The following is a 41,920-nucleotide window of genomic DNA, read 5'->3' as shown; positions in this document are numbered from 1 at the left end:
CGCTCCGGCCATTTCCCGTGATGGCAGCAAGGTCGCCTACGTCCGGAACACACTTGCAAGCGATACCCGGGTGGGTTTGCCCGGCATTTTTCGCCTGGTCAGGTGCGCCATCCGCATCATCAACGATGACGGCACCGGCGATCGCGAGTTGGTGGCCTTCGGCAACAACCTCTGGATCACCAAAGTCTCCTGGTCTCCAGACGACACCGAGCTCGTGTTCGACATCGCGCCACGCCTCATCGTGAATGGCCTCGAACTGCAGATGGGCGACGAGACCCGTTCGGAAATTCACATCGTTCGAACCAGTGACGCCTCCATCCGATTGCTGGCCGCGGCGCCCGCCGCCTTTCCTTCCTGGTCGCCGCTGGGTTCCACGCCCAGACCGCCGGATCCTCCCGTGCTTCGTGCCACGCGCGTGGAAAACGAAATCCAGCTGGAACTGACGAACCTGGCCAGCGGTCAGCAGGTTGATCTCGAGTCAACCACCGACTTCATCCGCTGGACGGCCTCGCAGACCATTACCGCTTCGACAGCCACTCAGAACATTTCCGTTCCATTGTCCCACGAAGCCCGGGCCCAATTCTTCCGTGTCCGCCTTCGTTGACCCGCAACCCCAAGCGATCCAATAGGGGAACCAGAAACGAAATAGGAACTGGTGTGGGTCCCTTCGGCTCGCCGGCCGGCCGAACGATCACTTTGGACTATGCCCGGGGACCCGGCCGCCTAGGATCTCCCGGACGGCCGCGACGCAGGCAGGTGATTATTGTCACTCAAGAATCCGGCTCCTGACACCCAACACCTTCCGCCATGCCGCTTTCCGGTCCCCCGCTCGAGAGGCCGTTCGTCCTCACCGACATCCTCGCCGCCGGCCTTGCCGGGAAGCCGGACGACCTGGCACTGGTGACCAATGAAAGCCGCTGGACCTGGCGCGAGCTCGACGCCGCCGCCCACCGCCTCGCCGCCCACTACCTCGCCCTCGGACTCCAGCCCGGCGACCGCATCGCCTCGCTGCTCCCCAACCGCGGCGCGCTCGTCGTCCACTACCTTGCCTGCTTTCGCGCAGCCCTGGTCGCCGTACCGCTGAACTATCGTTACCAGGCGCCCGAGATGGACCACGCCCTGGAGGTCAGCAGCGCAGCGCTCCTCGTGGCTCACGCGGAGCGTGAGGCCGACCTCACCCAAAGCACGCTTGCCGGCCGGTTGCCCCTCGGACGGGTCTGGCTCGAGGCCGCGGACGACCGCGACCGAACCCTCGAAACGCTGCTCCACACCGAACCGCCCGCCGTCACCTTTCCCAGGCCCGCCGCCTCCGATCCCGTCTTCATCTTCTTCACCTCCGGCAGCACCGGAAGGCCAAAGGGCGTCACGCACACCCACGAAACCTTCGGGTGGATGGCCGCCGCTTCCGCCGCCGGTCTGGCACTCACTGCCGGCGACATCTTCTTTCCCGCCACCAGCGCCTCCCACATCGCCGCCACCTCCTTCACCTTCGCCAGCTTCGGATCCGGTGTCCGCGTGGACCTTGCGCGCACCTTCGACGGCCCCGAACTCCTGTCGCTGCTCCGCAGCACCCGGCCCACGCTGCTCTGCATGCTTCCCGCCCCGCTCTTCGGACTGGTGCGCGATCACCACGCGGCACGCGACGATTTCCGATCCATCCGCATGTGCGTCGCCGGCGGCGACAAGGTGTCCGGCGAACTGGAGCGCGAATTCACCGACCTTGCCGGGTTTCCGATCGCCGAGGTCTACGGCATGACCGAGACCGGCACCGCGGCCACCAATCCGCCCGGCGGCACCAACAAGATCGGCTCGATTGGCCGGCTCTGCGCCGGCTACGACGCCTCGATCCGCGACGACGCCGGAAACGAAGTCCCCGCGGGCGCAGCCGGGAAACTTTGGATCCGTTCCCGCGCAAACACCATCGGCTACTGGAATCGTCCGGACGCCACCGCGGCAACAATCGTTGACGGCTGGCTCGACACCGGTGACATGGTCGCCGCCGATGCCGACGGCTACCTCTGGTTCCGGGGCCGCAAGAAGCAGATCATCATCCACGACGGATCGAACATCTCCCCGCAGGAAGTTGAGGATTCGCTCCTGGAACATCCGGCGATTGAGTCTGCCGGCGTCATCGGCATCCACGATCTCGTGCACGGTGAAAACGTCCGCGCGTACGTCACCTTGAAGCCGGACGCTCCGCGACCCACCGCCACCGAGTTGATGCAATACTCCCGCGCCCGCGTCGGCTACAAGTCCCCCAGCGAGATCGTCTTCCTCGACGAAATGCCGCTCAACGCCACCGGCAAGGTGGACCGCGTCGCCCTCAAAACCCTTGCCGGGGCCACTCTCACCCCGGCCTGAGGCCCCCGAGGCAGGCGATCTGCAGCGCGCGGGCAGACCGGTTCCCATGGGACGGCACCTGCGCGGGCCGGGAACCCCATCCGGACGCCTGCCCGGGAGTTTCCGGGGGCCTGCGCCGGGGGCGTACGGATGCGCACCAGGGCGCGGCGTTCCCCACTTGTCCGTTGCCTGCCGGCAGGGGCTTCCGTAGCGTCGTTTCGTGAACCGAGCCCTCGACAATCCGGGATGAAGCACCACCTCGATTTCGAAAAGCCCATCGCGGAGCTCCAGCGGAAACTGGAGGAGCTGAAGCAGCATCCGGAATCGCATTCCATGGGGATCCAATGGGAGGAGGAGATCCTGCTCCTGGAGCGAAAGATCGAAGAGGCCCGCCGCCAGATCTTCTCCAACCTCACCCCGTGGCAGCGGGTGCAGCTCGCACGTCATCCCAAACGGCCCTACACACAGGATTACCTGCGGATGACATTTTCCGGGTTCGAGGAGCTGCACGGGGACCGGATGTTCGGCGACGACCGGGCCTTTGTCGGAGGCTTCGCCAGGCTCGGCGAGCACCGCGTCGTGGTGATCGGCACCCAGAAGGGCCGGGACACCAAGGAAAACATCCTGCGCAACTTTGGTTCGGCCCATCCCGAAGGGTACCGCAAGGCACTCCGGCTGATGCGCCTCGCCGACAAGTTCGGCCTGCCCATCATCACGCTCATTGACACCGCGGGCGCCTATCCCGGGATCGGCTCGGAGGAGCGCCACATCGGAGAGGCCATCGCGGTGAACCTCCGGGAGATGATGCTTCTGGAAGTGCCCATCATCGCCGTGGTCATCGGCGAGGGCGGATCCGGGGGGGCCTTGGGCATCGGCGTGGGCGACCGTGTCATCCTCCTCGAGAACGCCTACTATTCCGTGATCAGCCCCGAGGGCTGCGCCGCGATCCTCTGGAAGAACCGGGCCGCGTCACCCGAAGCCGCCGCCGCCCTCCGGATCACCGCGTCCGACCTGCGCCAACTGGGCCTTGTGGACGACGTCGTGCCCGAGCCGTTGGGCGGCGCACACAACGACCCTGCGGCAGCGGCCGCCCAGCTCAAGGAATCCCTGCTGCGCCATCTCGCGGCGCTGACCGCCATGCCGGTGGCCGAACGTCTCCAGGCCCGCTATCGAAAATTCCGGGCGTTCGGCCACGTCTCGGAGCCGGCCTCGAAAGCCGCGTGAACGTCTATCCGCTCACCTTCCGCCCCCTGTTCAAGGAGCGCGTCTGGGGTGGACGCCGGATCGCCGAACTCTTCGGGCGTTCGCTGCCGGAAGACGTGCCCATCGGCGAATCGTGGGAACTCTCCGACCGAGCGGAGGGCGTCTCCGTGATCGCCAACGGACCATGGGCCGGACGCGATCTGCGCTGGCTGATGGACCAGCACGGGGAAGCCGTTCTGGGCCGGCCGGTGGACTCCGGGGAGCGGTTTCCGTGGCTCATCAAGATCCTGGATGCGCGGGACGATCTTTCCCTGCAGGTGCATCCCCCGCCCCACCGCGCCGGCGAACTGCGCGGCGAACCCAAGACGGAGCTGTGGTATTTCGCCGCCACCCGGCCCGGCGCCAGGATCTACGCCGGACTGAATCCGGGGGTCAGCCGGCAGGAGTTCGAACAACGGATCCGCGACGGTTCGGTGGCCGGATGTTTTCACGTGGAGTCCCCGCGCGCCGGTGACGCCATGTTCGTCCCGAGCGGACGCGTCCACGCCCTCGGAGCCGGCAATGTGGTGTTCGAGATCCAGCAGAATTCCGACACGACCTACCGGGTGTTCGACTGGAACCGGCCCGGGCTGGATGGTCGCCCCCGCGAATTGCACATCGGCCCGTCCCTGGAGTCCGTGGACTTCTCGGACGTCGCCCCGGGTCTGGTCCAGGCCCCTTGGGTTTCCCGCAACGGTGCCTCACGACGAGCCCTGGCGCGCCACGACGTGTTTCGCATTGACGAGTGGCGGTTCGACGGGGCGACGAAGACGACAGATGGCCGCCAACCCGGAGAATGCGCCGTGATCCTCGTGGCCGGCGGACGCCTCCGATGCCTCCACCCGCTGGACGCGCCGGAGCTCGGTCCTGGGGATTCGGTGTTGATCGCCGCCGCGCTTCCCGCCCTGGCCTTGGAGGCAGCTCCCGGCACGACGTTGCTGCACGTCACGCCATCCGAATCCCGCCCCAATGGATCCCGGGCCGCCGCTTCGGCATTGCCCTGAAAAGAACCCCATGGATTCCCGCCCCAAACGCTCGAAATCCCGTTACGTGGACGTCACCCGGCTTCCAACCGGATCCAAGACGGTCTTCGTGGTGATGGGTGTCTTGATGGCCTTGGGCGTCCTGATGCTGCTGAAGCTCTTCCGGTCCACGCCGAAAGGGTTCCGTCCGGACGTCCGGATGTCCGCACTCGACAAGGTCCAGGCGCTGTCCCTGGCGCGGACGGCGCGCCGGGAGTCGGAGGCCGGAAGGCTTCCGGAGGCGGTGCTGGCCTGGCAGGGGGCGATTGCCAATGATCCTGGAGACCCCGAGCTGCGCCGCGGACTTCTCAAGACGCTGCTCGGCCCCAGGCAACCACCACCGCGCTACCTCAACCTCGGGCTCGGCAACGCCTTCTTCCTGTTGCGGCTCGCCGGCACCAATGAATCCGACCTGAATCTCGCAGCGCAGGTGCTGTCCCGTCTGGGACAGGACAACTACGTCATGGGACTGCTGCAGTCCTCGGAGACGCAGTTGAGTCCGGACCAGGCAAGAGCCTATTTGAAATCGCTGTTTCACCTGCAGGCCATGGACCGGTTCGGATCCTTGTGGCCGAAGTACAGCAACAGCATCGCCGGCGACCGGGACCTCGGACTGTACCTGACCGCATGGCAGGCCGGCTGGGGACCGCCCGCCGGCTTGGTGCCCGCATTGGCGGCCCTCGAGTCGGCGATGACCAATCCAGCGACCGCGACCCTTGCCCGTCAGTTGAATCTCGCCGTCGCCGCCTCCCGATCGGACCTTCGTGCCTATGAGTCCGCTTTGGATGGATTGGTGGATTCCCAACAGGACCGCCTCGCAGACCACCTGGGCTACTGGAGACTGCTGACGCGGACCGGTCGCCGCGACCGTGCCGTCGAGCTTGCGGGAGCCTACGCCACGCCCCCGGAAACTCCGTCCGACGCCGGAGCCCTTGCCGACGCCCTGCAAGCCCTGGGACTCCGCGACACCGCCATCGAATTCCTCGAGAACCAGCTGCCCGTATTCAATTTCAGCCAGGAGGTCTGGCAGCGCCTTGGAGATTTATACGTCCATCAGGAACTGTGGTTCGAACTCCGTTCCCTCGCAGTCCGGGTCCGCACGTCCAACCGGGTTCCCATTGCCCAGGCCGGTCTCACCTGGTTCTGGGAAGGCCTTGCCGAACTCAAGCTGGGGCGTGAGGACACCGCCCGGACGGCCATGGACCAGGCGGTGGAGCATCCACCGGCGGACCCGCTGACGGCGTTTCGAATGGCGACCGGCCTGCAGCATTCGGGATTCCCAGACCACGCGGCGCGACTTCTGAAACGCCTGGAGTCTGATTTTTCAGACCGTGCGGCCTATTGGCTGCAGGTGGTCGTCGCAGCCCATGATGCCCGCCAGTTCGACCTGATGCACAGCGCCGCCGAACGGGGGTATTCGCTGGCGACCAACAATCCGGTGTTCATCAACAACTACGCCGCGTGCCTGCTGATTCAGCGGACGAACGCCCCACTGGCGATCGAGCTGACCCTCCGCCGCCTGACCGCGTCCCCGAACGACCCCGGCGCCAATCTCAACCACGCCCTCGCGCTCATCCAGAATGGTCGTCTCGACGATGCGGAGCGGATCCTGAACCGGGTGGCCAAGAGCGAGCTGTCACCCTCCAACCGCACGGTCCTGGAATTCGGGCGCTTCGAGGTGAACCTGCGACGGGGAAACCGTGAGGGAGCGATGATGGCCTACCGACGGATTGACCTGCGTCACCTCATGCCGCCACAGGTCCGCTGGCTCGAGGAGGCTTACCAAACCCTCGTGGCGCCAGGTTAATTGGGAAATCCCGGTCCTGCCGGGAGCGGATGGCCGTCCGGCCAGATCAGGTAGACAGTCCGTCCCGAGTGCCGCCAGGCCCGCTCAAAGTCGGCCCGGGGCACCCGTCTCATCACCCGCTCGCGACGGACTCCAGGATCGTTCACCTCGACCGCACCGTCGCGGGTAAAGCCCCGAACCACCACGAGGTGCCCATCGCCAGACTCCGCGGCTGGGCGCCCCTTGAGCATCGCATAACTGACTGAAGCAGCGGCCGGGAGGCCTGCCGCAATCCATGATTCCAGGTCCGACAGGCTTTCCCACCGGGCCACCGCCGAATTCAAGCCCGGCTGGCACCCGGCAAACGCCATGTTGAACGGCCAGTTGCCCGTCCCCCCCCAACCGGGATCGTCCACCGCCTGCGCGATCACCGGCACCGGTACGATCCAGTCCGGTCGCCCCAATTGCTCGCCCCAGTAGGCCATCAGCATGGCAGTGCTGGTGGGACTGCACCAACGGGTCACGCCCTCGGGATGCTCCGCCTGCGATCGGACCGGCACAGACAGCGAACGGCCCCACGCGGGCGTCCGGACCGCCTCACGGTCGCCCGGGATCTGCGGCGGATCCCCGCTGCTGAAGGCCAGGCTCAGCCGTCGCAGTCCGGACAGGGGTCCGCGGACCTCGAGCCGAACTTCCGCGCCGGTGGAGGTGCCGCGAAGCACCACCACGTCGGTCTGCACCTCTCCCCACGCCGCATGCTGGCCGTTCACGCTGGTGCGGGGGGTGTCCGGACCCTGGACCGCCGCCCACTGACCGAGGGAAAGGAAAGGGGCACCGGCGGGTTCGAGCGGGCGAGCGGCGACCGCGAGGATCACGTTTGACGCCGCATTCCAGGACACGACCAGTTCGCGCCACGAAAATCCCGGGAGGACGGGAGGAGAAATCAGGACCAGGGGTTCTCCTGGTGATCCGCTCGCGTGGAAGGTCGAGAAATCGGTCAGGGTGACCAGGCGCGCGTCCCCCGCCAGTCGCAGGACTGGAAGCAAGGCGGCCAGCGCGACCCACCAGGAACTGGAACAGCGACGCCCCATGAGATCACCTCCCCGCCGCATCCCGGCGGACATGATGCTCCACGGAAAACTCCTCCGTTTCCATGACGATGCCAACCTGTGAGAACTGGTCCTCAAACGGGGGAAAGAAGGCATCACCAAAGACGGTGCGGTTCACCCGGGTGAGGAAGAGCTCGGAGCACCGCGGAAGAAGCATCGCGTAGATCTCGGCACCACCCGCCACAAACACCTCGCGCGAATCCGAGGCCACCAGGGCGTCCAGTGCCGGCAGATCGGCAACCGCCCGGACGCCCGGTGCGGAAAAGCCGGAGCGGCTCAGGACAATGGTCTCGCGTCCGGGCAACGGACGCCCAATGGACTCAAACGTCCGACGTCCCAGGACAAGCCAGTGTCCGAGAGTCGCCTTTCGAAACCAGCGGAAGTCCCCGGGCAAATGCCACGGAATTCTCCCGTGATCCCCGATGACGCGATTCGCCGACATGGCGGCGATGGCCTTGAACATTCGCACCGCCTGATGCCCGCAAATTCCCGGAACACCGACAAACCAATTCCTGAATTCCTGACGAACGCCTTCCCCCCAGTGCAGGCTCGCCCGGCGGGGTCCCGTGCGATGGACTCCCCAGGGAACCCGCCCCGCATGATCTGGACCCTTTTCTGGCTCACCGGACGGCTCGCCGGCAGCGTGGGGGCCAGCGTGCTTCAGAAGCGTCTGCTCGGAGCCGGTGTCGGCATCGGCCACCTCTGGATGGTCACCTACGGCGTCATCGCGATACCCGCAGCCGGACTCCTTCTCGCCATCCCGATGCCGGCGGATCCCGCCTTCTGGCATCACGCGCTGACGGCCGCTGCGCTCGATGTGGCCGGCAATCTCGCGATGGCGGTGTCGCTTCGACAAAGCGATCTGTCCGTCCACGGCCCCCTCAACGCCTTCCGGCCGGCGATTGCCGGTCTCATTGGATGGCTGTTCCTGGGCGAGGTCCCCTCCGCGACCGGCCTCGGCGGCATGGCCATCCTGACGCTGGGCGCCCTGCTGCTGCTCGATCCGGGGGCGGCCGCCGGACGCCATGAACTCCACAAAAGCCTGGCAGGCGGCGCCTGGAGGCTGGGAGGCATCACGCTTTCAATCCTCGGCGCCTCGTCCCTGAAGCGCGCCCTCGAATGCGGCTCGGCGGCGTGGACGCTGGGCATCTGGGTGCTGGCTGGCAGCGCGGCACTCGCAATCGTGCGCCTCCTGCAACGTCGCGCGACCCGGGGTCCCTGGTCCCCGGGCCCGGCCGGTTCCGGACCGCAGGTTGCGGTCCACGCCGGGGTCTTCCTGGTGATGCAGTGGTGCACGCTCGAGATTTTCCAGCGAACGCTGCTCGCCTATTCCTTCGCCTGGTTCCAGTTGGGGATGGTGGCGCAGGTGATGCTGGGGCATTGGCTGTTTCACGAGCCGCAGATACGCCGCCGGCTGGCCGCCTGTGCGATCCTCAGTGCGGGCGCCCTGTTGATCCTGATTTCCGGCTGAGCCGCAGCCCGCCACCGCCCGCAACCCTCAACCCGGGGGCCAGCCCAGGGGACGTCCGCCCAGAAGATGGCAGTGGAGGTGCGGCACCGACTCGCCGCCGTGCGGTCCGTTGTTGATCACCAGCCGGAATCCGCTTTCCGAGAGACCCAGGGTCCTGGCCACCCCGGCCGCCGAGAGCAGCAGGTGTCCCAGCAATGCCTCGTCCTCCACCGACGCCTCGCCAACCCGTGCGATGGGCTGCTTCGGAATGACCAGCACGTGCACCGGAGCCTGGGGGTGGATGTCCCGGAACGCGATCACCCGGGCATCCTCATACACAATGTCCGCAGGAATCTGGCGGGCGATGATCCGTTCGAAGAGCGTCATCGGGAACCGGGTTCAGCGGACCACCAGCGCCGTTTCGCGCGCTCCAGGATCCCGCTCAAACCAGCCGCGCAGGGTTTCCACAATCCAGCCCTCAAGCTCGTCACAGGCCGGACACCAATGCTTGCGTCCGGTCAACTGCTTGACGCACCCCCGCAGCCCGCGGAACTCCAGGCGGCGCGGTCGTCCCGCCATCTGCTCCTCCAGCAGACGGCGCAATTGCTGGAAAAACTCCAGTTCCCCGAGTTTGCCGGCCCCCGCCGCCAGGGCCCGGAGGTCGGCGGTGTGCACCCGCGCGTCCAGCACGTCCATCACCTGGGACTGGATGCCAAACCCGTCCAGCACGCGGGCCAGTGCCGCGGCAAACTCCGCCACGGTGACAAACTGCCTTCCCTGGTCGTGCTTGAAGTAGTGCAGCACCCCGGCGGCCGCCTGGCGGAGGACCTCGGGATCCAGGGACGCGGCGGCGTTCCCCACGAACTCCAGGGTGAGGTGCTCCACGGAGCACGGCACGTGAACGCCCGAGGCATTCTCGAGCACCAGACAGTCTTCGTGCAGGGCGATCATGAATCTTGTGGGCGGGCCAGCACCTCCTCGACGTCGGGAATCAGGGCCATTTGACGCCGGTCGGGCAGCGGTTGGGCGACGATGCGATGGACCTCGTCCACAAATTCCCCAATCTCCTGGAACTCCCGGTAAATGCTCGCGAACCGCACGTAGGCGACGGCATCCACGCCCCGCAGGGCGCGCATCACCCGCTCGCCGATCTCGCCGGCCGGGACCTCGCGATCAAAGCCCCCAAGGATCTCCCCGGCGATCCGCTCGGCGGCATCCGCCAGCACCTCCCCCGACACGGGACGCTTCTGGCAGGCCCGCGTCATGCCGGCCAGCAGCTTCTCCTTGGAAAACGACTCGCGCCGCCCATCCCGCTTCACGACCACCAACTCCTGTTCCTCGATGGCCTCGTAAGTGGTGTACCGGTACTCGCAGGACAGGCACTCACGACGGCGACGGATCACCGCGCCCTCCCGGGAACCGCGGGAATCAATCACCTTGTCATCCTGGCCGCCGCATCTGGGACATCGCATACCGGTCGCACCGCAACACCACCGGCTGCGGATACCCCGTGACTAGCCCACAAGCTGTTGAGAGGTCAATCGGATTGCGCGAGAAACCGTGCCTTCCCGGCGACACGCCGGAGGCAAATGAACTGCCGGTGCCCGCACTAGCGGATCAATTCCTCCGCGATTTGCACGGCGTTCAGAGCGGCCCCCTTGAGCAACTGGTCTCCGGCCACCCAGAACGCCAGCCCATTATCGAAGGCCAGGTCCTTGCGAATGCGGCCCACAGCGCAGTCAAACTGCCCCGATACCTCCAGCGGCATCGGATACCGCTGCCGTTCCGGTTCATCCACAACGACCAGCCCGGGCGCCGCGCGCAGCACCGCACGGGCAGCCTCCGCAGTCACCGGACGCTCGAATTCAGCGCTGACCGCCACCGAATGGGCGCGATAGACCGGAACCCGGACGCACGTGACGGACGCCCGGAAACCCGGATGATGCATGATTTTCCGGCCTTCGTTCTGAAGCTTCATTTCCTCGCGCGTGTAGCCGTCGGGAAGGAACGAGTCCACCTGCGGCAGGACATTGAACGCAATCTGATGCGGGTACACCTCCCGGGTGACCGTCTCCCCGGCGGCAATCTGGCGGACCTGCCGTTGCAGCTCCTCAATGGCCCGGGCTCCGGTACCGGAAACCGCCTGGTAACTTGCGGCCACCAGGCGGGTGACACCAAAGGCCTGGTGCAGGGGATACAGCGCCATGAGCGTGATCGCGGTCGTGCAGTTGGGATTGGCGATGATGCCGTGGTGATTCCGCAGGTCGCCGGCATTGATCTCCGGCACGACCAGGGGCACCGCCGGGTCCTGGCGGAAGGCGCTCGAGTTGTCCACCACCACGCATCCGGCCGCCACGGCCCCCGGCGCCAGGTCGCGGGAAATCGCCCCGCCAGCGCTGAACAGGGCCAGATCCACGCCGGAAAACGAATTGGCGGTCAACTCGGTCACCGGAATCTCCGCGTCGCGGAAACGGAGCGTGCGTCCGACGGAGCGGGCGGACGCGAGCAGGGTGAGCTTCCCGACCGGGAAGTTGCGGCGCTCCAGGGTCTGGATCATCTCCACCCCCACAGCACCCGTGGCCCCAACGACGGCCACATGCGGATTCCGATGCATAAAGGAGCGCGGAGCCTAGGCACGAGCCGCCCCGTGTCGAGACGAATTGCCCCGGGAATCCGGGACCACGGACCAGATGCCCGGCCCGGTCGCCATGGCCGGCACCGGCCGGCGCGGGCCGGCCGGATTCAGGATCCGCCGGACTCAACGAGGAGCGTCCCTCGCAGATCTTCAGCCTCCCCAGCCGCACACATCGCGCTAGCCTGACGCCATGAGCGCCTTCACCGAGGTGGCACCGGACGTCTTCCGGTGGACCGACACCTGCAACGTTTACGTGGTCCGCGACGGGGACGCCGCGCTGCTGGTGGACCTTGGGGACGGCACCGTCCTGGATGCCCTCGGCGAGCTGGGCGTGCGAAGGGTGGAGTGGGTGTTGTTCACGCATCATCACCGCGAGCAGTGCCAGGGGGCGCACCGTTTGGAAGCTCTCGGGATCCCGGCCGCCTGTGCCGCCGCAGAACGGGCCTTTTTCGAAAAGCCGTCTGACTTCCGCAAGATGCGCCCCTCGCTGGGCGACGCCCATTCCGTGTACGGGGCCAGCTATATCCGCCCGCCGATCCTGCCCGTGCCGATCCGACAGACCTTCGCCCGCATGGATGACTTTCCGTGGCGCGGACGTGAATGGGTCTGCGTGCACACCGGAGGCAACAGCCCGGGACACATGACCTACCTGTTGCGGCTCCCGGACCGGTGGCTCGCGTTCAGCGGCGACGTGATGATGTCTGGCGGCCGTCTGCACACCTGGTACGACTCGGAGTGGGACTACGGATTCGCCAAGGGCCTGTACGAGCTGGGAAACAGCGCCGGGCTGCTCGCGGGCTACGATCCGGTGACCCTCCTGCCCTCGCATGGCCCGGTGATCCGGGACGGGCGGGCCGCCCTGCTGGACTATGTCGCCCGGCTCCGCCGTCTCGGCGGTCTGGTGCTGCGCGGTTATGATCTCTTCCGGTTCGCCGGCTGCGACCAGGACACCGTCAGCCGTCCGACCACGGTGCCGCACCTCCGGCAGGTGTCGCCGCACCTTTTCAAGTTTCAGGGACCCGACTACTGGCCGAATCTCCACCTCCTGCTGGCGGACAACGGGCATGCCCTGATGGTGGACTGCGGACTCTTCGACCGGACGTTTCTCGACACCGCGCTGGGCCGGATGAAGGAGCGGCTCGGGTTGAAGGCGATTGACGCGGTGTTCGTGACCCACATGCACGGCGACCACGCGCTGGAGGCGGAACACATCCGTCAGACCCACGGTGCGGCCCTCTGGACGATGGAGGGCGTCGCGGACACCTTCGAGCGGCCCTGGGACTACGACCTCGCCGCGCTGCTGCCGAGTTATGGCCTGGCTCATGGCCCGCTGCGGTTCGATCGGGTGCTGCGCGACGGGGAGGTGGTGGAATGGCAGGGCCACACTCTGGTCTGCGACTGGATGCCGGGGCAGACGCCCTACCATGCCTGCCTGCATGGCGAAATTGACGGCAGGCGTGTGGCCTTCACCGGCGACAACATTTTCGCCAGTCCGACCGATCCAATGCAGGGCGGCAACGAGGCGGTGGTGGCCCGAAACGGCGGCGCCCTGGAGGAAGGCTACCTGTACGCCGCCCAGTACCTGCACGGCATCGCTCCCGACCTGCTCCTCGGCGGCCATGGCTGGGTGATCTCCAATCCGGCGCCGCTCGTGGAGAGGCTCCGGGTGCGCATGGAGGCGCTGCGCGACGCCTTCCGGGCCTTGAGTGGCGGAGAGGACTACCGGTACCGCTTCGATCCCTACTGGGTGAGGGCACACCCCTATCGGATGCGGGTTCGTCCGGGGGTCCCGGCATCATTTCAAGTGAGGGTCCGCAACTACCAGCAGCAGCCGCAGCAACACCGGATCGTCTTCCGAACCCCGCCCGGCCTGCGGGTCGAGCCGTCGGTGATCGAGGGGGAGATGACGGACACCGGCATTGCCGCCGTCACCGCGAGCGTCGAAGCATCCGACGTCGCGGCGCCCGGCCTGCATCTGGTCGCGATGGACATCACCCGCGACGGGGTCCGCCACGGGGAACTCTTCGATTTCCTCGTCTGGGTGGGTGATTTTCCCGGAGATGCCTGAGCCCCGAAGGCCAACACCGCCCCCGGAAGGTCGGAGTTTGACTTGGAATCCCGCCCGGATTGAGGCACCAGTGATTCCGTATGGATTCCCGCGGGTTTCTTCCCTGGATGCTGGCTGCCCTGGCGGCGGCCAGCGGTCCCGTGTGTGCCGCCGTGGACCGGGAGAAGCTCCCGCCAGCGGCAATCGAACCGGTGGATTTCCAAGTGGACATCGCGCCGTTGTTTGCCGAGCGATGCCTCAACTGCCACGGCTCGAAGAAGCAGGAATCGGGGCTGCGTCTCGATGATCCCACCGAGGCGTTGAAGGGCGGCGAACACGGTCCCCTGCTCGTGCCGGGGAACTCGGCCGGGTCGTTGATCGTGGCCGTGCTGGCGGATGCCCACAGCGAACTGGCGGCCATGCCCAAAAAAGGCGAACGCCTGACGCCGGAGCAGATCGGACGGATCCGTGCCTGGGTGGACCAGGGTGCCCCGTGGTCCACGACGCATGCCGCGGCGGACGCCACTGCACCTGCGAGCACGACGGCGGCGGCGCGACGCGACCATTGGGCTTGGAAGGCGCCGGAGCGTCCGAAGCCCCCGGTCGCTGGAAATCCGGTGGACGCATTCGTCCGGGCACGACTGGTGGATTCCGGTCTGGAACCCTCCCCGGAGGCCGACCGATACACCCTGTTGCGGCGGCTGCACCTGGACCTGACCGGCCTGCCGCCGACGCCCGAGGAGGCCGATGCTTTCGTGGCCGATGCGGGGTCCGACGCCTGGGAACGCCGGGTGGAAGCCCTGCTGGCTTCCCCGCACTACGGAGAACGCTGGGGCCGCCACTGGCTGGACGCGGCGCGCTACGCCGATTCCGACGGATTCGAAAAGGACAAGCCACGGTTCGTCTGGGCGTACCGCGACTGGGTGGTCAATGCGCTGAACCGGGACCTCCCCTACGACCGGTTCATCGTCGAGCAACTTGCGGGCGACCTCCTGCCGGACGCCACCGACGAGCAGGTGGTGGCCACAGGATTTCTGCGCAATTCAATGCTCAACGAGGAGGGCGGCGTGGACCCCGAGCAGTTCCGCACCGACGGGCTGATTGACCGCATGGATGCCATCGGCAAGTCGGTCCTCGGGATCACCATCCAGTGCGCCCAGTGTCACAACCACAAGTTCGATCCGGTGTCGCAGGAGGAATACTACCGGCTGTTCGCCTTCCTGAACAACGACCACGAGTCGAGCCGCGTGTACTACACCCCGGAACAGCAGATGCGCGTGGGCGATCTCGTCCGTCAGATCCGGGATCTGGAGGAGGGATTGCGCCACACCACGCCGAACTGGGAAACCCGGATGGCCGCCTGGGAGGACGCGGTGGGCTCGAACCGGACCGAGTGGCAGGTGGTCGAATGCCGCAACGCCGGGGACAACGGGGAGCGATTCTACTACCACGACGACGGCTCAATCCGGGCCGCGAGCTACGCGCCCACGTTCTGGACAGCGCATTTCCGGGGCACCAATCACCTGACCTCCATCGGGGCATTCCGCCTGGAGCAACTGCCGGACCCCAACCTGCCCTGTGGCGGACCGGGACGTTCGATCCATGGCATGGCGGCGCTCAGCGAATTCCGGGTGGAGGCCGTGGACCTCGCGAATCCCACGAACCGGTTCCAGGTGAAGTTTATTCGGGCCACCGCCGACTTCGAGAACGCCGAGAAACCGCTGGAACCCGAATTCCAGTCCGAAAGCCGCAACCGTAAGGACGGCGACCACCGCACGTACGGACCGGTGGCCCATGCGATTGACGGCAAGGACGACACGGCCTGGGGCATTGATGCGGGTCCCGGACGCCGGAATGTCGCGCGACAGGCGGTGTTCGTCCCCGAAAAGCCGGTCGAGTTTCCGCAGGGCGTCCTGCTGGAGTTCCGCCTCGATCAGAAGCACGGCGGTGACAATTCCGACGACAATCAAAACCACAACCTCGGACGCTTCCGCCTCAGCGTCACCGCCGCGACCAATGCCGTGGCCGACCCGGTGCCGGCGTCGGTTCGCCAGATCCTGGCCATGCCCCGGGACCAGCGCCGTCCGGCCCAGGTGGCCACCGTGTTCTCCCACTGGCGCACGACCGTGCCGGAGTTCCAGGAGACCAACGACCGCATCGAGGCGCTGTGGCGGCAGTGGCCCGAAGGCACGCCCACTCTGGTGCTCGCGTCGCGGGCCAACCGGGGCCCCGGGGACGAACGCCGGCCGACCCAGGTGTTCAAGCGCGGCGACTGGTTGAAGCCCGGAAACGAGGTCACGTTCGGGACGCCCGCATTCCTGAATCCGCTTCCCGAGGATGCCGATGAATCGCGACTGACCCTCGCCCGCTGGCTGACCGACCGCAGGGCGCCGACGACCGCGCGCGTGGCAGTCAACCGGGTCTGGCAGACCTATTTCGGAACCGGCCTGGTCGAAACCCCGGAAGATTTCGGCGTGCAGTCCCCGGAGCCCTCGCATCCGGAGTTGCTCGACTGGCTGGCCGTCGAATTCATGGAACCGGCGGTGCGCGCCCCCGGCGAGACCGCGCCGGCGGCATCATGGTCGCTCAAACATCTCCACCGCCTCATCGTCCATTCGGCGACGTACCGGCAGTCCTCCCACGTGACCCCGGAGCACCTGGAGAAGGACGCGTACAACCGCCTGCTGGCCCGCGGCCCGCGCTTCCGCGTCGAGGGCGAAATCGTGCGCGACATCGCGCTGTCCGCGAGCGGACTGCTCCATCCGGCCATCGGCGGACGCAGCGTGTACCCGCCCGCCCCGGAGTTCCTGTTCCAGCCCCCGGCCAGCTACGGACCCAAGGTGTGGATCGAGGAGACGGGGCCCGACCGTTACCGCCGCAGCCTTTACGTGTTCAAGTTCCGCAGCATTCCCTATCCGGTGCTGATGAATTTCGACGCGCCCAACGGCGATTTCTCCTGCGTGCGGCGTCCACGCTCCAACACGCCGTTGCAGGCGTTGACCTCGCTCAATGAGACCCAGTTTCTGGAGGCGGCGCGCGGGCTGGCCGCCCGGACCCTCAGGGACGCCGGGCCCACGGATGACGAGCGGATCACGTTCGCCTTCCGGCGCGTGCTGTCGCGTCCACCGACGGACGGCGAGCATGCCGAGCTCAAGGGACTGCTGGAGCGGCAACGTCAGCGCCTCGCCGACGGCTGGTTGAGCGCCCACGAACTGGCCTCCGGACGCCCGGAGCGGCCGGAAGTGCCGCCCGGCTCGACCCCCACCCAGCTTGCGGCATACACCGCGGTCAGCCGGGTCCTCCTGAATCTCGACGAAGCCATCACCAAGGAATAGCCCCCATGAAACGCCTCACCGTGTCCGAACACGCCGTCGCCGAACGGCAACGGCACCTCACCCGTCGCTGGTTCTTCAAGGACTGCGGGGTTGGGCTGGGAGCCATCGCCCTGCGCTCGCTCCTGGGCGACCGGCTCGGGGCGGCATCCACCGCGCTGGCCGGCAATCCCCTGGCGCCCCGGAACCCGCCCCTGCCCGCCCGTGCGAAGCGGGTCATCTACCTGTTCATGGCCGGAGCCCCCAGCCACCTCGAGCTCTTCGACTACAAGCCCCAGCTGGCGAAGTTCAATGGCACCCTGCCGCCTCCGGAGCTGCTCGAGGGCTATCGCGCCGCCTTCATCAATCCCAGTTCCACGCTGCTGGGCCCCCGGTTCGCATTCCAGCGGCACGGGCGCTGCGGCATGGAACTGGGCGAACTCCTCCCGCACCTCGGCGGCGTGGCCGACGACCTCACGCTGATCCGTTCCATGCAGACGGATGCCTTCAATCATGCCCCCGGCCAGATCATGATGAACACCGGCTCGCAGCAGTTTGGCCGCCCCAGCCTTGGAGCCTGGACCACCTACGGCCTGGGCTGCGAGACCCGGGACCTGCCGGCCTACGTCGTGTTCAGCACCGGCAGCAAGGGAACCAGCGGCGGCGCGTCGAACTGGGGCTGCGGTTTTCTGCCGACGGTGCACAACGGGACGCTCTTCCGGACCGGCGGCGAACCGGTCCTGTACCTGTCCAATCCCGCAGGTGTGGACGACGCCCTGCAGCGCGACACCCTGGACACCGTGAACCGGTTGAACGCGCGCCGGCTTGAAACCGTGGGGGATCCGGAAATCGCCGCCCGCATCAGCGCCTTCGAGATGGCCTACCGGATGCAGCATGTGGCGCCGGAGGTGATGGATCTGACGCGCGAGCCGGAGAGTGTCCGCGAACTGTACGGCGCCGAGCCGGGTCGTCCGACCTACGCCAATGCCTGTCTGCTGGCGCGCCGGATGATTGAGCGCGGCGTCCGCTTCGTGCAGATCTTCCACGAATCCTGGGATCAGCACGGCAACCTCAAGGCGGATCTCCGGCGCAACTGCGAAGTGACGGACCGCGCCAGCGCCGCCCTCGTGAAGGACCTCAAGCAGCGGGGCCTGCTGGAGGACACCATTGTCATCTGGGGCGGTGAGTTCGGACGCACCCCGATGGTGCAGGGCGGCGATGACGGACGGGACCATCATCCCAACGGATTCAGCTACTGGGTGGCGGGTGGCGGATTCAAACCCGGGCTGACATTTGGCGAGACCGACGAACTCGGGTTCAACGCGGTGAAGGACCGGGTGCATGTGCACGACTTCCATGCCACGCTGCTGCACCTGCTTGGCTTCGACCACGAGCAGCTCACCTTCCGCTTCCAGGGACGCGACTTCCGCCTCACTGACGTCCACGGCGAAGTCGTCCACGGCCTGCTGGCCTAAGCCGGCCCGGGAGCCGGTTGCCACCATGAAACAGATTGTCCTTCCCGCCATGGTCTCCGCGCTGCTTGCCCTGCCTGCCGCCGGCCGGAGCCTTGAGCTGATCGTCAACACCGCCGGCAACGACAACACCCCGGACGCCCGGCTCACCTTTGTCGAGGCCCTGCTCCTCGCCAACGACGCCCTCGGCCGCCCGATGTCCGCCGGAGAATCGGTGCTCATGATCGAGGACGACGCGGGCGACGACCTCGTCATCCGCTTCGCCATCCCCGGCAGCGGCCCGCAGATCATCGCCGCGCCACCGGGCGGGTTTCCGCCGCTGCTCGCCCCCGGATTCGCCCGGACGCTGGTGGACGGCTATTCGCAGCCCGGAGCGCGTCCGAACTCCGCGGGACCCGGGGATGCCAACAATGCCGTGCTGCGGATCGTGCTCGACTGTCGCGTGCTCGAACCCGATCCCCACACCCTGGAAACGCCCGACTGGTCGCTGCGCCTCGCCGGCGCAAACATTCACGTGCGTGGATTCTCCGTGCTCGCCAGCCAGGACTCGCTGAACTACGGCGTGTACTTCAGCGACGGCGCCGCCGGGGGCCAGGTGAGCGGCTGCTGGTTCGGCATCTCGCCCGACCAGACCCTTTTCAGTGGAGGCGAGGTGGCAATTGCGGCGTACGGCACCGAAGGCGGCCATGTCTTCGGTTCGGATGGCGACGGCGCAAACGCCATGGAGGAACAAAACGTCATTGTCGCTCACGCCATCGCCATCCAGTTCGAGGAAACACGCGACGTCGTCGTCAGAAACAATCTCATCGGGGTGCTGCCGGACGGGCGGACGCTTCCGCCCGCGGAAATCCGCGAGGCGCTGGAAGGCGACGCGATCGAAGGGGCCGATCTCGAGGGCACGATCACCATCCGACGGAATGTCATCGGCGGCATGCGGGGCGATGTCATCGAATTCTACGGTCCGGCCGAGCGGCTCGTGCTTGCGGGCAACTGGATCGGCGTGGCCATGGACTCCATCACGCCGCTGCCCAACGGCAACTTCCTCAGGGTCCAGAAGGTCCAGGCGGTCATCGGCACCGGAGACGGTGCGCCCACCGGTTCCGCAGCTGCCAACCGCATCTACAACCACACCGGTTACCTGTTTCGCTATCCGCGCCCGGACACCCGCGTGGTCCAGCGCGGCAACTATTTTCGCGGCAACACCGGACCGTCGCACGAACTGCTGGAGCACTCCCTGGCCGGCCTGCGGCTCGGACGCGACACTGACCTGGCGCCAGTGCTTTCTGACGATTCCACCCGCCAGCAGATCCGCGGCAGCGTGCCGCTCAGCGGCCCTGGCGACGACAATCTCACTCCCGCCGCGGTGGACGTACATCTCGCCAACCCGGATCCAGACCCGGACTCGCGGGTCATGGGCCTGCGGATCGCGACGTTCATCGAGGGTGGCCCCGACGACCTGGACCCGGCGCCGGGTGCATTTGCCTTCGACCTGACCGGAGTGCCCGGCATCCATCTCGCCACCCATCTGGTGATCACGAGCACCCTGAGCGACGACTCGGGGTCGGACACTTCGCCATTCTCAAACCCGCTCGCGCTGATCCCGCAGAGTTCGTCCATCGCCATCGCGCGTGACGGCGACGACGTCGTCCTGACCTGGGAGGATCCGGCCTATGGCGCCCAGTTTCTGGTCGGGAATCTGGCCGACCCGGACGGCTGGTCGGACATCCCGGGTGATTCACCGTGCCGTGCCCCCCTTTCGCTCAGTGACCAGGCGTATTTCCGGCTGAAGCACCGGTGAGGGGTTCTTGACGCTCCGCCGCCACCACCGGTGGGTACGAGAGTCCTCGCGAGCCACCTGCGCGTGGAGTCCCCACAGGCCGGGCCACGGGTTGGCCGTACGGCTCGGCGGGAGCCTCGCCCCACCGGGTAAGGTGCCATACTCCACTAGACAGGACACACACCCCACCGGACAGGAGCCTTGCCCTACCCGGCATGAGCCACGGGAACGGCATGCTCAAGGCGGCCCGCCCGCGAAAAGCAGTGCCACAAATATCAATGTTAGTGCCAACAGCGCCGCGCCGGCGACGGGCCAGCGGCGCAGTGCGGCATCCAACGGATCCAGAACCCGGCCCTGTGCCATCGCTGCGCGGGCCACCCGTTCCCCGGTGCAGATGACATCCCCTTCGGGGATCCGGGGCAGCCGCATGCTCCAGCGGTGCAACACGACGGCCAACCCCGCTCCAACCAGCACCGGCCAGAGGGCGGCCCACAGCGCCTTTGGATCCAGCGTTTGCCCGGCATCCCCGCCAAGGACAGCAGAATAGAGACTCCATGGCACCGCGACCGCGGCGATCGCAGTGATGGCCCACGGAACGGTCATTCCGGCGGGGGCGGGACGATCCGTTTCCGGCGGCGCCAGCGCGGCAAGACGTCCCATGAAGTGCAGCATCAGCAACGCGCTGCCCGCGGCGGAAAGCGTGGCGAGGACCTTGAGCAAATCGCTGTCGAAGTACGGCTTGGTCGCCAGCTTTGCGACCGCACCGCCGGTGAGCGGCAGCCCGGCAAAGCTCAATGCCAGGACAGCGCACGGCAGCAGCACCCGCCACCGAACTCGCGCCGGCGTCAGGCCGACAACGCCCACGGCGAGGAAGAGCGCACCCTTCACGAGCACGTGGTGCACCGCGTAGAACGCCGCCGCCATGCCAGCCTCGGCCCGACCGGTGGCCAGTCCGACGCCCAGCAACGCAGCGACGAGGCCCATCTGGCTCACGCTGGAGTACGCCAGCACCGTTTTCGGATTGGCCTGCGTCACGCCAATGGTCACGGCGTAGAACGCCGTGACCATGCCAATCACCGTCAGCGCCATCCCCCAGGCGGTCAGCACCGTCCCCAGGGGCAGCAGGGCGATGAAGCCGATGACACCCGTCTTGATGATCGCCCCGCTCAACACCGCCGACGCCGGCATGGGCGCGGCCGGATGCGCCAGCGGCAGCCAGCCGTGCAGCGGCACCAGGCCCATCTTCAAGCCGAAGCCCAGGATCAGGAACATCAGCGTCTGCGCGCGGAGCGGCGAGGCGGGCAGTGCGGCCACGACGTCGCGGATGAGCACCGAGTCCCCCGGCGCCGCCGCGGCCAGCAGCACGAACGCCAGCAGCAGGAACGCCTCGCCGAGCACGGCCAGCACCAGATACACCATCGCCGCGCGTCGTGCCGGGGCGGTGCCGTCGTGAACCACCAGACCGTACGCGGCGAGGCTCATCAGCGAATACAGCAGGTAGAAGCTCGCCAGATCGCCGGCGAGGAAGACGCCCAGGCAGCCCGTGAGCGTGAGCAGCCAGTACACCGCGAACCGCCCCGCGTACCGGTCGTCACGCAGGTACGCACCGGTGTAGGCCCCCGCACAGGACCACAACAACGCCACCGCGCCCAGCAGCAGCGCACGGGGGGGAGCCAGGGTGAGCGTGAGCCGCAGCCGCGCCGGGTCGAGGACGACGGCCGCCCCCTCCGGCACGAAGCAGGCGGCGGCCAGCGCCGGCAGCGGCGCCAGGAACAACAGCCGCGGCATCCGTTCCCGCCAGCGGCGCGAGCGGCAGGCCACCACGAACAGCGCCGGCACAATCAGCGTGGCCAGCAATGCCGCCGCGCCGCCCGGGCTGGAAATCGAGATCACGCCGAGGGTCATGGCACGGTCACCTCCGGGGCCTTGCCAATCCCGATCGCCGCCAGGTTGGCGGGGACGATGGCGGAGAATCCCAGCAGCAGCGAGCAGAGCGCCAGCGCGAGCACGATGACTTCACGCTGACGCGACACGGGCGCCCGGAGCGCGAGGGGTTCCTCCACACGCGCGAGCGCCGGATTGAGGATCCGAAACACGTACCCGACCGAGAGCAATCCGCCCGCGAGCATCACCAGTGCCCACCACCACTGGCCGGTGGTGATGGCGGCCGACAACAGAAGCCATTTGGCCCGAAACCCGCCGCTCGGCGGCAGGCCGATGAGGGACATGCCGCCGATGCCCATCGCCAGCACCGTCAGGGGCAGCGTACGGCCAAGTCCACGCAGGCCGGCGATCAGGTCGCCGCCCAGCGCACCGGCCAGCAGGCCCGCCGCCAGAAACAGCGCCGCCTTCGCGCACGCATGCGACACCGCCTGCATCAACCCCCCGGTCAGCACCGCGGTGTGGACCCCTCCAGCCCCCGCGGCCAGCAGCGGAAACATCAGGAAGAGGTAGCCAATCTGCGCGACCGTGGAGTAGGCGATCATCATCTTCAGCCGCGCCTGCCGCAGCGCGAGTCCGCCTCCGAAAAGGATCGCTGCGGCGCCCAACGCGGCGATGAGCTGCGACGCCATGACCTTCGACAGGTCGGGGCTGAGGCCGAGCCACAGACGGACGACCAGGAAGAACGACGCCTTGACGACCAGCGCGGACAGGATGGCGCTGGCGGCGGGCGGCGCACCTCCGTGCGCGGGCGGCAACCACAGGTGCAGCGGGAAAAGCGCCGCCTTGGCAAACAGGCCGGCAATCATCAGCGCGACCGCGACCGCGCCCAGCGGCCCTCGACCCAGGCGGCCCGAGAGCATCGTGAGGTCGAGCGTACCGAAGGTGCCGTAAACCAGAGCCGCCCCGAGCAGGTAGAGCACCGATCCCAGCAGGGCGAACATGAGGTAGCGCAGGGCGGCCTCGAGCGTTTCCGCCCGCCCGTCGAGGCAGACCAGGGGCACCCCGGCGAAGGTGAGCAACTCCAGTCCGACATAGAGGCTGAACAGATCGTTGCTCAGGAAGACCGCAAGAAGCGCATTCCACACCCCCAGCACCAGCACCCAGAACGAGAGCGGCCGGCGCGCCTCCCGGATCCCGGCGGGCGTTGAAAAATCGGTCCGTGCATACAGGAGGACCGCGGTCATGACCACAGCCGTCATCACCACCATGGCCGCAGAAAATCCGTCGGCCCGCAGCGCCACTCCGAGCGGAGGCGCCCAGTCGCCGACGACGTAAACCAGCGCCGCGTCGGTGCGCAGCACCATCGCGAGAATGGACAGGCTGATCGCGAGGCCGATGGGTGCCATCAGCACCGCGAGGCGTTCCGCCGCGCGGCCGCCAAACACGAACCCGGCCAACGCCCCCAACACCGGCGTCATCAGGGCCAGCACCAGCAGGAAACCGCCCGGCGTCGTGACCGGCGCGTCGCCCAGAACGGATTGGAGCGCGGGAGGGCCCATGGACTACGACACGCCGTCGGCGGGATCATCGGACGGCCGCGCCGCACGGCTTCGGGACTCCGCCCACCGCAGCAGCAGGGCAACGGCCAGCGCCGAGCCGGAGAACGCCACGACGATGCCGGTGATGACCAGCGCCTGCGGAACCGGATCGCCGCCGAAACCGGCGCCCGCGCCGCGTAGGGCGATGACACCAAAGAGCAGGAAAACGCCGCTGCTGAGCACGTTGAAGGCGATGATCTTTCGCAGCCATTGCGCGGAAAGGATCACGCCATACAGCCCCAGGCCCACCAGCACCGCGCCACCGAGGCCCATCCACGTTGCCGGGGTCATGGCCGGACCTCCGTTTCGGGCGGTCCTGCAATGAGGAGCGTGAGGATGACGGCGATGGACAGGATCAGCGGCAGCTCAATCGCGACGATCAAGGGCTTGGCCCAGCCGTCCGGGTAGGCGAGGAACGCCCCGGCCAGCCCGAATCCCGCAAAGGCGACGAGCAGGAACACCGCGGGGCCGATGATGATGGCCGTCCGGAGGCGGCGGCAGGAGACGGCAGGCAGCCGGGTCAGCCCCGCCGCCAGGGCGAGCATCCACATTGCCGCGAGCACCGCACTGCCGGGGAACGCCCCACCCGGCGCGTCGGCGCCGTTCCAGACCATGTGAATGCCGACCAGAATTCCAAACGGCGGCAACACCTGGGCCAGGAGTCTCAACGCGCCGTGGGATTCCACGGAAGGAATGCGGGGCGCGCCACCCCAGGCCCGGTCCGGGGCCAGCGACCAGACCCCGATCAGCGCGAGAAACAGGACGACCTTCTCAAGCAGTGTGTCGAGCGCGCGATAGGCCAGCAGCACACCGGTGACCGGGTTGCCGAGTCTGGTGGCCCCCAGACTCGCCGCCGCCTGCGGGGCGAGGGTCGGTGCCGGCTCGGGCAACTCCAGCACGATGGCCGCCAGGGCGGCGACAACCCCGGCGCACAGGAGGCCAACGCCGACGCGCATCGCGGTGCCCGCCGATGGCGAGGCGGTCGCGGCTTCATGACCCTTGCGGCGCAGTCGCGCGGCCGCACCAAAAAGCATCAGGCCCGAAAGTCCGCTGCCGATGGCCCCTTCCGTCAGCGCGACATCAGGCCCCGCCAGTCGCATCCAGGCCAGCATCAGCACCAGCCCGTACGCAACGAAACCCGCAATCGCCGCAAACGCGTCCCGCGCCGCCAGAATCCACCACGCCAACGCCACAAGCAGAACAATCAGGGCGAGGTCCACGCCCACGACGGCGCTCATGAATCGAGTCCCTTCTCGTGGGCAATCCGGCCGACGAGCTGTCCGACGGTCGCCGATGCGAGCAGCGCGAAGAGCCAGACGGCGATCAGCTTCAATGCGTCGAACGGCCACGCCACGCGCGGCAGCAGCGCCAGCACGATCAGGCCAAGCCCGAGGTTGTCCGCCTTGGTCAGCGCATGCAGCCGCGTCAAGGGGTCCGGGAACCGCAACAGGCCCACCGTCCCGGCAAGGAAGAAGAACACCCCGGCCACGATCAGGAGGACCGTCAGGATGTCCAGGATGCGGCTCACTCTGCCTCTCCTTTCCTTGGCGCCTTCACCTCCGCCCGCGCGACGCCGCGAAGGACGCCGACGGTCGCGAACGGCGCGAGGACCGCCAGCGTCAGGGCCACGTCCAGCGCCGCCCGAATCCCCGTCGCGACCCCGAAGAGCAGCAACGCGGCGATGCCACCCGTGCCCAGCAACTGCGCGGCCATCAGGCGATCCGTTGCCGCCGGGCCGCGCACCACGCGCACGAGGCCAAGCACCACGGTCGCGAGCACGCCGGCAGCGGCAATCAGGAAGACACTGGTCATGGGATGGGTTGGCCAGCGACCACGACATCCGCGTCGGGGCGCAGAACTCCGGTCAATACGGCCTCGTCCGCAGCCAACTGCCGGGCCACCGGCTGCCCGACATCCAGGCAGTGATACCGGATCACGCCGTCAGCCCCGGTCCCGACCGGCAGCGTTCCGGGCAGCAAACTCGTCAAGGCGGTGAACACGTCGCGACCCGGTCCGGCCGGGATGCCGACCCGGTACTCCACGAAACCGGGATTCAGCGGGAGGCGCGGACTCATCGCCCGGAGCGCGACGTCCACGCCCGCAACGACGGAATGGCGGATGAAATGCAGCGCCAGCCTGGGCAGCCCGGACAGGCGCACGCCAAAGGACTCCGGGGACAACAGGCGCAGGCTGACCCACGTCGCAGCCGCCGCCGCGAGCCCGCCGATGATCCCGTCGGGCGCAAGCTTCCTGAGAACATCCGAGCCGGCACCGGCATCCGCAGGAATCCCGGCCAGAACCAGCCAGAACGCAAAGAACGCAAGCATCCTCGACATCGCCGGGACGAGCGGATGAGGCGGCCCGGTGTGGGTTTCTGGGGAGTTCATGGCACGTTCGACCAAGGCGACAGGACAACAGTCCGGTTTGAGCAGGGTCAAGCGCCATTGGCGGCACTTCACCCCACCCCATCCCCACCGGTGGGGTGAGGCTCCCGCCGAACCGTACGTGTCGCCGCGAGCCGGGCCTTTGGCGACCCCACACGCGGACGGCTCCGCGGAGCGTTGCCCCACCGGGTTGGGGAACTAATGGGCAGTCTGATGGGCTGCGGGTCTAATCTGATGGGGTGAGGCCGTTACCCGGTGGGGTGAGGCTCCCGCCGAACCGTACGTGTCGCCGCGAGCCGGGCCTTTGGCGACCCCACACGCGGACGGCTCCGCGGAGCGTTGCCCCACCGGGTTGGGGAACTGATGTGCGGTCTGATGGGCTGCGGGTCCAACCTGATGGGGTGAGGCCGTTACCCGGTGGGGTGAGGCTCCCGCCGAACCATACGTGTCGCCGCAAGCCGGGCCTTTGGCGACCCCACACGCGGACGGCTCCGCGGAGCGTCCCCACCGGGTTCGGGAACTGATGGGCGCTCTGACGGACTACGGGTCCAATCTGATGGGGTGAGGCCTTGACCCGGTGGGGTGAGGCTCCCGCCGAACCGTACGTGTCACCGCGAGCCGGGCCTTTGGCGACCCCACAAGCAGACGGCTCCGCGGAGCGTTGCCCCACCGGGTTGGGGAACTGATGTGCGGTCTGATGGACTGCGGGTCTAACCTGATGGGGTGAGGCCGTTACCCGGTGGGGTGAGGCTCCCGCCGAACCGTACGTGTCGCCGCGAGCCGGGCCTTTGGCGACCCCACACGCGGACGGCTCCGCGGAGCGTCCCCCCCCGGGTTGGGGAACTGATGTGCGGTCTGATGGGCTGCGGGTCCAACCTGATGGGGTGAGGCCGTTACCCGGTGGGGTGAGGCTCCCGCCGAACCGTACGTGTCGCCGCGAGCCGGGCCTTTGGCGACCCCACACGCAGACGGCTCCGCAGAGCGTTGCCCCACCGGGTTGGGGAACTGATGTGCGCTCTGACGGACTACGGGTCCAATCTGATGGGGTGAGGCCTTGACCCGGTGGGGTGAGGCTCCCGCCGAACCGTACGTGTCACCGCGAGCCGGGCCTTTGGCGACCCCACACGCGGACGGCTCCGCGGAGCGTCGTATTGCCCCACCGGGTTGGGGAACTGATGGGCGGTCTGATGGGCTGCGGGTCTAACCTGATGGGGTGAGGCCGTTACCCGGTGGGGTGAGGCTCCCGCCGAACCGTACGTGCCGCCGCGAGCCGGGCCTTTGGCGACCCCACACGCGGACGGCTCCGCGGAGCGTTGCCCCACCGGGCAAGGAGCCACACCCCACTGCGGCATCAGTCCTGGCGCACGGCCGACACCACTTCGCTCAGGGTGAACACGCAGCGGTCCACGCGCAGACGGATTGCGGAACGTTGACCCGGTTCCGGGAGGAACAGGAGATCCTCGTCGAGTCCCAGCAGTCCTTCGAGGATTACCCCACCCGCCAGTTCAATCCGGCAGCGGTGTCCCAGCGGGATCCCCAAAGTGCGGGACAGCTCGCGCAACTGCTTTGCCCGCTGGCCCCGCCAGGATTCCAGTCCGTCGGGACCGTCCTCCGCACCCAGGTTCAACTCTTCCTGCATGGGGTCGTGGGGCGGGGGTTCCCTAAACGACGGCCACCGTGTTGGACAGCTCGCCGATCCCGGAAATGGCAATGATCACCTCATCCCCGGCGGACAGGGTGAAATCGTTCGGCGGGACGATCCCGGTGCCGGTCAGCAGCACGGCGCCCCGGGGAAATTCCTGGCTCCGGAACAGCCAGGAGGCCAGTTCGTCAAAGCGGCGCTTGATCTGAGAGACCCGGGTCTCGCCCCGAAACATCACTTCTCCCGCACGGTCTATGCGCAGGGTGATCGTCCAATCCCGGGCGGCCTCCTCGCTCACCCCCACGGTGATGCATGGGCCCAGGGCGCAGGAGGCGCGGTACACCTTGGCCTGTGGCAGGTAGAGCAGGTTTTCCCCCTCGATGTCGCGGGAACTCATGTCATTGCCGATTGAGCAGCCGACAACACGGCCCTGCGAGTTGAGCACGAGGGCAAGCTCCGGCTCCGGGACATTCCAGCTGGCATCCGCACGAATGCCCACCGGGTCGCCCGGGCCTGCCGCCTTTTCACCATACGCCTTGAAGAACAACTCGGGTCGGTCGGCGTCATACACCCGGTCGTAGGCCGTGGCACTGAAGTCCGATTCTTCCATGCGCGCCTTCTTGCTCCGAAGGTACGTCACGCCCGCCGCCCAGATTTCCTGTCCCTCCACCGGGGCCAGCAGGCGCACTTCGCCGCGCGCAAACCGTCGCAGCGGACCGTCCACCCAACGGGCGAGGCGGGTGGTCAGGTCGGGACGTTCCAGAAGCTCGGTCAGGCTGACCACGCCGACCCCGGTGAGATCCAGGACCGAGTCGTCCTCGCCAATGCATCCCACGGCGGGCCACGGAACATGGGGCGATCGGAACCGGCAGAGCTTCATGGGCGGCTGTGTTACCGCGTGGCCCTCCGCCCGACAAGCATGCGCCGCGCGAAACGCCGCCGCGCCGCCGGTTCAGCGGGCTGCGGTGGGCGCCGCCGACCAGTCCCACGTCGTCAGGCCGTCCAGATCCCGGATGAACACCTGGCTTCCAGCCACCGCCAGGTGCGCCCACGATTCACTCCCGGCGACCCGGCGGCGATCCAGCACCGTGAACCGCTCCGGCGAGGCGGCGAGGAGCAACAGGTCTCCCCGCTCGTCCAGCGCCAGGATTCGGGGACCATTGGCGACCAGGCTCCAGTACTTCCCAAATCCCTCGCCCGAAGTCCACCGCTCGGCACCCGTGGCGACCTCCAGACACGTCACACGCTGGCTGCGCAGGTGCAGGTAGGCATGGCCATCCACCACCACCGGCGTGGACATGTAGCCCTGCGCCTTGAATTCCCATGCGGGTACCAGACGGAGACCCGCCTCCCCGTCGGTGACCAGATCAAAGGCGTGGGTCCGTCCTCCGTACGCGCTGGTGAGGATCCGGTCCCCAACCACCACCGGGGTGAGGATGTTCATTCCGCGGAAAGCCTCGATGGGCTGGGTCCACAGGACCGCGCCCGTCCCGGGATCCAGCCCCGCAAGGTCGCTGCGGGTCTGCACCAGCACCTGGCGACGGCCCCCGGGTGAGGCCAGAACCGGCGAGGAGAACGCGCTGCCCATCATGCCGTCCGTGGATTCGAGGGCCCGCCAGACCACCGCACCCGTGGCGGCATCCAATCGCATCACCGCGCCACCCGCCTGCACAAACAACGCTCCGTCGTCCAGAAGCGGCGAAGAGACAAACCCGAAGGCCGGCAGCGGCGATCCGAGATCCGCCACGAAGTCCTTCCGCCACCGGACCTCGCCGGTGGCGGCATCCAGCGCCACGAGCACGTCCCGCATTCCCGCGACATAAAGGGTCTGGGTCTGCCCATCCCACGCCGGCGTGGACCGGATCCAGTCGCCATTCGATCTGGCGAAGAAGGGCACGCTCATGGCGCCCTCCCATTCCTGCCTCCAGAGCTCCCGGCCCGTGGCGCGGTCGAGTGCCCGCACGGTCTCGAACTGCTTCTCGCGGGTTTCGGTGACGAACACGCGGTCGGAGGCCACCACGGGCCCCGAATAACCCGGCCCCAACTCCACCCGCCACGCCTTGCGAAGGTGTGCCGGCTTCAGGTCCGCAGGCCAGGAGGTGCCGGAGATCTGGCCGTCCCGGGTAGGTCCACGCCACTGCGGCCAGGTGTCGGCAGAAGCCGAGACTGCGGAGCACAACACCACGGGAAGCAGGCATCGGGAGAGCATCTTGAGGAACGGAGCACGGATCCCGCAGGCGGCAACCCGGTCCGCCGACCGTTCCCTCCTTGACGGGATTCCCTGATTTGCGCTTGTTCGCACCATTGAACCCCGGGCGGCTGCCATCTGTTGCCGTGTGGATGACACCGCTGATTGCCGCGGGGTGCCTGCACGACCGTCCAACAACTCCCACGCCTCCTGCGCCCGCGCCCTCCCCGGGGACGTGGACGCTCACCGCGCTTTCCGGTGACACGGTCTCGTGGCAGCCTGACTTGGAGACCCGGGCGGTGGTTTTCATCTTTCTGGCCACTGAATGCCCGATCTCCAACCGGGTGCAGCCGGAGTTGTCCCGCCTGGCCGCGGAGTTCGAGCCGGGGGTGGCCTTTCTCCCCGTGTACCCCAACGACAGTGAGGATGCCGGGATGATTCGCCGACATCGGGAGGATTTCCATCTCCCTCCCGAGGCTTATCGGGACCCGGAGCAGCGGCTCGCGGACGCCCTTGGAGCGACGGTCACGCCGGAGGTCGTTGTCCTGACTCCCGACGGACGGCTGATCTATCGCGGCAGGATCCATGACCAGTTCTCCGGTCTGGGATCCGGACGCCCGGCCCCGGTGCATCACGATCTCGAGGACGCCCTCACGGCCCACCTGGCCGGTGCCCCGGCGATCGGGAAGGTCACCCAGGCCGCAGGCTGTCGCATCGAACGTGCTCCATGAATGCACCGCGTTTTGACTCGCGAAGGCTCCGGGTGCTGGCGGGCTGTTTCCTCGTGGTGTCGGCATGTTCCGCGGCCGCTTCACCGACCTATCACGAACAGATTGCCCCCATTCTGCAGGAGCACTGCGCCCCGTGTCATCGTCCCGGACAGCCCGGCCCGTTCCCGCTGCAAACGTATTCGGAGGCCCGCAAGCATGCGCGGGACATTGTCGAGGTGACCGCCCGGCGTCTCATGCCCCCCTGTCCGCCCGAGCCCGGAGCGCATCCCTTCGTCGGGGAGCGGCGCCTGGGCGCCGCCGATCAGCGGACGCTCAAGGACTGGGTGGAATCCGGGATGCCGGAGGGGGATCCCTCGAAGGGCCCCGCGCCGCGCACGTGGCCCTCGGGCTGGCAATTGGGGCCGCCCGATCTGATCCTGAAGCCCGAAGCCCCGTTTGAGGTTCCCGCCGAGGGTCGCGACCTCTACCGAAGCTTCGTCCTGCCGACGGGATTGTCCGAGACGCGTCATGTGGCGGCCTGGGAGCTGCGTCCGAACTCCCGTACGGCCCACCACGCATTCCTCCACGTGGACCGGAGCGGTGAGGCGCGACGACGGGATGCGCAGGATGCGGCTCCGGGATTTCCCGGCATGGACACGCCGCCCGGGGTGGAGGCCCCGAACGGACATTTTGCGAGCTGGCAGCCGGGGGCGGCGCCCATCCGGAACCCGCCGGGACTGGGCTGGACCCTGGAGCCCGGGTCGGATCTGATGCTGCAGTTCCATCTGCAACCGGTGGGCCGGATTGAAAGCTTTCAGCCGGAGATTGGCCTCTATTTCACCGACCAGGCGCCGACCAACCGCCCCGTGAAGCTGGGACTCGTCAACTATGACTTCGAGATCCCTGCAGGCACGGACAGCGTGATCGCCCGCGACGAATTCCTGCTGCCGGCTGACGTCCTGCTGCTCGGGGTGCTCCCGCACACGCATTATCTTGGGCATCGCGTCGAGGCACAGGCGGTGCTGCCCGACGGCACCGTGGATCCGCTGCTGCTGATCCTGGACTGGGACTTCAACTGGCAGGGCGCCTACCTCTACCGGGATCCGGTGTTTCTCCCGGCCGGGACCCGCCTCACCATGGCCATCCAGTTCGACAACTCGACGGGCAACCCCCAGAACCCGTTCTCGCCGCCACGAACCATCCGGTTTGGCCCCGACACGACCGACGAGATGGCGGAAATGTGGTTCCAGCTGCTGCCGATGAATCCCGAGGGGGCCGCGGCGCTGGACCGCGCGCTGATTGAGCGGACGATCCGGGACAACACCGCCTACTACAGCCGCCGGCTGGCCCTGAACCCGCGCGACGTGCCGGCCATGATCCAGCTGGGGCGGACGCTGCTTGCCCGCCGGCAGTTCGCGGAGGCGGAGGCGCGATTCCGCGAGGCGACCCGGCTGGCACCGGCATCGGACGAGGCGCAGTATTATCTCGGTCTTGCCTGCCGGATTCAGAACCGCCCTGGCGAGGCCGCAGCGGCCTTCCGAAAAGCACTGGAACTCAATCCGAAGCACGCGCGGGCCCACGGAAATCTCGGATTGATGCATCTGGGCGCCGGACGTGCCGACGTCGCGGCCTTCCACCTCAAGGCCGCCGCCGATCTCGATCCCACGGACACCCTGGCCCGCAGCGCCCTCGACCAGCTCCGCATGGAGCAGGACCGTCGCGAAGAGGCGTCCTCTCAGCCCCCCAAATAGAGCGTCGCGATCCGGTCAGGCCATGCTGCCGGCGCGGAAATCTCGCGGCGCACAGCCGAGGTGTTTTCGGAACGTCGTCGTGAGGTGGCTGTGGATGAATCCCCATCGCGAGACCCAGGGTGGAACACAAGTTCATGCAACCGTGACGGAAGCGACTCCGCCATGATCCGGATCTCCGCTGCGTCCATCTCGTGCAGCCGGTCTGCCCCCCCAAAGCGGCATTGGCACGACTCCTAAATCCAGCGCCGCACAATGCGTCCGCTTGAATCAACCGCCTCAGCGGTTCCCGGCTGGCCCATCATGAGGCTGGCGCCGGTCAACGCGCCTTCCCGATGCGCCCGCAAAACCGCACCGTTGATCCCGGCATTGAGGCCGAAGTCATCCGCGACAAACGCCAGTTGTTTTTGCCCGGTCACCGGGGCGGAGGCTGAAAATTGTCAGGGGGTTTGGCGAGATTTGCTTTGCCCTTCCGACCGGGTCGGGCCTGATCCTGCCCCCCCTTTCATGGCGGGCCCGCCCTTCAATCTTGTCACTGGTGCCACCGGATTCATTGGCCGCCACCTGGTCTGGCAGCTCCTGAGGTCGGGGGCCACGGTCCGGGTCCTCTGCCGGTCGGCGCAAAAGGCCCGGACGTTGTTCGGGGATGCCGTCGAAATCCACGAGGGGGATCTGGACGGGTCCCAGGGGGAAGACCGGGTCGCCAGCGCCTGCCGGGGGATTGGGAACGTCTACCACCTCGCCGGGCTCTACTGCTTCGGATGGCGCAACCGGGCTTCGCTGTGGCGCACGAACGTCGAGGGAACCCGCCGCATGCTCCAGGCGGCACGACGGGCGGGTGCGGACCGGTTCGTTCACTGCAGCACGGCCGGCATTTTGTCCGCACGGGGTCGGCTGATCACCCGTGAGGACCGTCCCGCCCGCCCACCCCCGGGGTGCGCCTACAAGATTTCAAAGTGGCACTCGGAGCAGGAGGCGCTGTGCGCGGCCGAGTCGGGCCAGCCGGTCGTGATCGCAAGCCCGACGGCTCCAATCGGATCTGGTGATGAGCGTCCCACCCCGACCGGACAGATGATCCGTGACCTCATGTGGGGTCGTTTTCCGGGGTGCACCCGCACGGGACTGAACCTGGTGGCCGTCGAGGATGTGGCCCAAGGGCTTGTCGCGGTGGCCCGCCGGGGCCAGCCGGGCCGTCGGTACATTCTCGGTCATGAAAATCTCTGGCTGGAAGAATTCCTGTCGCGGGTCGCCCGGCGGATCGGCCGGCCGGCGCCCAGGGCCTGGATCCCGTTTGGACTGGTGGCGGCGGCGGGAATTCTCAACGACGTGGCGGGCTTCGTGACGGGACGAGGGAGCGATCGCGTCTGTTGGGAGACGGCTTATTTCTCGCGGCAGCGTCAGTTTTTTGACCTTCAGGACACCATCGAGGAACTGGGCTGGCGTCCGCAGAATCGCCTCGACGACTCCCTCGATGAAGCCATCGCCTGGTTCGCACCAAGCGCTGCAGGTGGGCAGCGTGCGCACCCGGATTCCCAGGCAATCGCCGGTCCATGAGCGAAGGCCTTTTCTAGGTGGCTTGAGCGCTCGGGGGAACCGGCTCGCCCTGACAAAATCCAGGCACCCAATCCACCACCCGCTTGGCGGTGAGCGTCATGGCTTGATCCGCAGTCCCGACCTTCGGTCCCTGGGTTCCCCCGGCGTTCAGCCGGAAGGAACGGACCCTGGCCGGACGGACCCAGTGGCATGTCAGGGTCACTCCACTTGTGAACAGGTGGTGAATAGCGCGCCATTGAGCCGGTGAGGCGTTCGTGGGTGAATCCCCGTCGGATGGAACCATCGGTGACCTCGCGCGCGGTTGAAGCGGCCAACGCACTTTGGCATTCCCTGCCCTCGCGGGTTCGAAAAGCGGCCGTACGCCTCGTGACGGCCAACCTTGTCAACTTCGAAGACCTTGACGAAGAAGGGCTGAGCCTCGAGGCCGTGGTGTCCGTGCCCCCCAGGGTCGGGGTGGAAATGGAGTTCGATCCCGAAACGGAGGAGTGGATCCAGTGGTGCTCCACCCCGGGCTGCAACATCCACCAATGCGTCCACATCGCCGCCGTCCTCAGGCGCTACCTGGACCAGATGGCGGGTGACGGAGCCGAGCCCAAAGCGGCCGCGTCATCTGCGCCCGCAGCCCCATCCGAAAACACCAGCCTCGAGGCCGCGGCACGGAAGGCGAACGGACGGGCCCTGCGCGAGGCGGAGCGACGGTTTGTCCGGACCGTGAAGGAACTGTACCGCCAGGGCACGGTCACCGAGAGCGCGCTCTGGTCCCTGGGTTGGCCGGGACGCATGCCCAGCTTCGAGCGGGTGGATCTGTATTCAGAACCGCCCGAGTCCGAAATCGAGTTCTGGATGTACCTGTACGGCCTCGCCGAAGAGCGCGGGTACGGCATTCCGTCGTTCCTCCAGGAGGTCAAGCCCACCCCCGACTTCCTCGCCAAGCGGCAACGGCATTTCCGGGAGCGCGAGATCCGCAAATGGGAGGCGACGCTGCTGACGCTCAATGGACTCGCGGAGCGGCGCGAAGCCGGGAGGGTCGAGATCCGCTTCCGGCTGAACGCCCTGCGAATCCGGGTCGAGATCCGCACGGATGCGGGGCCCTGGCAATGGCTGAAGGGGGGGCGGTTCACCGATCTGGCCCATGATGGATCCCACCGGCTGGAACCACGGGCGGCGTCGTTGTGGTCGTCCTATCTGAGACTGGACCGGTTCGGCACCCACGAATGCGACCTCTCGGATCATCGTGTGGCGGAATGGCTGGGCGTCCATCTTCGGATTCCCGAGGCGGTCAAATACTTCGCCAACGAGGACGGTGAACCGCTGGTCCTGGCTCCGGATCCCCTGCGCTGGCAGGTGAACGAGCCCGACACGGAGGACGGAGATTACCGGTTTGCATTGGTGACCCATGAGGGCAAGCCCGTCCCCAAGATCCTGGCTACGCTGCAGGGCACGCCGACGGTGTATCTCACCGCCAAGGGCATCTTCCCCGGACCCGATCCGGTCGGCATCACCGTGCTGAAAGGCCCCCAGGCCGCCGTTCCGTCCCGGGTGCTCGAATCCACAGCCGGCCTGCGATTGCTGGAGCGGGCCGGGGTGGAAATGCCGGGACGGATCCGCAGCCGGACGACCGTGTGCCCGCTCCAGCTCGCCCTGCGTGCGGAGGTGATCCGGTACGACGGGGCCACGACCGAGTACTGCCAACTGCTGATGTCCGCCGCCACGCCCGACGGTCACTTCCCGCATCAACTCTCGGACAGCGGCTGGACTGAGGAAACCGCCACGAACGGATTCAACAAGGGACTGGTGGTCCTCGACCGCTCCGACCTCGCCGGGTTTCCAACCCGGCTGCTGGATGCGGGGTTCAAGCCGGATCCGTACAGGGGCACATTCTCCGCGCGCGTCACCCGGGCGTTTCCGGAACGCTTCCGCTCCCTGCTTGATCAGTTGCCGGCGTCCGCCCGGGTCAGTCTTTGCAGCAAGCTCGCCACGCTGCGCGACGGCACGGTGGCGGGCACGTTGCGCCTCGAAGCGTCGGAGGCGGGCCCCGACTGGTTCGACCTGAAGGTGGTGGTCAGCGTGTCCGACACCACGCTGACCCCGGAGGAAATCCAGGCCCTGATCGCCGCCCGGGGACAATGGGTCCAACTCGGCAAGCTCGGGTGGAAGCGCCTGGAGTATCAACTGACCGATCAGGAGGAATCGGATCTCGCCCGGATCGGCCTCACCCCGCGCCAGCTCTCGGCCGACCCCCAGCGCCTGCACGCCCTCCAACTCGCCGACCCGGCAGCCCGGCGGTTCCTGCCGGAGGCCACCGCGGCCGTCATCGAACGCCGCGCCTCCGAGTTGAAGGCCCGGGTCACCCCGGAACTCCCCCCCGCCGTCCGCGCCGAGTTGCGTCCGTACCAGCGCGATGGATTCCACTTCCTCGCCTACCTGTCGGCCAACCGCTTTGGCGGGGTGCTCGCCGATGACATGGGCCTCGGCAAGACCCTTCAAGCCCTGACCTGGCTCGCGTGGCTGCGACAGGAGGGCGGGACGGACGGACGCCGCGGCCTGCCCTCGCTGGTGGTCTGTCCCAAGAGCGTCCAGGACACCTGGCGGGCGGAGGCGGAACGGTTTGTCCCGGACCTGCGGGTGCGGGTCTGGCGGGGCGCGACCGCGGAGGAACTGGCGGCGGCGGGCGAGCTGGCCGACCTGCATGTCATCAACTACGCCCAGCTCCGGATCGCCGAGGACCAGCTGGCGCGCACCGACTTCCTGGCCGCCATCCTCGACGAGGGTCAGAACATCAAGAATCCGTCGTCGCAGACGGCCCAGGTGGCGCGACGGCTCCGGGCCGATCATCGGCTGGTCCTCACCGGAACACCCATCGAGAACCGGCTGCTCGACCTTTGGAGCCTGCTGGCCTTCGCCATGCCGGGGGTGCTCGGCAACCGCGCGGGATTCCACCGGCTCTATGATGCCAAGGACGATCTCTTCGCCCGCCCGCGGCTGGCGGCGCGGGTGCGTCCGTTCCTGCTCCGGCGCACCAAGGCCCAGGTGGCGCGCGACCTCCCCGACCGCATTGAAGAGGATCTCTACTGCGAGCTGGAGGGGGAACAAAAGACGCTGTACCGCGCCGAGCTCAAGACGGCCCAGCAGCACCTGCTGCGGCTCCAAACCGAGGAGGCCCTCAACCGGGACCGGTTCCACCTGCTGACGTCGCTGCTGCGGCTGCGGCAGATCTGCTGCCACCCGCGCCTGCTCAAGCCCGATGCCCTGCAGGAGGGGGCCAAGGTGGAGGCGCTGCTCGACACGCTGGAGCCGCTGATGGAGGAGGGGGAGAAGGTCCTCGTGTTCTCCCAGTTCACCGGCCTGCTGAAGCTGCTCCAGCCCGCCCTGACGGCGCGGAGCTGGACCCACTGGTACCTGGGGGGTGAAACCGAAGACCGCGGGGAGCTCGTCCGCGAGTTCCAGGAACACAAGGGCTCGGGCGTGTTCCTCATCTCACTCAAGGCCGGCGGCTCGGGATTGAACCTGACCGCCGCCAGCTATGTGGTGCTGTTCGATCCCTGGTGGAACCCGGCCGTGGAAAACCAGGCGATTGACCGCACCCACCGCATCGGGCAGACGCGCAAAATCATGGCGTACCGCCTGCTGATCAAAGACAGCATCGAGGAGAAGATCCGCGCCCTCCAGAAGTCCAAGCGGATGCTCGCCGAGGAGGTGCTCGGTGAAGAGCGGTTTTCCGCAGCCCTCACCCTCGACGATCTGCGCTACCTGCTGGCGGACTGACCGGCGACCGCGATCGGTCATGGTCGTGGGAGGCCGGATGCGGCCCGACACGGCCGGACACCGTCGTTGTCATGCGGGAAGCCGGTCCGGTAGGTTCCGGGCGGTGAACCGACTCGTGAAGTCCGCCTACGTCCTGATTCTCGGATCCTTCTTCCTCTCCGGGGTGGCGGGACTGCTGTATCAGGTGGTCTGGACCCGTTACCTGGCCCTGTTTCTGGGCCACACCAGCTACGCCGTCGTCGCCGTGCTGGCCGCGTTCATGGGCGGACTGGCCCTGGGCAACGCCTGGCTGGGTGCCCTCGCGGACCGCGTGCGCCGTCCCCTGCTCTTCTACGCCGGACTCGAGCTGGGCATCGGCGTCTTCGCGCTCATCTTCCCCGCCTACTACGAACTGGTGCACGGCGCGTTTCTCGGACTGGTCCGGGCCGGGGCGCCGACGGGGGTGATCCGGCTCGCCATGCAGTTTGCCTTCGCCGGGATCACCATCCTGCTGCCGACGGTGCTGATGGGCGCCACGCTTCCCGCGCTGACGAAGTTCGTGACCCGCTCGCTGTCGCAACTGCGCGGGCGCGTGGCGGCGCTATATGCCATCAACAGCAGCGGCGCCGTGGTCGGGACCGTGGCCGCGGACTGGTGGTGGATTCCGCGTCTGGGCCTGGAGGCCACGGTGTACGTCGGCGCCGCGATGAGTCTGGGCATCGGCGTGCTGGCCCTGGTCATCAGCCGGGCGTCGGAGCGGGGGGAGGAGGCGCCGGTCGAGGAGGCGCCCGCGGCGACCGACGAGCGGTTTACGCCCGTCGAGCTCCGGCTGGCGCTGGTGGGCATCGGCCTCTCCGGATTCGTGGCCATGGTGTACGAGATCGCCTGGACCCGCCTCCTGGGCCTCGCGATGGGAGCCAGCACGCACGCCTACTCCCTGATGCTGGCCACGTTCATCAGCGGCATCGCGGTGGGTGGCTGGATCATTTCGCGGTGGCGGCGCCAGGCCAACACCCTGGTGGCCTTCGGCATCGCCGAGCTCGCCCTGGCGGCCACGCTGTTCGCGTCCATCTGGTTCTACGACCTGCTGCCCCTGTGGTTCGTCAAGCTCGGCAACCTCCTCGCCCGCGGCCAGCCGGGGGCCTACTTCCTCTACGAGCTCTGCCAGGCGTTGATCTGTTTCGCCGTCATGTTCATTCCGGCAGTCTGCCTGGGCACGACCCTGCCGCTGGCCAGCCGTGTGGCCACCGCGGCGCTGTCCGTCACCGGCCGTTCGGTCGGCAAGGTGTTTGCCGTCAACACGATCGGCACCGTGCTCGGCGCGGTGCTCGGCGGACTCGTGTTTCTCCCCTATTTCGGCCTCGCCCACACCTTCGCCATCGGCATCGCGCTCAACGCCCTGATCGGCACGGCGATCCTGGTCCAGCGGTTTCCCGCCCGCCGGTTCGTCTGGGCGGTGCCCGCGGTGGTGCTGGTGCTGTCGTTCCTGGGCGCCGCCAGCCTGGAACCCCGCTGGCGGCGGGCCTTCGCGTTCGGCATGTGGCGCGCCGGTGTCGCCCCGCCGACCGTGGCCACCTATCGCGAGATGATCAGCCGCCTGGATCTGCGCTACCACCGGGATGGTGCCGGCTCCACGGTGGCGGTCATCGCCGACCAGCTGGCCAACGGACGCGAACAACTGTCGCTGACCGTCAATGGGAAGACCGACGCCACCTCCGTCGGCGACATGTCCACCCAGGTGCTCACCGGCCAGATCCCCCTGATGCTGTCCCCCAACGCCAGCGACGTGCTGGTGGTGGGGATCGGCAGCGGCGTCACGGTCGGGGCGGCCCTGTGCCATCCGGGGATCACCAACGTGGACGTGGTGGAAATCTCGCCCGAGGTGGCGTTCGTGGCGCGGAAGTTCTTCGGGTTCGTCAACAACCACGCCCTCGACGACCCGCGGGTCCATCTCGCCGTCGAGGATGCCAAGACGTTCCTACGGGCCACGCCCAACCGCTACGACGTGATCATCACCGAACCGTCCAATCCCTGGATGGCCGGGGTGGCCGCGGTGTTCAGCCACGAATACTACCAGGACTGCCGCGACGCCCTGAAACCGGGCGGCATCGTCGCCCAGTGGTTGCAGGTGTACGAGACCAACGACCGGATCGTGGACATGGTGGTCAACACGTTCAGCTCGGTCTTCCCCTTCGTCGGCATCTGGCAGGTCGGCGCCGGGGACCTGCTGCTGGTCGGCTCAATGACCCCGAAGCGTCCGGACCTCCCGACGTTCCGGGAGCGCTTCGAGGACCCCATCGTGCGCGCCGACCTTGCCCGCGTGGGGGTCCAGCATCTCGAGCCCCTGCTCATGCAGGAACTGATACCACACGGGGACGGCGCGTTCCTGCCGGAGGTGGATCCCGAGACCCCGATCCACAGCGACTTCAAGCCGGTCCTGGAGTACGCCGCACAGCAGGCATTCTTCCGGCGCGACGGCGCCTACAAGGTGCTCGAGGTTTCGGAGCCCCGGCAGCGGCGTCCGCGCATGCTGCTGACGCAGCTCAAGCCTCCCGGCAACATGACGCAGGGGGACTTCGCGGCCTCCGCGGAGCTGTTCCGGTCCTCGTCCATCCCTGATCCCAGCGTGTTCCGCTCGCAGGTGTGGCGCTGGCTGGAACTCGGAGCCACCAACCTCGAGCCCCTGGCGCTGCTCATTTCCCTCGACGTCCAGGTGCCCGTGCGCGACGCGATCACGTCGGCCCTGGGGACGCGTCCGGAGTTCCAGATGGCCCGCGAGCAACAAAATGTGGTGCTCATGCGGGAGCAGGCCGCGGCCCTGATGGACCGGCACCGCACCCGCCGCTCGGCCTACTATCTGCCCCCCACCGAGGAGTTGGAGGGGGTGTTGAACGACCTGATCGAGCATGATGCCGGACAACGCCGCGCGCACCGGGCACGGCTGGCCGAGGTGCTCTGGGACCGGGGCGACGAGGCGCAGTTCCTGGCGCTGGCGCTGCGGGTGTTCTCGACCGCATCGCCCGACGACGGCCCCTATTCCTTCGATCTCGACCCGCGCGCGCCGCGCCAGGTGATCGCGCGCATGCTTCAGTTGTTCGAGCAACGAGGTGACCTCGCCACGGCGGTGCAACTGGTCAAGGAGGCCGCCCAGCGCGGATTCCTCGGCGAAAAATCCACCTACCGCGACCCGTTGCTCGAGTACCACGCCCGCAGGATCCTGGGCACCGTGATGAACACGCAGGGGCTCAGCCGATGACCGGCGACTCCGGGGCCGACGACGTCCAGCCGGTCCTCACCCGGGATCTGCCCCCGGTGCTGCTGGCCTCGCGGTCCCCCAGGCGCGTGGAACTGCTGCGCCAGATTCTGCCCGGGTTCGAGACCGTGCCGTCCGATGCGACGGAACTCGACGACGCCTCACTCGGTTCGCGGCGTCTCTGCGAGATCAATGCTCAGCGAAAGGCCATGGCGCTTGCCGGGCGGTTTCCCGACCACCTGGTGATCGGTGCCGACACCCTCGTGTTCTTGGATGGCCAGTCGCTGGCCAAGCCGGCGGACCTCTCGGAAGCGCGGGCGATGCTGTCGCGGCTCTCCGGTCGCACCCACGAGGTGGTGACCGGCGTCTGCCTGGTGCTGGCCCGGGCCAGCCGGATGCGGCTGCTCTCCGAGGCGAGTTACGTGCGGTTTCGTCCGCTCGACGACACCACCATCGCCACCTACCTGGCGCAGGTGGCGGTGCTGGATAAAGCCGGGGCCTATGCCATTCAGGAACGCGGCGACCTCCTGGTGGAGCGGGTGGAAGGCTCCCGGAGCAACATCGTCGGTCTCCCGCTCGAGGCCCTGCGCGCCGCCCTCTCCCGCTGGTAGGTGCGTGGGGCCACCCCGCCTCCGGCGGGCAATCTCCCCCAATAAGAAGGTGGGGCTCACCGTCCTCCAACCCATGCCCATCCCACCCACCGGATAACGGCCTCGCCCCACCAGTTGAGACCCGCAGCCCATCAGACCGCCCATCAGTTCCCCAACCCGGTGGGGCGACGCTCCGCGGAGCTGTCAGCGCGCGGAGTCTCCACAAGCCCGGCTTGCAGTTGCATGGACAGCTCGGCAGGAGCCTTGCCCCACCGATGTCACCGGGTCGTGGGACTCCAACTCCCATTCCGGTGGTGGGGACGCTCCGCGGAGCCGTCCGCGTGTGGGGTCGCCAAAGGCCCGGCTCGCGGCGACACGTACGGTTCGGCGGGAGCCTCACCCCACCGGGTAACGGCCTCACCCCATCAGGTTAG

33 protein-coding genes are annotated in these 41,920 nt (G+C 67.7%); 16 read left to right on the top strand and 17 right to left on the bottom strand.

Features of this window, described 5'->3' with window-relative positions; all coding sequences use genetic code 11:
- From KF791_18295 to KF791_18275, 5 genes are all read left to right on the top strand, one after another.
- Window positions 1-604 (top strand): hypothetical protein (locus KF791_18295; protein MBX3734532.1); only part of this gene is annotated, 604 nt, incomplete at its 5' end.
- A 203-nt stretch (window positions 605-807) separates the two neighbouring features.
- On the top strand, window positions 808-2,361 hold the full coding sequence (locus KF791_18290; protein MBX3734531.1) for an acyl--CoA ligase: 1,554 nt from the start codon (window positions 808-810) through the stop codon (window positions 2,359-2,361).
- A gap of 225 nt (window positions 2,362-2,586) precedes the next feature.
- Window positions 2,587-3,564 (top strand): acetyl-CoA carboxylase carboxyltransferase subunit alpha, encoded by a 978-nt coding sequence (locus KF791_18285; protein MBX3734530.1) that lies wholly within the window; start codon window positions 2,587-2,589, stop codon window positions 3,562-3,564.
- Window positions 3,561-4,586 (top strand): class I mannose-6-phosphate isomerase, encoded by a 1,026-nt coding sequence (locus KF791_18280; protein ID MBX3734529.1) that lies wholly within the window; start codon window positions 3,561-3,563, stop codon window positions 4,584-4,586. The genes KF791_18285 and KF791_18280 overlap by 4 nt, the downstream gene beginning before the upstream one ends.
- Window positions 4,587-4,596: 10 nt before the next feature.
- Window positions 4,597-6,411: a tetratricopeptide repeat protein gene (locus KF791_18275; protein ID MBX3734528.1), complete on the top strand. Its 1,815-nt coding sequence runs from the start codon at window positions 4,597-4,599 to the stop codon at window positions 6,409-6,411.
- Here KF791_18275 and KF791_18270 read toward each other — a convergent pair.
- Together KF791_18270 and KF791_18265 are read right to left on the bottom strand one after the other, a co-directional pair.
- A complete protein-coding gene (locus KF791_18270) occupies window positions 6,408-7,481 on the bottom strand; it encodes a C39 family peptidase (protein MBX3734527.1) in 1,074 nt (357 codons plus the stop codon). The genes KF791_18275 and KF791_18270 overlap by 4 nt on opposite strands.
- 4 nt (window positions 7,482-7,485) lie before the next feature.
- On the bottom strand, window positions 7,486-7,968 hold the full coding sequence (locus KF791_18265; protein MBX3734526.1) for a dihydrofolate reductase: 483 nt from the start codon (window positions 7,966-7,968) through the stop codon (window positions 7,486-7,488).
- 129 nt (window positions 7,969-8,097) lie between these two features.
- Between KF791_18265 and KF791_18260 the strand changes: the two genes are divergently transcribed.
- Window positions 8,098-8,970, top strand: a complete 873-nt coding sequence (locus tag KF791_18260) for a hypothetical protein (GenBank protein ID MBX3734525.1) — start codon at window positions 8,098-8,100, stop codon at window positions 8,968-8,970.
- Between the two features lie 27 nt (window positions 8,971-8,997).
- Here the strand turns inward: KF791_18260 and KF791_18255 are convergent, their stop codons facing one another.
- The 4 genes from KF791_18255 to KF791_18240 all read right to left on the bottom strand — a co-directional run bounded on the left by KF791_18255 (window position 8,998) and on the right by KF791_18240 (window position 11,563).
- Window positions 8,998-9,336, bottom strand: coding sequence for a histidine triad nucleotide-binding protein (locus KF791_18255; GenBank protein MBX3734524.1), 339 nt, complete (start codon window positions 9,334-9,336; stop codon window positions 8,998-9,000).
- A 12-nt stretch (window positions 9,337-9,348) separates the two neighbouring features.
- Window positions 9,349-9,900: a hypothetical protein gene (locus KF791_18250; protein ID MBX3734523.1), complete on the bottom strand. Its 552-nt coding sequence runs from the start codon at window positions 9,898-9,900 to the stop codon at window positions 9,349-9,351.
- Window positions 9,897-10,421, bottom strand: coding sequence for a transcriptional regulator NrdR (gene nrdR, locus KF791_18245; GenBank protein MBX3734522.1), 525 nt, complete (start codon window positions 10,419-10,421; stop codon window positions 9,897-9,899). The genes KF791_18250 and nrdR overlap by 4 nt, the downstream gene beginning before the upstream one ends.
- Window positions 10,422-10,558: 137 nt before the next feature.
- Entirely contained in the window at window positions 10,559-11,563 is a 1,005-nt protein-coding gene (locus tag KF791_18240; protein MBX3734521.1) for an aspartate-semialdehyde dehydrogenase, read from the bottom strand.
- 211 nt (window positions 11,564-11,774) lie between these two features.
- Here KF791_18240 and KF791_18235 point away from each other — a divergent pair, with 211 nt between their 5' ends.
- The 4 genes from KF791_18235 to KF791_18220 all read left to right on the top strand — a co-directional run bounded on the left by KF791_18235 (window position 11,775) and on the right by KF791_18220 (window position 20,212).
- Window positions 11,775-13,652: an MBL fold metallo-hydrolase gene (locus tag KF791_18235; protein MBX3734520.1), complete on the top strand. Its 1,878-nt coding sequence runs from the start codon at window positions 11,775-11,777 to the stop codon at window positions 13,650-13,652.
- 107 nt (window positions 13,653-13,759) lie between these two features.
- Entirely contained in the window at window positions 13,760-16,966 is a 3,207-nt protein-coding gene (locus KF791_18230) for a PSD1 domain-containing protein (GenBank protein MBX3734519.1), read from the top strand.
- A 5-nt stretch (window positions 16,967-16,971) separates the two neighbouring features.
- Window positions 16,972-18,417 (top strand): DUF1501 domain-containing protein, encoded by a 1,446-nt coding sequence (locus tag KF791_18225; protein ID MBX3734518.1) that lies wholly within the window; start codon window positions 16,972-16,974, stop codon window positions 18,415-18,417.
- A 25-nt stretch (window positions 18,418-18,442) separates the two neighbouring features.
- Window positions 18,443-20,212 carry a hypothetical protein gene (locus tag KF791_18220; GenBank protein ID MBX3734517.1) on the top strand — a complete coding sequence of 590 codons (1,770 nt, stop codon included), beginning with the start codon at window positions 18,443-18,445 and terminating at the stop codon, window positions 20,210-20,212.
- Window positions 20,213-20,428: 216 nt separating this feature from the next.
- Here the strand turns inward: KF791_18220 and KF791_18215 are convergent, their stop codons facing one another.
- From KF791_18215 to KF791_18170, 10 genes are all read right to left on the bottom strand, one after another.
- Window positions 20,429-22,096, bottom strand: a complete 1,668-nt coding sequence (locus KF791_18215; GenBank protein ID MBX3734516.1) for an NADH/ubiquinone/plastoquinone (complex I) — start codon at window positions 22,094-22,096, stop codon at window positions 20,429-20,431.
- Window positions 22,093-23,634, bottom strand: a complete 1,542-nt coding sequence (locus KF791_18210) for an NADH-quinone oxidoreductase subunit J (GenBank protein MBX3734515.1) — start codon at window positions 23,632-23,634, stop codon at window positions 22,093-22,095. The genes KF791_18215 and KF791_18210 overlap by 4 nt, the downstream gene beginning before the upstream one ends.
- A gap of 3 nt (window positions 23,635-23,637) precedes the next feature.
- Window positions 23,638-23,964: an NADH-quinone oxidoreductase subunit K gene (locus KF791_18205; GenBank protein ID MBX3734514.1), complete on the bottom strand. Its 327-nt coding sequence runs from the start codon at window positions 23,962-23,964 to the stop codon at window positions 23,638-23,640.
- On the bottom strand, window positions 23,961-24,911 hold the full coding sequence (locus KF791_18200; GenBank protein ID MBX3734513.1) for a Na(+)/H(+) antiporter subunit B: 951 nt from the start codon (window positions 24,909-24,911) through the stop codon (window positions 23,961-23,963). Before KF791_18200 ends, KF791_18205 begins: the two co-directional genes overlap by 4 nt.
- On the bottom strand, window positions 24,908-25,201 hold the full coding sequence (locus tag KF791_18195) for a monovalent cation/H(+) antiporter subunit G (protein ID MBX3734512.1): 294 nt from the start codon (window positions 25,199-25,201) through the stop codon (window positions 24,908-24,910). The genes KF791_18200 and KF791_18195 overlap by 4 nt, the downstream gene beginning before the upstream one ends.
- Complete coding sequence (locus KF791_18190) at window positions 25,198-25,485, bottom strand: multiple resistance and pH regulation protein F (protein ID MBX3734511.1); 288 nt, start codon at window positions 25,483-25,485, stop codon at window positions 25,198-25,200. Before KF791_18190 ends, KF791_18195 begins: the two co-directional genes overlap by 4 nt.
- Window positions 25,482-26,009, bottom strand: a complete 528-nt coding sequence (locus KF791_18185; protein ID MBX3734510.1) for a Na+/H+ antiporter subunit E — start codon at window positions 26,007-26,009, stop codon at window positions 25,482-25,484. The genes KF791_18190 and KF791_18185 overlap by 4 nt, the downstream gene beginning before the upstream one ends.
- 1,399 nt (window positions 26,010-27,408) lie before the next feature.
- Window positions 27,409-27,696 (bottom strand): hypothetical protein, encoded by a 288-nt coding sequence (locus KF791_18180; protein MBX3734509.1) that lies wholly within the window; start codon window positions 27,694-27,696, stop codon window positions 27,409-27,411.
- Between the two features lie 22 nt (window positions 27,697-27,718).
- Complete coding sequence (locus KF791_18175; GenBank protein ID MBX3734508.1) at window positions 27,719-28,579, bottom strand: fumarylacetoacetate hydrolase family protein; 861 nt, start codon at window positions 28,577-28,579, stop codon at window positions 27,719-27,721.
- A gap of 72 nt (window positions 28,580-28,651) precedes the next feature.
- Complete coding sequence (locus KF791_18170) at window positions 28,652-29,908, bottom strand: PQQ-binding-like beta-propeller repeat protein (GenBank protein MBX3734507.1); 1,257 nt, start codon at window positions 29,906-29,908, stop codon at window positions 28,652-28,654.
- A gap of 131 nt (window positions 29,909-30,039) precedes the next feature.
- Here KF791_18170 and KF791_18165 point away from each other — a divergent pair, with 131 nt between their 5' ends.
- Both KF791_18165 and KF791_18160 read left to right on the top strand, forming a co-directional pair.
- On the top strand, window positions 30,040-30,618 hold the full coding sequence (locus tag KF791_18165; GenBank protein ID MBX3734506.1) for a redoxin domain-containing protein: 579 nt from the start codon (window positions 30,040-30,042) through the stop codon (window positions 30,616-30,618).
- Window positions 30,615-32,348 carry a tetratricopeptide repeat protein gene (locus KF791_18160; protein ID MBX3734505.1) on the top strand — a complete coding sequence of 578 codons (1,734 nt, stop codon included), beginning with the start codon at window positions 30,615-30,617 and terminating at the stop codon, window positions 32,346-32,348. Before KF791_18165 ends, KF791_18160 begins: the two co-directional genes overlap by 4 nt.
- A gap of 233 nt (window positions 32,349-32,581) precedes the next feature.
- Here KF791_18160 and KF791_18155 read toward each other — a convergent pair whose 3' ends face one another.
- On the bottom strand, window positions 32,582-32,764 hold the full coding sequence (locus tag KF791_18155; protein ID MBX3734504.1) for a ChbG/HpnK family deacetylase: 183 nt from the start codon (window positions 32,762-32,764) through the stop codon (window positions 32,582-32,584).
- An 88-nt stretch (window positions 32,765-32,852) separates the two neighbouring features.
- Here KF791_18155 and KF791_18150 point away from each other — a divergent pair, with 88 nt between their 5' ends.
- The 4 genes from KF791_18150 (at window position 32,853) to maf (ending at window position 41,507) form a co-directional block, all read left to right on the top strand.
- Window positions 32,853-33,899: an NAD-dependent epimerase/dehydratase family protein gene (locus tag KF791_18150; GenBank protein ID MBX3734503.1), complete on the top strand. Its 1,047-nt coding sequence runs from the start codon at window positions 32,853-32,855 to the stop codon at window positions 33,897-33,899.
- A 258-nt stretch (window positions 33,900-34,157) separates the two neighbouring features.
- On the top strand, window positions 34,158-37,664 hold the full coding sequence (locus tag KF791_18145) for a DEAD/DEAH box helicase (GenBank protein ID MBX3734502.1): 3,507 nt from the start codon (window positions 34,158-34,160) through the stop codon (window positions 37,662-37,664).
- Between the two features lie 103 nt (window positions 37,665-37,767).
- Window positions 37,768-40,899, top strand: coding sequence for a fused MFS/spermidine synthase (locus KF791_18140; GenBank protein MBX3734501.1), 3,132 nt, complete (start codon window positions 37,768-37,770; stop codon window positions 40,897-40,899).
- On the top strand, window positions 40,896-41,507 hold the full coding sequence (gene maf / locus KF791_18135; GenBank protein ID MBX3734500.1) for a septum formation protein Maf: 612 nt from the start codon (window positions 40,896-40,898) through the stop codon (window positions 41,505-41,507). The genes KF791_18140 and maf overlap by 4 nt, the downstream gene beginning before the upstream one ends.
- Window positions 41,508-41,920 lie beyond the last annotated feature (413 nt).

It is taken from the genome of Verrucomicrobiia bacterium (genome assembly GCA_019634635.1).
Classification (GTDB): Bacteria; Verrucomicrobiota; Verrucomicrobiia; order Limisphaerales; family UBA9464; genus UBA9464.
Note: the sequence above shows the minus strand (reverse complement) of the source record. Positions and strands in the feature narration are given on the sequence as shown.

Bases quoted from the DNA above. Each gene is read 5' to 3' on its own strand.
- KF791_18290 (MBX3734531.1), top strand. From the start codon at position 808: ATGCCGCTTTCCGGTCCCCCGCTCGAGAGGCCGTTCGTCCTCACCGAC.
- KF791_18285 (MBX3734530.1), top strand. From the start codon at position 2,587: ATGAAGCACCACCTCGATTTCGAAAAGCCCATCGCGGAGCTCCAGCGG.
- KF791_18275 (MBX3734528.1), top strand. From the start codon at position 4,597: ATGGATTCCCGCCCCAAACGCTCGAAATCCCGTTACGTGGACGTCACC.
- KF791_18270 (MBX3734527.1), bottom strand. From the start codon at position 7,481: ATGGGGCGTCGCTGTTCCAGTTCCTGGTGGGTCGCGCTGGCCGCCTTG.
- KF791_18260 (MBX3734525.1), top strand. From the start codon at position 8,098: ATGATCTGGACCCTTTTCTGGCTCACCGGACGGCTCGCCGGCAGCGTG.
- KF791_18255 (MBX3734524.1), bottom strand. From the start codon at position 9,336: ATGACGCTCTTCGAACGGATCATCGCCCGCCAGATTCCTGCGGACATT.
- KF791_18250 (MBX3734523.1), bottom strand. From the start codon at position 9,900: ATGATCGCCCTGCACGAAGACTGTCTGGTGCTCGAGAATGCCTCGGGC.
- nrdR (MBX3734522.1), bottom strand. From the start codon at position 10,421: ATGCGATGTCCCAGATGCGGCGGCCAGGATGACAAGGTGATTGATTCC.
- KF791_18240 (MBX3734521.1), bottom strand. From the start codon at position 11,563: ATGCATCGGAATCCGCATGTGGCCGTCGTTGGGGCCACGGGTGCTGTG.
- KF791_18235 (MBX3734520.1), top strand. From the start codon at position 11,775: ATGAGCGCCTTCACCGAGGTGGCACCGGACGTCTTCCGGTGGACCGAC.
- KF791_18230 (MBX3734519.1), top strand. From the start codon at position 13,760: ATGCTGGCTGCCCTGGCGGCGGCCAGCGGTCCCGTGTGTGCCGCCGTG.
- KF791_18225 (MBX3734518.1), top strand. From the start codon at position 16,972: ATGAAACGCCTCACCGTGTCCGAACACGCCGTCGCCGAACGGCAACGG.
- KF791_18220 (MBX3734517.1), top strand. From the start codon at position 18,443: ATGAAACAGATTGTCCTTCCCGCCATGGTCTCCGCGCTGCTTGCCCTG.
- KF791_18215 (MBX3734516.1), bottom strand. From the start codon at position 22,096: ATGACCCTCGGCGTGATCTCGATTTCCAGCCCGGGCGGCGCGGCGGCA.
- KF791_18210 (MBX3734515.1), bottom strand. From the start codon at position 23,634: ATGGGCCCTCCCGCGCTCCAATCCGTTCTGGGCGACGCGCCGGTCACG.
- KF791_18205 (MBX3734514.1), bottom strand. From the start codon at position 23,964: ATGACCCCGGCAACGTGGATGGGCCTCGGTGGCGCGGTGCTGGTGGGC.
- KF791_18200 (MBX3734513.1), bottom strand. From the start codon at position 24,911: ATGAGCGCCGTCGTGGGCGTGGACCTCGCCCTGATTGTTCTGCTTGTG.
- KF791_18190 (MBX3734511.1), bottom strand. From the start codon at position 25,485: ATGACCAGTGTCTTCCTGATTGCCGCTGCCGGCGTGCTCGCGACCGTG.
- KF791_18185 (MBX3734510.1), bottom strand. From the start codon at position 26,009: ATGTCGAGGATGCTTGCGTTCTTTGCGTTCTGGCTGGTTCTGGCCGGG.
- KF791_18180 (MBX3734509.1), bottom strand. From the start codon at position 27,696: ATGCAGGAAGAGTTGAACCTGGGTGCGGAGGACGGTCCCGACGGACTG.
- KF791_18175 (MBX3734508.1), bottom strand. From the start codon at position 28,579: ATGAAGCTCTGCCGGTTCCGATCGCCCCATGTTCCGTGGCCCGCCGTG.
- KF791_18170 (MBX3734507.1), bottom strand. From the start codon at position 29,908: ATGCTCTCCCGATGCCTGCTTCCCGTGGTGTTGTGCTCCGCAGTCTCG.
- KF791_18165 (MBX3734506.1), top strand. From the start codon at position 30,040: ATGACACCGCTGATTGCCGCGGGGTGCCTGCACGACCGTCCAACAACT.
- KF791_18160 (MBX3734505.1), top strand. From the start codon at position 30,615: ATGAATGCACCGCGTTTTGACTCGCGAAGGCTCCGGGTGCTGGCGGGC.
- KF791_18150 (MBX3734503.1), top strand. From the start codon at position 32,853: ATGGCGGGCCCGCCCTTCAATCTTGTCACTGGTGCCACCGGATTCATT.
- maf (MBX3734500.1), top strand. From the start codon at position 40,896: ATGACCGGCGACTCCGGGGCCGACGACGTCCAGCCGGTCCTCACCCGG.